Raw genomic sequence first — 56,516 nt, forward strand, 5'->3', positions numbered from 1 at the left:
CACGCGGCCGCGCAGCACGCGCTTGTGGATGGCGGTCGCTTCGTCGAGGATCAGCTTGTAGGCCGCGCCGTTGAAGATCTGGCGCAGCTGGGCGCGGATTTCCTGCTTCCAGGTGACGCGGATGGTGCGGTCCTGCACCACGTCGAACAAGGTCGCGTCCGGCTGAGTCTTCAAGCGTTCTTCAAACACCGGCAGCAGACGCTCCAGGCCCAGCTCGGCCAGTTGCGCGGTGACGACGGTCAGCGGCTTGTCCAGCTCGGCCAGCAGGAAGGTCCAGCGCGCGTGCACTTGCGTCAGCAGCGCTTGCGCTTGCTGCTCGCGGTCGCCCAGCATCTCTTCGTCGCCGACGGCGTCGTCGGCATCGTCACTCTTGCCGATCGGCAGATTGCCGGCGGCGAAGAACTGTTGCAGCTCCTCAGCCAGTTGCAGCTTGTTCTTGATCGACAGTTCGATGTTGATGCGCTCGATGCCGTCGGTGTACTCGCCCATGCGGTTCAGCGGGATCACCACGTCTTCGTTGATCTTGAAGGCGTTGGTGTGCTTGGCGATGGCGGCGGTGCGGGCGCGGTCCAGCCAGAATTTCTTGCGCGCTTCCGGGCTGACGGCAACAAAGCCTTCACCCACGCGGGTATTGGCGATACGCACCACTTCCGAGGCGGCCATGGCGACGGCGTTTTCATCGTCGCCGACGATGTCGCCGAACAGCGCCATCTTCGGCAGCACGCCGCGTTTCGACTTGGTGGCGTAGCCGACCGCGCGCAGGTAGCGCTCGTCCAGGTGCTCCAGGCCGGCCAGGCGCAGCGTGCTGAACTGCTCGCCCTTGGCCGGCAGGCCGTCCAGGTAATTCTTGATTTCGACGATAGACGGAATCGCGTCGCGCGCCTGGCCAAAGAATTCCAGGCAGACGGTGCGGGCGAACTTCGGCATCTTGTGCAGAATCCAGCGGGCCGAGGTGATCAGGCCGTCGCAGCCTTCCTTCTGGATGCCCGGCAGGCCGGCCAGGAATTTGTCGGTGACGTCCTTGCCCAGGCCTTCCTTGCGGAACTTGCGGCCTTCGATTTCCAGCAGCTCGGTCTTGAACGGTTCGCCTTTCGACTCGCCGCGCGCGGTCGGATGGGTCCACTCCAGCTTGAAGCGGGCCAGCGGCGTATCGTGAATCTTCGACAGGTTGTGGTCGAGGCGCGTGACTTCCAGCCAGTCGCCGTTCGGATCGACCATGCGCCACGAAGCCAGGTTGTCCAGCGCCGTGCCCCACAGCACGGCCTTCTTGCCGCCCGCGTTCATCGCGATATTGCCGCCGATGCAGGACGCGTGGGCCGAGGTCGGATCGACCGCGAACACGAAGCCGGCCTTCTCGGCCGCTTCGGATACCTTGTTGGTGATGACGCCGGCGCCGGTGTAGATGGTCGCGTAGTCGCGGTCCAGGCCGGGCAGCACCTTCATTTCCACCGCGCCCATGTTGAGCAGCTTCTCGGTGTTGATGACGGCCGACATCGGCGTCAGCGGAATCGCGCCGCCGGTGTAGCCGGTGCCGCCGCCGCGCGGGATGATGGTCAGCCCCAGTTCGATACAGCCCTTGACCAGGCCGGCCATTTCTTCCTCGGTGTCCGGGGTCAGCACCACGAACGGATACTCGACGCGCCAGTCGGTGGCGTCGGTCACGTGCGAGATGCGCTTCATGCCGTCGAAGCAGATGTTGTGCTTGTCGGTGTAGCGGCCCAGCACCTTGTTGGTGCGCTTGCGCAGGTCGTAGACTTGCTTGAATTCTTCGCCGAAGTCGGCCACCGCCTTGCCGGCCGCGCGCAGCAGCTGGGCGACGTTGGTGCTGCGCAGGCGCGCGGCTTCGTCGCCGGTGTCATCGACGGTCAGGCGGCGCTTGTCCACTTCGGCCAGGCGGTGATGCAGCGCATCGATCAGTTCCTGGCGCCGTTTCGGGTTGTCCAGCATGTCGTCCTGCAGGTACGGATTGCGGCGGACTGCCCAGATATCGCCCAGCACTTCGTACAGCATGCGGGCCGAACGGCCGGTCTGGCGGGCGCCGCGCAGCGCGTCGAGCAAGCTCCACGATTCCTCGCCCAGCAGCCGGATGACGATCTCGCGATCGGAAAACGACGTGTAGTTATAAGGAATTTCGCGCAGGCGGACAGCCTCCGGACCGTGGGGCGTTTCCGCCAGCAGAGCTTGAATTTGAGCAGGGGCATTCATGTGAAATGGACTTGTAGACTGAACCCGGGAGGGCCATTCTAGCGTATTGCGGCGCACCACGCCGGAACAGCCTTAGACGGCCGAGGGGCTATCCGGGGTGCAACAACCCGCCAAAAATTTGCAAAATACCGCTTTTCTTGGCAATAACGGATAAATACCCGCTATAAAACTGAACGAAATTTATGTGCGACTGCAAATGGCAATATGATAAATTGCGCCAAATTAGCTCAGCAATTGCCCGAGCCGGTGCCACACGCCGTCCGGCACGTACAACAGCAGCGAGGTCATGGTCAGGTAGCGCAGCAGTTTTCCGACCGCCATGTAGGCGATGCTGGGCCAGAAAGGCAGCTTGAGCCAGCCGCCCAGGGTGCACAGCGGATCGCCGATGCCTGGCAGCCAGGCCAGCAGCATGGTCTTGGCGCCGTAGCGCTCCAGCCAGTGGAACCAGCGGCTTTTGCGTTCCCTGGCGAAGGATTGCTTGGCCTGGTAGCCCATCCAGTAATCGACCGCGCCGCCCAGCGTATTGCCGACGGTGGCGACGCCGATGACGCTCCAGAACAGGGCGGGATTGGCCTTGATGACGGCGAACACCGCCGGCTCGGAGCCCAGCGGCAGCAGCGTGGCGGAGATGAAGCTGATGATGAAGACCGAGGTCAGGCCCACTTCCGGCGCAGCCAAAACGTGCAGCAGCCAGGCGATTGCAGAGTCGATCATCGGTTTCTTTGAGCGGGAGGAAAGGTGTCCATTATAATGAGTCGCACACCGCATGATTGAACAGTCCGGCCGCGCACCCATCCGCGCGCGGCCCGCGCCCCTGCTTCACCCGGTCACACGCCGGATAGTTAGCACTGAATGAGCAACGCCCCTTTGGGGTCCCGGAATCACTATGTTTGCAAACCATGACTATCGACTATCTGAAGAAAATCCTGACCGCGCGCGTCTACGACGTCGCCACTGAAACCCCGCTGGAACTGGCGCCGACCCTGTCGCAGCGCTACGAGAACCGCATTTATTTCAAGCGCGAGGACATGCAGAGCGTGTTCAGCTTTAAGATTCGTGGCGCGTACAACAAGATGGCCCACCTGAGCGAATCCCAGCGCAAGCGCGGCGTGATCTGCGCGTCGGCCGGCAACCACGCGCAAGGCGTGGCCCTGTCCGCCGCCCGCATGGGCTGCCGCGCCGTCATCGTGATGCCGACCACCACGCCGCAAGTGAAGGTCGAGGCGGTCAAGGCGCGCGGCGGCGCCGACGTCGAGGTGGTGCTGCACGGCGAATCCTATACCGATGCCTACAACCACGCGCTGTCGCTGGAAAAGGAACAGAAGCTGACCTTCGTCCACCCCTTCGACGATCCCGACGTCATCGCCGGCCAGGGCACGATCGGCATGGAAATCCTGCGCCAGCACTCCGGCCCCATCCACGCCATCTTCGTGCCGATCGGCGGCGGCGGCCTGATCTCCGGCATCGCCGCGTATGTGAAACAGATCCGCCCGGACATCAAGATCATCGGCGTGCAAAGCCTGGACTCCGACGCGATGGCGCGCAGCGTCAAGGCCGGCGAGCGCGTCACGCTGTCGGACGTGGGCCTGTTCGCCGACGGCACGGCGGTGCGCCTGGCCGGCGAGGAAACCTTCCGTCTGGTGCAGCAGTACGTGGACGACATCATCCTGGTCGATACCGACGCCATCAGCGCGGCCATCAAGGATGTGTTCAGCGACACCCGGTCCATCCTGGAGCCTTCCGGCGCGCTGGCCATTGCCGGCGCCAAGGCCTACGTCGAGCGCGCCGCGCTGACCAAGGATCCGATCAAGAACGAAACGCTGATCACCGTCGCCAGCGGCGCCAATATGAACTTCGACCGCCTGCGCTTCGTCGCCGAGCGCGCCGAGCTGGGCGAGGCGCGCGAGGCGGTGTTCGCCGTCACGCTGCCGGAGCAGCGCGGCAGCTTCAAGCGCTTCTGCGCGCTGGTCGGCCCGCGCAATGTCACCGAGTTCAACTACCGCATCAGCGACAAGGACGAGGCCCATGTGTTCTGCGGCGTGCAGATCGCCGACCGCAGCGAGTCGAGCGTGCTGGCCCGCACCTTCGAGCAGCACGATTTCAAGACGCTGGACCTGACCCACGACGAACTGGCCAAGGCCCACATCCGCCATCTGGTGGGCGGCAAGAGCGCGCTGGCCAAGGACGAGTTGCTGTATCGTTTCGAGTTCCCCGAACGGCCGGGCGCGCTGATGCGCTTCCTCAATTCGATGGCGCCAAACTGGAATATCTCGCTGTGCCACTACCGCAGCCAGGGCGGCGACGTCGGCCGCATCCTGATCGGCCTGCAGGTGCCGTCGGGCGAGATGGACCAGTTCGCGCAATTCCTGACCACGCTGGGCTACCGCTACTGGGACGAAAGCGCCAACCCGGTGTACAAGCTGTTCCTGGGCTAACCGCAGCACGACGGCATGGTTTGCGCTACCATGCCGTCCTTCACTGAAACATCGATACCGCCATGACCAACACCGTCGACTTGTCCCCGCTGGGGAAAACCTCCGCCTACCGCACCGATTACGCGCCGGAACTGCTGTTCCCGATTCCACGCCAGGGCAAGCGCGATGAAATCGGCCTGGGCAGCGGCAGCACCCTGCCCTTCTACGGCGTCGATATCTGGAACGCCTACGAAATCTCGTGGCTCAACGCGCGCGGCAAGCCGCAGGTGGCGATCGCCCGCATCACCGTGCCGGCCGATTCGCCCAACATCGTCGAATCGAAGTCCTTCAAGCTCTACCTGAACTCCTTCAACCAGACCCGGCTCGACAGCGTGGTCGCACTGAAGAACCTGCTGCAACAGGATTTGTCGAACGGCTTCGGCGCCACCGTGCACATCTCGCTGACCCAGCCGGAAGAATTCGGCATGGTGGAAATGGGCGAGCTGGACGGCCTGCTGCTGGACCGCCTGGACATCGACGTCGACCACTACAGCCCGGCGCCCGAGCTGCTGAAGGCCGCGCTGGACGAGGAACCGGTCGAGGAAAAACTGGTGTCGCACCTGCTCAAGTCGAACTGCCTGGTGACGGGCCAGCCGGACTGGGCCAGCGTGCAAATCCATTACGCCGGCCCGCAGATCGACCAGGAAAGCCTGCTGCGCTACCTGATCGGTTTCCGCGAGCACAACGAGTTCCACGAGCAGTGCGTGGAGCGCATCTTCACCGACATCCTGCGCCAATGCCAGCCTCAGCAATTGGCCGTGTACGCCCGCTACACCCGCCGCGGCGGCCTCGACATCAACCCTTGGCGCAGCAACTTCAGCACCGCCCAGCGGCCGCCGAATCTCCGTGGCGCACGTCAATAAATCTGGTGCTTTTTCCAATCAAATCAGAAAAATCAGGCGTATGATGTGCAGATGACGCGCCGTTGTTCGCAACAGCGCGTCGTACGGCCACAGCGGCCTGAAAACGCGCAAAAATCGGAAATTCGCCCCAGACCCTGGCGAAAAACCGGCGTTTTCCGAGATTTCTACTCAGAAATAGCGATTCCTTTCTTTGGTGCACATACCGCCCAGCCCGCGCGTCGGCTGGCCGACATAAACGCAACGGTAGGCGCGAGCGATTTACTGTTACATGGCGCAGAAACAAGCCTATAATTCTGCTCGCATGCCACCTTTGTGCGTTGCAACATTTTATGTCGCGTTATGAATAACCTTAGCAAAATACTCTCACTTGAAAACGTGCAGCTGGACCTGGAAGTGTCCAGCAAGAAGCGCGCTTTCGAGCAAGCCGGCCTGATTTTCGAAAACAACTGCGGCATCGCCCGCTCCACCGTCTCGGACAATCTGTTCGCGCGCGAGCGCCTCGGTTCGACCGGTCTGGGCCACGGCGTCGCCGTGCCGCACGGCCGCATCAAGGGCATGAAGAGCCTGAAGTCGCCGCTGGCGGCGTTTGTCCGCCTGGCCGAGCCGATTCCGTTCGAATCGCCGGACGGCAAGCCGGTCAACCTGCTGTTCTTCCTGCTGATCCCGGACCACGTCACCCAGCAGCATCTGGAGATCCTGTCCGAGATCGCCGAGATGTTCTCCGACGACGCCTTCCGCACCGCGCTGAGCACGGACGCGGACCCGAAATCGGTGCACTCGCGCATCGTCAACTGGATGCCCAGCCTGCAAGCCGCCGGTTGAGATCGCCGGGGTCGTCAAACTATAGGTTAAACTAAGGTTTAGTTCATCCTCTTGCAAAGACGACCCATGCTGCAAACTCCGCTGACGATACAAAGGCTCTACGACGACAATCGCGAAAGTTTGCAGCTAGGCTGGTTCGCCGGCTTCCCCGGCGGCGAGCGCCTGATCTCCGGCGACGTCGCCTCGGCCGCCGACCAGGTCGGCCACTTGAACACCATCCACCCGGGCCGCATCCAGGTCTTCGGGCACCAGGAAATCAATTACTACCAGCGCTTGAAATCGCTGACGCGCGCCCACGTCATCGGCGAGCTGATCGCCGGCGGGCCACCGGCGCTGATCATCGCGCAGGGACTGGAAACGCCGCCCGACATCCTCGCCATCTGCGACGAGAAAAACATTCCGCTGTTCTCCACGCCGCTGCCGGCCGCGCAGGTGATCGACTTCTTGCGCGTCTACCTGTCGAAGAAGCTGGCGCAGCGCATCATCATGCACGGCGTGTTCATGGACGTGCTGGGCGTGGGCGTGCTGATCACCGGCGATTCCGGCTTGGGCAAGAGCGAGCTGGGGCTGGAACTGATTTCGCGTTCGCACGGCCTGGTGGCCGATGACGCGGTGGAGTTCTCGCGCATCGCGCCGAACATGATCGAAGGCCGCTGCCCGGCGCTGCTGCAGAATCTGCTGGAAGTGCGCGGGCTGGGCCTGCTGGACATCAAGGCCATCTTCGGCGAGACCGCGGTGCGCCGCAAGATGCGCCTGAAACTGATCGTGCACCTGGTGCGGCGCGGCGCCGCCGACGAAGAAGTGGAACGCCTGCCGTTCCAGTTCCCGACCGAGGATGTGCTGGGCCTGCCGATCCGCAAGGTCGTGATCCCGGTGGCGGCCGGCCGCAACATCGCGGTGCTGCTGGAGGCCGCCGTGCGCAACACCATCTTGCAACTGCGCGGCATCGATACGCTGCAAGAGTTCATGGAGCGCCAGCGACAGGCGATGAGCGGCGACTAAGTACAGCCTGGCTTGGCCCACACGCTGTCCGCCGGCCCATGCTGCGCGCGGCGCGCAGTCAAACGCGCCGCATACGCAAACAGCAATGCAAACACCAGCGCCGTCACATCGACGCCGATGGCGGCCATGCTGCCATGCGCCCACCATCCCAGCGACGGCAGCAGCAAAGCCATCAACGAGGTCAACGGAATCGCCAACGCGCCCAGCGCGCACAAGGCCAGCAGGTGCACCGCCGCGCGCGATGCGCCGCGCCAGAACGCCCACGCCAGCGCCGCCAGGAACACGCAGTAATACACCGTCAGGTAAGCCGAGTTGATATTCTCCGCCGCCGCAAACAACCATTTGCCGGCGACGATGGCGAAGGCGACGCCGGCCATCGATCCCAAGCACACGCCCACCGTGGCCGCCGCCATCACCCGCGTGGTGATCGACTGCTGCGGCACCGGACCATTGCGCAACTGGTTCTTGCGCCGCTTCTCCACCCACAGCAGATTGCCCGAGTAGAACAGGAACGCGCCGCTGGCCCCGAACAGGAAATACACCCAGCGCATCAAACTGCCGCCGTAGCTGCCGAAGTGCAGCGCGAACATCGGCGCCACCACATCGCTCCACGCATCGCCCTTGCTCGGCAACATGCTGGTGTCGATCACCTTGCCGGTGTAGGGATGGATCATCACATAGCCGGTCTCCGCGCCCCGCACAAGATAGCGCGGGCTGGCCACCGCCGCCCGTATCATCGGACGCGGCGTTTCCAGGCCCATGTACATCAGCTCCGCCACCTCGAAACCGGGCGCCTCGCGCCGCACGGCCGCCACCAGCGCGCTGGCCGGCTGCAGGTCGCCGATGTGGTGCGGCGCCGCGTCGGCGGCGCGCCGCGCGAACATCGGCTGCTCGCCATAGACCACCTTGGCGATGCCGCCGTAGAATTGGTCGTGGAAGGCAAACACGATCACCGTCACGCTGATGACGATGTGGTACGGCAGGCTGGCGATGCCGACGATGTTGTGCGCATCCAGCCAGAAGCGCTTGTGGTTCTTGCCCGGCCGCAGAGCGAAGAAATCCTTCACCAGCGTCGGCAGCAGCAGGATCACGCCCGAGACCAACGCCAGGAAATACATGATGCCGGCGATGCCCATCAGATAAGCGCCGATGTACTCGTCGCCCAGCCGTCCCGGGATGCCGCCGGTCCGGTGCAGCATGTCGATCAGCTCCGCCAGCAACGACGGCACTTCCTCCTGCACCAGCAGCTTGCCGGACGGGTCCAGCGCAGCATGCCAGCGGGTGGCCGACACATCGATGCTGCGCTCGCCCTCGCCTTCGCTCCAGCTGACCGGCGCGGCGACGTTTTCATGCTGCTGCAAGTGCAGCGTGAACTCTTTCCGCGCCGCCGGCTTTTGCGCCAGCAGTTCGCGTACCAGCTGGTCGGTTTGCGCCACGGGCATGGCCGGAAGCGCGTGCGCCGGCGCGCTGATCCAGCGGTCCAGCGGCTGCTTGAACATGGTCAGCGCACCGCCGAAGAAACCAATGAACAACAGCATGCCGGCGCAGATGCCGACCCAGGTATGCAGCGACTGATAGACGCGCAATATATCGCTACGAATTTTCATAACAGTCCTCGCGCATGAAACAGTGCGGCATACGCCACCGCATTGGCTGCCGACAGCCACAGCACCGCGCGCAAGCCGGTGCGGAACAGATAGACGAAGGCAAACACCGGCATCCAGAACACGGCGACGCTCCACATGACGGCCTGCGTCTTGTTCGGCGCGGCGATGCCGCCGGGGCCGTACCACGCCAGCAAACCCGCCAGCGCGAACGCCAGCGAGAAGCCGAGCACGGCGCCGGCAAAGGTCTTGCTCCACCAGTCGGGAGCGATCTTGTGGTGCGTCTTGTTATGCATCGCGACGCTTCAACAGAGAAAGGAAAGGCAGCGTGCTGAAGGCCAGCATCTGCACCATCAGCCACGCGAACACGGCGGTCAGCGGGCTGTAGTAGTACAGGCCGCAGGCTAGCGCCAGCATCAGCAAGCCGGCGCCGGACGCCCTCGCCGGCCAGGCCGGCAGGGGCGCGCGCAGCCAGCCCTGGTGGCGGTGGCTCAGGTACAGCAGCACGCACGCCACCAGCGTCAACAACAACGCGACCAGGGGGATCAGCATGGCTTAGAACGCATACGCTGCGCTAACGTAGTAGTTGCGGCCCAGCTCGAACGTCTGGAAGCTTTTGTTCTTCTGCTCCAGGTTCACGTCGGTCAGGTTCTTCACGCCGAAACGCAGCGTGATGTTGCGGCCGGCCTTGGCCGATGCCGACACGTCGACGCGGGTGTAGGCCGGCAGCATGGCGGCGTCATAGGATTGCTCGCCGGTGTAGTGCGCCGCCAGCGCGCCCTGCAGCCACGCGGCCGCGTTCCAATTCAGGCTGACGCTGGCCATCTGGCGCGGACGGTTATCCAGCTTGGCTTCCTTGCCGGATTGATCGGTGTAGTTCGCGTTCAGGTGGGTGTAGTTGCCGCTGATCGACAGCGTCGGGTTGATGACGGCGTCGGCCTGCAACTCGATGCCGCTGGTCTTGGCCTTGGCGACGTTGAGCCACTTGCGCGACGGTGGATTGGCGCTGTAGATCGAGTCGATCATTTCCTTCACATCATTCTTGAAGGCCGCCGCGCTGGCGTTCAGGCCCTTGCGGTGGAACTCGACACCGAACTCGTAGTTGATGCTGGTTTCAGGCTTCAGGTCTGGGTTGCCGTTCAGGTAGCAGCCGCCGCCGCAGCTGACGATGCTGTAGTCCTTGACCAGCTGATAGGCGTCCGGCGCCTTGAAGGCCTTGTTGACGCCGCCCTTGACGGTCCACTCCGGCGTCGCCTGGTAGACCAGGTAGGACTTCGGCGTGAAGTGGTTGCCGAAGTCGGTGTGGTCTTCGCGGCCGGCCAGCGTCAGGCTCAGTTGCTTGGTCAGGGCGATTTCATCTTCCACGAACACTGCGGAGCGGTCGGTGGTCGACTGGCCGGTGGTCAGGTAGGACAGCGGATCCTTGACGACCTGGCGGCGCAGGTCGACGCCGGCGGTCACGGAGTGATTGCCGAACTCGGTGCTGCCGTAGACCTTGGCGGAGGTGTTCTTCTCCCGCAGCACGCGCTGCTGCGGCTTGTTGTAGCGGCTGTTGAAGTCGTCGATGCGGGTCTCTTCCTGGCTCAGGAAGGCGGTGGTACTGCCCCAACCCCACAGCGCCTTGTGCGTCACGCCGAAGGTGCTGCGCTTGATGGTCTGCGCGCGGAAGTCCTTGGCGGTGTAGTTCCATTGCGGGTTGTAGCTGTAGTAGAACATGCCCAGCGGACGCTCGTCCTTGTTGTAGCCGAAGTCGAAGTCCAGGCTCTGGGTTTCCGACAGCTTCCAGGTCAGCGTCGACACCAGGTTTTGCGCGCGCTTCTCTTCCAGGCGCGGCGGGCGGGTCGGGTCGGCAGCGCTGGTGCTGTACCAGGGCTTGCGGTCGTAGTCTTCGCCGGAAATCGACAGGCTGACGGCGTCGTCGATGGCGCCGGCCACCGAGGCGCCGAGGCGGTACTGGTCGCCCTGGTCGCCGCTGGCGATGGTGCGGTACTCGCCGGTGACGGCGCCGCTCCAGTCCCTGGTCGGGGTCTTGGTAATGATGTTGATGACGCCGCCGATGGCGTCCGAACCGTACAGCGCCGCCATCGGGCCGCGCACGATTTCCACGCGCTTGATGCTGTTGAGCGGAATCGAGCTGAAGTCGAAGTCGCCGCCGCGCCACAGCGCGCCGGTGGAGGACAGGCGGCGGCCGTTGACCAGCATCAGCGTGTATTTGCCGGGCAGGCCGCGGATCTGGATCTCGTCGCGGCCGGTGCCGTCGCTCTGGTTGTTCACGCCCACGGTTTCGCGCAGCAGGTCGGCCAGGCTGTTGACCGGCGACTTGGCGATATCGTCCGCCGTCAGCACGGTGGTGAAGGCCGGGGCCGACGCCAGATTATGTTCGCGCAGGGTGGCGCTGACCACCACCGTCCCCGCATCCTGCGCATCCACGGCGCTGGCCGCCATCGCCGGACCAAAACCACATACGCCGGCTATCGCGGCAACCATCGTTTTTTTTGTAAAAGACATTCCCATCCCTGCGTTCCGAAAAAAATGAATGCAAATGATAATTATTTACATTTAGATTTGCAAGGAATTTAGTATCTTTTTCGCATTATTGCCGGGACAAAAGATGGTCATTTTCGGCAAGCTTGGCCGGGCTGCGGTATCATCGGGGACTATGCGCATCGTACTCATTACCGGTATTTCCGGCTCCGGCAAATCCGTCGCCCTGAACGTCCTGGAGGACACGGGGCACTATTGCGTCGACAATCTGCCGCCTGCCCTGCTCGCCAGCCTGGTGGACACCCTGGTGGCCGAAGGAATGGAAGCGCTGGCCGTGGCGGTCGATGCGCGCAGCGCCGCATCGCTGGCGACGCTGCCGGCCGACGTCGAGCGCCTGCGCCAGCAAGGGCACGACGTCAAGGTGATGTTCTTGACCTCGAACACACATTCGCTGGTGGCGCGGTTTTCGGAAACGCGGCGCAGCCATCCGCTGTCGCACGAATTGCGGCCGGGGCAGAACCCGGCGGCGCGGCGCACCCTGATCGAGTGCATATCGGAAGAGCGCGAACGGCTGTCGCCGATCGAGCAGCTGGGCCATGTGATCGACACCTCGGAGCTGAGCGCCAACAAGCTGCGGGCGTGGGTCAAGGATCTGGTGGCGATCGAGCGCGCGCCGCTGATCCTGTTCTTCGAATCGTTCGCCTTCAAGCTGGGCGTGCCGCTGGACGCGGACTTCGTGTTCGACGTGCGGGCGCTGCCCAATCCCTACTACGACCTGACCTTGCGTCCGCTGACCGGGCGCGACGCCCCGGTGATCGACTTCCTTAACGCCCAGCCGAGCGCGCTGGACCTGATGAACGACATCCGCGTCTTCATCGAAAAGTGGCTGCCGTCCTTCAAGACCGACAACCGCAGCTACCTGACGGTGGCGGTGGGCTGCACCGGCGGCCAGCACCGCTCGGTCTACATGGCAGAACAACTGGCGGCCTACTTCCAAAAATCCGAACGCGTCATCCTGCGCCACCGCGAGCAGGCCTAAGCGATCTCGATATCCAAGCCGCGAAACGACTAACTCGTCAATGGAGGCGAGATCATGGCTGAGAAATTTACATCCTACGATCCGGCGCAAGCACTCAATAGCCGTGAGGCCGTCGAAGTGTTTATGGCTGACGCTTTCGATACCGGCGATGCAGCGCATATCGCCGCTGCGCTGGACCTCGTTGCCAAAGCAAGCGGACTGGCACGACTAACCGGCGAGCCATCGTTGAAAACGACGTTGGAACTGATGCACGCTTTCGGGCTGAAACTCACGATTGCCGCCGTCCCTGCCAGCGTCTCATAACGCTGGCAGGGCGCGCGTGCGCTCAGTCCAGGTGGCGCAGCGGGTGTGCGTAGTCCGGCCATACCGGCTGGAAGAAACGCTGCACCATCGCCTCGTCGACCGCGTCCAGCGACGACGGCTTCCATTGCGGCGCATTGTCCTTGTCGATGACCAGCGCGCGCACGCCTTCGATCACTTCGCCATCCTCGAAATTGTGGCGCACCAGCGTGCGCTCCAGGCGCAGGCACTCGGCCACATCCAGCGCGGCGCCGCGCCGGACCAGCTCGTGCGTGACGCACATCATCAGCGGCGAACGGGTCGCCATCGCCTGCAGCGTCTTTTGTGCGAAGGCGCTGTCATCCGTCTTCAGCGAATCGACGATGGCGGCCACCGACGCGGCGCCAAAGTGGCGGTCGATGGCGGTGCGTTCGGCCGCCAGCCGGCTCTCGCCAACGGCCGCGCGGAACGGCGCGGCGAAGGCCGCAATGGCGTCCTTCAACTCCGCGCCCGGCGTCGACTCCAGCAGCGACGACAAGGCCGCCATGTCAGCGGCCGGCACGTAGTGGTCGGCCAGGCCGGCGTACAGCGCATCGGCCGCGCCGATGGTAACGCCGGTGACGCCCAGGTAGCTGCCCAGACAGCCCGGCGCGCGCGACAGGAAATAGCTGCCGCCCACATCCGGGAACAGGCCGATATTCACTTCCGGCATCGCCATCTTGGTGCGCTCGGTGACGATGCGCACGCGGCAGTCGGGACCGCCCTGCGCCACGCCCATGCCGCCGCCCATGACCACGCCGTCCATCAGCGCGATATACGGCTTGGGATAGAAATGGATCAGATGGTTGAGCGCATATTCCTCAGTGAAGAAATCCTCGACCAGCGCGCTGCCGCCCTGCGGCGTGGCGCGGCCGTTATCATAGAAGAAGCGGATATCGCCGCCGGCGCAGAAAGCCTTCTCGCTGCTGCTGCGGATGACGACGGCGGCCACGCCGCTGTCGTCGCGCCATGCCATCAGCGCCTGCGTGATATCGCGCACCATCGCCAGCGACAAAGAGTTCAAGGCCTTGGGCCGGTCCAGTGTGATGAAGCCGGTTCCGTTGCTGACGCTGGTGTGGACGTATTCGCTCATGAGGTGCTTGGGTTCGTTGAGAAAACCCTATTCTACTGCGACTTGCGCGCCGCCAGATGCTCAAGCGGATTGGGCAGATTCAGGTCGCCGCCCAGCCGGGGCTGGAAGTTGGCCTTGGCCGGCATCAGCTCCGCCCGGCCCTCGTGCCGCGCATAAATGATGGCGAACGACATTTCGCTGGCGTTGGCGCGCTCCTGCGTAAAGCCGGTGGCCTTCTCCATCGCCGACGGGTCTTGCGCGGCGGCGATGGTGAAGCGCATCAGCTGGTCCAGCTTGGGCGCATGGATATCCAGGATGGACGCGCTCATCACCAGCGGCACGGCGGCGAACACGTGGTAGTGCAGCGCCTTGGCGCCGCGCTCCATTTCCGGCGGCAGCGAACCGTCGGCCGCCACCTGCCCCATCGCATGCTCGAAGACCTTGCGGCCCCAGGCCAGATAACGCTCGTCGCCGGTGACGCCGCCCACCGCCGTCACCGCCAGGCCCTCCCAGTAGTAGTGGTTGTTGCGCGTGCCCTTGTGCGCGTCGGAGTGCGCCATGGTGGCGTCGGCCAGCGTCTTGAACCAGCTTTCAATCGCTTGCCGCTGCGCCGCGCTGGCGGCCGGCTTGACGCGGGCGTAGCTCAGCGCCATGCCGCCCAGCGTCCACTTGCGTACATACCAGGCTTGCTCGCTGGACAGCTTGCCGGTCAGCGCCCGCTGTCCGGCCCAGCTGTTCAGCCAGTCCAGCGCGCAGGCGGCGTCGCCCTGGCTGGCGCTCTTCGCGACCTGGGCCAGGAAATCCTCGATGGGCTTGGTGTTGGCGATGTTGCGCGCGCGCAGCACCGGGTCAATGACAGAGTGATGGGCATCCGTGTAGTAGCTGTTGGCGTCGATGTCCATCATGGCCGGCGGCGGCGCGGCACAGTCCAGGGCCATGGCGGCCGGGACGGCTAGCGACAGCAGTAATCCGGTAAATAATTTAGCTCGTTTCATAAGATTCCTGTCAGAAGGTAGCGCTCAGTTTGACTTGGTAGGTGCGGCCGTCGACATCCAGACGGCGCGGTTTCAGATACGTGCCCTCGTATTCCTCGCGCACCGCGTTCGTCATGTTAAATGCATCGAAGGAAATCTTGTAGCCGCCATCGAAGGTGTAGCTGGCCGACATGTCCAATTGGCCGCGCGCCTTGACCGAGCGCGCCGCGCCGTTGAAGGTGCCGCCGGCCGCCAGGTCGTAGTCGTCGCGGTAGTTGTACACCGCGCGCACGCCCCAGCTCCTGGTTTCGTAATAAGCGATCAGGTTGTAGTTGTTGCGCGAAACACCAGGCAGCGTGGCCGGCGAGCCGTCGTCGTTCTTGCCCTTGATGGTGGTGTAGGCATAGTTGAAGGCGCCGCCCAGGTTGTTGAATGGCGCCGGCAGGAAGTCCAGGTTTTGCTGCACGTTGAACTCGACGCCGTTGACCTTGATCGCCTGCTGGTTGGCCTGGCCGTTGATCACCACCTTGGCCGCCTGCATCGACGGCGCGGCGGCGGTGCCGACATTGACCAGGATGTCGCTCATGCAATTGCTGCCCACCACCGTCAGATGGCCGAGGCCGAGTGCGGTGGCGTCGGCCGGGCACAGGCGGGCGATGTCGCGCACCGGGCCGACCAGGCCCTGCACGTCCTTCTGGAACACGGTCAGCGCCACCAGGCCGTTCGGGCGGTTGTACCACTCCAGCGCCAGGTCGTAGGAATTGGCCTTGTACGGCTGCAGGTTGGCGCTGCCCAGCGTGACGTTGTAGGTCGGCGTGACGGAGCCTTCGGCCGGATCGGTGATCACCGTGGCCGGCGTGATGTCGCGCGGCTGCGGCCGCACGAAGGTGCGGTAGGCGGCGGCGCGCAGCGCCAGCTTGTCGCTGAGGTCGGCCTTGGCCACCAGCGACGGCAGGAAGTTGCGGTAGGACTGCTCGAACTCGCGCGGCGTCTTGCTGGTGACGACCTTGGTGCCGCCGGGGATGATGACGGTGGTGTTGTTGGTGTCCACCGAGTTGACGGTTTCACGCGTGGTCTCGTAGCGCGCGCCCAGGTTGCCCTTGACCGGCACGCCCATCAGGCTGGTGCCGAAAATGCTGGCCACGTAGGCCGACGAGATGCGGTTCTTGACCGAGAAATTGTAGGACGAGAAGCCAGGATCGGCGTCGTTGTTGACCAGCCCGTACTGGGTCAGCGTCTGGCCCGGCAGCTGCGTCACCGGCGTGACGGCCTTCAGCACCGACGGGATATCCACCGCCACCCAGTTCTTGGTGTAGCCGGGAATGTAGCCGTTGGCGAAGGTCGGCACATAGGGATTGGCGATCGCCAGCGCCGACGAGATCGCCGAGAAGTTGATGCCCTGCGCGGTGTTGCGGGTGCCGCTCGATACGAAGTCGTTGTTCTCGAAACGCAGGCCGGCCTTGACCGACTTGAAGAAGCCCTGCTCGAAGCTGCGCTCCACCGAGCCTTGCACCGAATCGACCGAGGTCAGCGCGCGGCCGTTGGTGCCGGTGACGCCGAAGCGGTCGTTGCCGTTGTTGCGCGCCTGCGTGACGGAGGTGCCCGGCCGCTGGTCGTACGGGCCGGGATTGATGTGGCTGACGGTCGGCGTGAACAGCGTCAGCACCGAGTTGGCCAGGTCGTCGCCGCCCGAGAAGTAATGGCCGTAGACGCCGTTACTGGCCGGCAGCGTGCGCGCCGATTGCACGATGTCGATCTCCAGCTGGTCGGAACGGTTTTCCGCGCGCGAGCTGTGGAAGGCGCCGTTGACATGCCAGTCGTCGTTTTCCCAGTCGATGTCGCCGGTCAGGCCATGCGTCTTCTGCCGCTGCGGCGCCGAGCGCAGCGAGTCGGTGATGCTGGCGTTGGCGTAATCGTAGGAATTGATCATGGCCTGTTTGCCAACCACGCCCAGCGGGCTTTGGGTGTCGATGGTGAAGATGGGGCCGAGGTTGGTGATCGGCGAATTGACGGTCGGGTCGATATAGTTCAGGTACTGGTTGGACGAGCCCAGCTTGCGGTCGCTGAAGTAGCCGGTCAGGTTGGTGCGGGTGGCGCTGTTCATGCGCCAGCCTATGCCGGCCGCGCCGCTGTTGGTGGCGCCGGTGTTGGCGGTGACGGTCTGGCGGATCTGGCCGGGGAACAGGATGCCGGTCGGGTACTGCGATTTCGGATACAGCGCATCGAACTGCGCCTGCGTGATGCCGAGGTTGCTCGGCGCCAGCGTATCGTAGTCCTGGATCTGGGTCGAGTCGCGGCGGAAGTTTTCCTTCTTGTACGCGTAGACGCCGAACACCGCCAGATCCTTGCCGAAGTGCTTGTTGTAGGACACGGTGGCGTTGGGCGTGCTCAGGCGGCCCAGCTCGTCGTATTCGTCGCCGATGGTGACGCCGCCGCCATCCTTGCGCGCCAGCGCGGAATTGATGCGCAAGTCGATATTGCCGCTGAGGCCGCCCGGCTGCTCGGCTGCGGTCGGGCTCTTCAGCACGGTGACGGCGCTGAAGATGTCCGAGTTGAACGCACCCAGCGGCGTCGAGCCGTTCAGCACCGGCTGCGCGAAGGACATGCCGTTGATGGTGGTCAGCGCGAAGGTGCCCGGCAGGCCGCGCAGGTTGATGGTGGCGTTGCGCGAGCCGGCTTCGCGGTTGATCTGTACGCCGGGGATGCGCTGGATCGCCTCGCCCACGTTGAGGTCGGGGAAGCGGCCCAGGCCGTCGGAGGAAATGCTGTCGGTGATTTCCAGCGTATCGCGCTTCATGTTGACCGCGTCCGCATACGATTTGCGGATGCCCGTCACCACCACGGTGGCGGCGCTGTCGGTCTCCTGCGCCCAGGCCGGCGCGCTGGACAGGCTGAGCATGGCGAGCGCGACGGCGGCGCTCAGCGGATGGATGGCTAGTTTCTGCATTGGATAGTCTCTCTTTATATTTATACTGTTTATACATTAAACAGGAAAACGTTTAACTTTCCAATTAAACCAGCTTTCCAAGGTAAACGCTATTGGTTTACGCTAGCAAAAACCGGGGATAGACAGCAGGAGAAAAATCGTTTACCGTAAACCGTGGGGGCGCAAAAAAGGGCGCCTTTGCGCCCTTAGTTGGAGGTGCCGGGGCCGTTGTTATAGGGCGGCGGCAGCGGGTTCGTAGCTATCCGGGAGATGCTTGATCGCATCGTGGCCGTGCTCTTGGACCTTGGCTTTGTACTTCATGACCTGGCGATCCAGCTTGTCGATCAAGGTATCGATGGCGGCGTACAGGTCTTGCGACAGGCTTTCCACGTAGACGGTTTTGCCCGACAGACGCAGGTTGATTTCAGCCTTCTGGCGTTTCTCTTTCTCTTTAAGGTTATCTACAGTCAGGATGACAGCAATATCAATCACTTGATCAAAGTGGCGGGTGACGCGCTCAAGCTTGTTCTGCACATATTCACGGATGGCCGAGGTCACTTCGAGATGATGTCCACTGATGGTGAGATTCATACACACTCCTAGAGATAATGTCGCTTCTTACGGTTAGTGCGTAGCCCATTACTGCCGGGCGCGCAGGAACCAAAATAACTACAAAGACTTGCGGAGACTGACTGGCGGGATTTTCAACGCTTCGCGATATTTGGCAACAGTTCGTCGCGCAATCACCATGCCTTGTTCTCCCAGCATGTCCGCAATCTTACTGTCGGATAAAGGATTTTTCGGGTCTTCTGCTCCTGTCAATTGCACGATGAGTGCGCGTATCGCCGTCGAACTTGCTTCCCCCCCCGCTTCGGTGGCGACATGGCTACCAAAGAAATATTTCAACTCAAACATGCCATGCGGGGTCAGCATATATTTTTGAGTTGTTACACGAGAAATAGTGCTCTCGTGTAGACCCAGTGTATCAGCAATTTCACGAAGCACAAGGGGGCGCATGGCAACCGCGCCGTGCGAGAAAAAGTTCTTTTGTCTTTCTACTATCGCTTGTGCGACGCGCAGGATCGTGTCGAAACGCTGGCGCATATTCTTGATCAGCCACTTGGCTTCCTGCAGCTGCGCGCCCATGGCGCCCTCGCCTTTTCCCTGCTTGAGCAGGTTGGCGTACATGGCGTTGACACGCAGGCGCGGCATGACGTCGTTGTTCAGGCTGACCTGCCAGCCGGTGCGCGATTTCTTGACGATCACGTCCGGCACCACGTAGTCGGACACGTCCGATGCGAAGGCCGAACCCGGATGCGGATTGCACTGGCGGATGACGGTTTGCGCCTCGCGCAAATCCTCGTCGTCGCACAGCAGCGCCTTCTTCAGCTTGTTGAAATCGCGTTGCGCAAACCAGGTCAGATGGTTTTCCACGATGGCCAGCGCCATGCGCCGCGTCACCATCGGGATACCCGGCAGGCGCTTGATCTGCAGCGCCAGGCACTCGGACGCATTGCGCGCGCCCACGCCCATCGGGTCGAAGCTTTGCAGCAGCGACAGCGCGGTGCGCAGTTCGTCGAGGTCCAGCTCCAGCTCTTCCGGCAGGCGCGCGAGGATTTCCTCCAGCGGTTCTTCGAGGTAGCCGTTTTCGTCCAGCGCATCGATGATCAGTTCGACCAGCGCGCGGTCGCGCATCTCCAGCACCGTCACGCGCATCTGCTCCATCAGGTGCTCGCGCAGCGTGCAGTGGCTGGCTTCCAGTTGCGGACGCGAATCCTCGTCGTCGGGCGCCTTGCTTCGGCCGGCGTCGCTCCAGTCGACATCGGCGTCGCTGCTGGTGCTCTCGGTGTCGGCGGCCGGGCCGTCGTAATTGTCAGCGTCGGCGGCAGGCGCTTCCTGGGCGTTGGGCGGGCCTTCCGGCGGCGCGTCGCCGACCGGGGCTTGCTGGCTGATGGCGCCGTCCGACAGCAGCCGCAGCGAGCGGTCCAGCGGGTCGTCGAGGCGCTCCAGCAGCGGATTATCGGTCAGCAGCTGTTCCAGTTCCTGGTGCAGCTCCAGCGTCGACAGTTGCAGCAGCCGTATCGACTGCTGCAATTGCGGTGTCAGCGCGAGGTGCTGAGACGTGCGCAGTTGCAAAGACTGTTTCATGGGTTTTACATGCGGAAGTGTTCACCCAGATACACGCGACGCACCGATTCGTTGGCGATGATGTCGTCTGGCCGGCCTGAAGCCAATACCGTGCCCTGGTTGATGATATATGCGCGGTCGCAGATGCCCAGCGTCTCGCGCACATTGTGATCGGTAATGAGGACGCCGATGCCGCGTTCCTTGAGGAAGCGCACGATGCGCTGGATCTCAATCACGGCGATCGGGTCGACCCCGGCGAATGGTTCGTCGAGCAGCACGAAGCGCGGGTTGGTCGCCAGTGCGCGCGCGATCTCCACGCGGCGGCGTTCACCGCCCGACAGCGACAGCGCCTGGTTTTCGCGCAGCTTTTCGATCTGCAAATCGGCCAGCAGGGTATTGAGCCGTTCATCAATGGCAGCCTTGGATAAAGGCTTGCCGTCCACTTTCTGAATTTCGAGGACGGCGCGGATATTTTCTTCCACCGTCAGCTTGCGGAACACCGACGCTTCCTGCGGCAGGTAGGACAAGCCGAGCGAGGCGCGGCGGTGGATGGGCAGCGAGGAGATATCGGTGCCGCTGATATCGATGCTGCCGGCGTCCGACGGCACCAGGCCGACGATCATGTAGAACGAAGTGGTCTTGCCGGCGCCGTTGGGGCCGAGCAGGCCCACCACTTCGCCGCATTCCACTTGCAGGGACACGTCATGCACGACCTGGCGCTTGCCGTAGGTCTTTTGCAGGCCGCGCACGATCAGGGTGCTACCGCAGGATGCTTCCATGCTTACTTCTCCGTGGCCGGTGGCGTCGGGGCCGCAGGCGCGGTCGGACGGATGGTCGGCTGGATCACCATGGTGCCGCGGCCGGCGCCCGGCTTGCTCTCGCCGGTGACGCTGTTCTTCACCGCGAACTGTTCCTTGCGGCTGTCGTAGGAAATGAATTCGCCGTCGACTTCATCGCTGAGGCGGCCGCCTTCGAGGCGGCGGATCTTGGCCTTCGAGAACAGTTTGACCAGGTCGGTCTTGTTGCTGTACTCGATGCGTTCGGCTTCGCCTTCGACCCACTGGTCGCCGGCGCCGTCGCGCTTCTGGCGGAAGGTGGCGGGCGTGCCCGCCGTGCTGGTCAGCACGACGAAGTCATAACCCTCAGGGTCGGTGGTCATCACCGCCTTCGGCGACTTCATCAGCAAGGTGCCGCGCGTCAGCACCACGTTGCCGATCAGCGTCTTGATCTGCTTGACGTCGTCGATCTGCAGGTCGTCGTAGTTGATCGTGGTCGGTTTGTTGGCATCGGCTTTTTCAGCGTGCGCGGCGGTCATCGCCAGCAGCAGCATCGTGGCCGAGAGTATCAATTTCTTCATCATCATTCCATTCATCATCGTTGGTTACTCAGCGGGCATCGCGCGGCGGCATCACCAGCTGCCCGCGTCCGCCCAGTTGCACCTGGCGGGTGGCGTTGTTGGCCTTCATGCCGACGCCGGTGGCGGTGGCCTTGCCTACCTCCAGCACCACCGGGCTGGCGGTTTCCATGCGTTCTTCGTCCGGGTAGACGGTCAGCGTCGGCGTGGTCATGTGCAAGGCCTGCGCCTGCGGCGTGGCCGGCCGCACCACGTCCACATTACCATTGAGCTTGACGCGCGTATTGCCCTGGTCGACATGGGCGGTATCGGCGTGCATATTCATCGGCGGCTGGTCGCCCGACAGGCTGTGCACATACGGCTTGTCGATGTCGGACGAATCGTCGATCGGGCGGTGGGTCAGCTTGTCGCCGGAAATGATGTAGGCCGGCTGGCCGGACTTGTTCATGCGTACCAGGCTGAAGCGGTCGATGATGTAGTCCGGCTCGTTGCGGTGCTGGTCTTCCTGCGCTTCCTGGCCGGCCTGGTTGACCACCTGCACCAGCCAGAAGCTGCCGACGGCGACAAACACGCCGACCACCATGACGATGGTCAGCTGCCAGCGGTGGGCTGTTCTTTTACGCATGGCCGCTCCGTTACACCAGGAATTGCGCCATCACGCGCGGGTAAGTGCCCTGCGCGTGCAGCAGCAGCTCGCACACTTCGCGCACCGCGCCGCGGCCGCCGTGGGCCACGGTGATGTGGTGGGCGCGCTCCAGCACTTCGGCGCGGCCGTTCGGCACGGCGACGGCGAAACCGACGCGCGTCAAAATCGGCAGGTCGACCACGTCGTCGCCGATGAAGCCGACCTGCTCGGCGGTGAGGCCGGTCTTTTCCAGCAGCGCGTTGAACGGCGTCAGCTTGTCGTGGCCGCCCTGGTGCAGGTGGACGATGCCGAGGTCGGCAGCGCGCCTGCTCACCTGCGCGGAAATACGCGCGCTGATGATGGCGGTCTGCACGCCGGATTCCTGCAACAGCTTGATGCCCAGGCCGTCGTGCACATTGAAGGTCTTCAGCGCTTCGCCGTCGGCGCCGTAGTGCAGGCTGCCGTCGGTCAGCACGCCGTCGACGTCGAAGATCATCAGCTTGACGCGCGCGGCGCGCTCCACGTAGGTCAACTCGGTCATCAGATCACCTTGGCGCGGGTCAGGTCGTGGATGTGCAGCGCGCCGACCAGCTTGCCGGCGGCGTCCGTCACCAGCATCTGGTTGATGCGGAACTGTTCCATCACGGCGACGGCGTCCACCGCCAGCTTTTCCGGCGAGATGGTGCGCGGGTTGGCGTGCATGACGTCGCGGATCACGACCTTGGTGAAATCCTGGACCTTCTCGATCATGCGGCGCAGGTCGCCGTCGGTGAACACGCCGATCGGCTTGCCGTCGGCGTCGACCACGGCGGTCATGCCCATGCCCTTTTGCGTGATCTCCAGCAGCGCGTCGGTCAGCTTGACGTCGGCGGTCACTTGCGGCACGGCGTCGCCGCTGCGCATGACGTCGCGCACATGGGTCAGCAGGCGGCGGCCCAGCGCGCCGCCCGGATGCGAGCGGGCGAAATCTTCTTCCTTGAAGCCGCGCAGGTCCAGCAGCGCGACGGCGATGGCGTCGCCCAGCGCCAGCGTGACGGTGGTCGAGGTGGTCGGCGCCAGGTTCATCGGGCAGGCTTCCTTGGCCACGGCCACGTTCAGGTGGACGTCGGCGATCTCGGCCAGGCTGGAGCCCGGCTTGCCGGTCATGGCGATGACCTTGCTGCCCATGCGCTTGACCACCGGCAGGATGGTCATCAGCTCGGCGCTTTCGCCGGAATACGAGATGGCGATGAAGGCGTCGTCGGCCGTCACCATGCCGAGGTCGCCGTGGGCGGCTTCGGCCGGGTGCACGAACAGCGCCGGCGTGCCGGTCGAGGCCAGGGTGGCGGCGATCTTGCGGCCGATATGGCCGGACTTGCCGATGCCGGACACGACCACGCGGCCCTTGCAGTTCAGCAGCAGGGCGATGGCCTGCACGACGCTGTCGTCGGCGTCCAGGCGGGCATTGAGGGCGGCGATCGCCTCTGCTTCGTTCTGCAGGGTGTCGCGGGCCAGCCGCAACGCATGCGCGGCCATATTTGCGTCAAAAGCTTTCAGCATTGTTTTTTCATGGGTTACACTCATGCCCAAGTATAGCCGAATTGAGAAAGCAAAAAACTTGCCAGTCACAACATAACGCCCGCATCGGTCGACAAACAACGAAATTATATTTACTGGCTATGTTGATATGACGTTTTCACCCTTGGAATTAACATTGTTGTTATTGGGGAGCGCGGTGCTGGGCGTCGTCGCTTTCCGCATGATGCATCTGCCGCCGATGCTGGGCTACCTGGCGGTCGGCATCCTGATCGGCCCCCACGCACTGGGGCTGGCCGAGTCGAGCGAGGCCTTCCATTCGCTGGCCGAATTCGGCGTGGTGTTCCTGATGTTCTCCATCGGGCTGGAATTCTCGCTACCCAAGCTGATGGCCATGCGCGGCATCGTGTTCGGGCTGGGCATGGCGCAGGTGGTGCTGACCATCGTTGCCACCATGCTGTTCGGCTGGACCATCGCCACCCAACTCCCCCCTTCGATCCATATCGGCTGGCAAGCATCGTTCGCGCTGGGCGGCGCGCTGGCGATGTCGTCGACGGCCATCGTGTCAAAAATGCTGACGGAGCGGCTGGAGCTGGAGAGCGAGCACGGCCGCAAGATCATCGGCATCCTGCTGTTCCAGGATCTGGCCGTGGTGCCGCTGCTGATCCTGATCCCGTCGCTGGGCCAGCGCCCGGACGCGCTGGTCGAGACGCTGGCCTGGGCCGGCGTCAAGGCGGTGATCGTGCTGGCCCTGCTGCTGTTCTTCGGCCAGAAGCTGGTGCGCGGCTGGTTCACCGTCGTGGTCAAGCGGCGCTCGCAGGAACTGTTCATGCTGAACCTGCTGTTGATCACGCTGGGCGCGGCCTGGATCACCGAGCGCGCCGGCCTGTCCCTGGCGCTGGGCGCCTTCGTGGCCGGCATGCTGATTTCCGAAACCGAATACAAGCACCAGGTGGAGGAAGACATCAAGCCCTTCCGCGACGTGCTGCTGGGGCTGTTCTTCATCACCATCGGCATGCTGCTCAACGTGCAGCTGGTGCTGGCGCACTGGTGGCTGGTGCTGGTGCTGCTGGCGGGGCCGGTGCTGCTGAAGTTCGCGCTGATCGCCGGCCTGGCCAAGCTGTTCGGCGCTTCGGACGGCGTGTCGATGCGCACCGGCCTGGCGCTGGCGCAGGCGGGCGAGTTCGGCTTCGTGTTGCTGAACCTGGCGGGCGGCAGCAATCTGATGGACCCGTTCATCATCCAGGTGGTGCTGGCGTCGATGGTGCTGTCGATGCTGGTGGCGCCGTTCATCATCTCCAAGTCGGACCAGATCGTGATGAAGGTCTCCAGCAACGAGTGGATGATGCAGTCGCTGGCGCTGACCAAGATCGCCAGCCGCACCATGTCGACCAACAAGCACGTGATCGTGTGCGGCTTCGGCCGCAGCGGCCAGAGCCTGGCGACGCTGCTGGGCGAAGAGAACATCGACTACCACGCGCTGGACCTGGATCCGGAGCGGGTGCAGGAAGCGCAGACGGCCGGCCGCCACGTGTCCTACGGCGATGCGGCGCGGCGCGAGAGCCTGATCGCGGCCGGCATCTACCGCGCCAGCGCGGTGGTGATCACTTACGCCAGCACGCCGTCGGCGCTGAAGGTGCTGCACCTGGTGCACGAGCTGGCGCCGACGCTGCCGGTGATCGTCCGTTCCTACGACGATACCGATCTCGACCTGTTGAAATCGGCCGGCGCGGCGGAAGTGGTGCCGGAATTGATGGAAGGCAGCCTGATGCTGGCCTCGCACGCGCTGGTGATGCTGGGCGTGCCGCTGCGGCGCGTGGTGCACCGCGTGCAGACGGCGCGCGAGGAGCGGTATGCATCGCTGCGCGGCTACTTCCACGGCGCCAGCGATGCCGGTGAAGAGGCCGATCTGGAGCGGCTGCATTCGGTCACGCTGAGCGGCAGCGCGGTCAGCGTGGGCAAGGCTTTGGGCGAGATCGATGTCGCGGGCGCGGGTGCGGAAGTGACCAGCATCCGGCGCGGCAAGGGGCGGCTGGACGTGGCGCCGGACGTGGTGCTGGAAGCGGGCGATGTGGTGGTGCTGCGCGGCGCCGCCGACGCCGTCAACCGCGCCGAGCAGCGGCTGCTGCGCTAGCCGTCATTCCCGCGCAGGCGGGAATCCATGCTGAGCATCTATAGCACGCGTCGTATGGATTCCCGCTTTCGCGGGAATGACGCATTCTTACGCCTGCTCTACCGGATCGCGGCTGACCACACGGTTGCGGCCGGTTTCCTTGGCGACGTAGAGCAAGCTATCGGCGTGCGCCACCCAGGCGCGCGCGACGGCCGCCGGATCGCCTTCGGCTTCGCCCGGATTCAAACACGCCACGCCGATCGACACCGTCACCGACAACTGCAATTCCTGCGACAGCGCGATCATGCTGCCCGCCACGCTGGCGCGGATGCGCTCGGCCACGAAGGCGGCGCTCTCCAGGTTGGCGTCGATCAGCAGCACGACAAACTCTTCGCCGCCGAAACGGGCCAGCGCATCCGACGTGCGCAGCTCGTTCTTGATGCGGCTGGCCACCTCGCGCAGCACGTCGTCGCCGCCACCATGGCCGACGGTGTCGTTGACGCGCTTGAAGTGGTCGATATCGATGTACATGAAGGAAATCGGATACTGCTGCCGCCGCGCCCGCGCTATCTCTTCCAGCAGACGGCGGTCGATATAGCGGCGGTTGTACACGCCGGTCAGCGAATCGGTCAGGCCGATGTACTTGAGCATCTCGTTACTGATGACGTTTTCCAGGCAGATGGCGATGATGGACGCCATGTGCTCGATGAAGTCGGTCCCCAGGCTGGGCGTGAAGCGGGTCGGGTCGCAGCTGCCCAGGTTCAGGCTGCCGATGATGCGCTTGTTGCGCAGCAGCGGCACCAGCGCCACGCTCTGCAGGCCGGCCGGCGGCTGCGGGAACGGCGTCGCATGGCGCTGGGCGTCGTACATGCCCAGCAGCGGCTTGGGCGTCGGCGTGTAGGCGTTGCGCTGGCCCAGGTCGAAGCCCAGGCCGTCCAGCGTCTCGACGAAGATCAGCTCGGGAAAATCCTCGAACACCACGTCCAGCTTGGCCATGACGGTGCGGATGTCGGCGTCTTCGTCGATCAGCGTCAGCGTCACGCTGTCGAGCTCGGAGATCACCGGCAGCACGCGGAAGATGGTGCCTATCAGTTCGGGGAAATTGGCGGCGCTGACGATATCCAGGTCGAAGGCCTGGTGGCGGGTCATGATGGAATGGTTGCGCTCGGCCTGCTCAAGCAGGTAAGCCATGCGCGCACGCAGGGCCTGGTTTTCGGCCGCCAGATCGATCGCGCGCGCGGCGTGATCGGTCTGCGGCGTGAACTTGCCTGTTGCAGTTTGCGTCATATATGCCCTTACTCATCAGCTAGTTTCATGCCAGATGCCACATTACGCCAAGTTTTAGCACTTGGGAATGCCTGTCCGCGTTAAAACGCCAATGTGACGACGATTTCCTGCCCCACGCGCACGCGCTGGCCCTCGCCGGCGATCAAAATGCTGTTCATGCCGAAACACAGGGCGCCGTCCACTTCCGGCTTGGCGCGGTAGCTTTGCATGATGTCCAGCGGGTCGGGGCCGAATTCGCCGGTGGCCTGGTTGACTGACGGCATGGGGCAACGCGGGCAAGGCTTGACCGGTTTCAGCATGGCGTCGCCGAACTGGAAGGTGTCGGCGTAGTCCTCCTCGAAGGCTTCGATGCCGGAAATGACAAGGTTGGGACGGAAGCGGTTCATCGGTATGGCGTCGCGGCCGGCGCGGCGCAGCTTGTCGTTCAGGTCGTCCAGCGAGGCGGCGCCGGCCACCAGCACCGGGTAGCCGTCGGAGAACATGGTGGTGGCGGCCACGCCGTTGGTCCACTTCTGGCTGACGGCGCGCTCGGCCTTGGCGTGGAAGCGCGCCAGGCGGCACGGCACGCCGATGGCCTTGCTGAACCATTCGGCGGTCAGCTCGTCGCAGTCGTAGGCCAGCACGGTGTCGTCCCAGACCTGGGTGGTCAGCGTGGGAGCGAGGTAGGGGTCGGGCAGGTCCAGCGGGATTTCCAGGCACAGCATGCCGGGCGCGCGCAGCTCCAGCCGGCTACCCTTGATGCTGGGGATGATCAGCGCCATGCGCGGATGTTCGCGCTGGGTCAGGCAAACGCCGGCGCCGTCGACCACCATCCATTCGCGGTCGTAGATCTGCTCGGTCATCAGACCGGTGGTGGTCAGCGTCGCTTCCTGCAGCGACATGCCGCCGCAGGATTTGATCGGGTACAGCGTGATATCGGAGAGGATGGGCATGCTTGGGCACCGGTCGTTGGGCAGATGTAAACATTGCCATTATACGATCAAGCGGCGCCGGGCCGCTTGCCGTGGGCCGCCCCTCCTCTCAGTGCTGCATTACTCCTCGGCCTTGGCCGCGGCCTTGGCTGGACGCGGGGTGCGCGCCGCAGCAGGCTTGCGGGCCGGCTTGGCTGCAGGCTTGGCCTTGGCAGGCTTGGCGGCTGGCGCCGCGTCCGCCGATGCGCCTGGAGCCGGCGCGGCCGGAGCCGCTTCGACCGCTGCCGCAACAGGCGCTGGAGCTGGTGCCGGAGCCGGTGCAGCGGCTGCCGCTTGCGACTGCTCGCCCTTCTCCGCCGCGCTCTTGCCGCCGCGTGCATTTTTCGCGCCCTTGCCGCCCTTGGCCGCTGCCTCTTCCGTCTTCGGCTTGGCGGCTTCCTTCAGCTTGCGCGCAGGCGGTTTCTGGCCGCTTTTCTTCTTGGCCGGAGTTTCCTCGACCACGACCGGCACTTCGACGACAGCTTCCACGGCCACCGGCGCCTCGGCAGCAACATCTTGCTGGCCCTGGCGTTCGCCCTGCTTGCGGCCGCCGCGATTGCCGCGGCCACGGCCACGGCCACGATCGGACTCGGCGGCTGGCGCCGCATCCTGCGCGACTACCGCTTCAGGAGCCTCCGGCTGGCCGGCCAACTGCTCCGGCTCCACATAGGCATGCACTGCCGGCTCGGCATCGTCCGCATCGCCATTCGCTTGCGCGGCGCGGGCCTGCTGGGCTAGACGCTCGGCCTGGCGTTCCGCGAAACGCTCGGCGGCGGTGCGGCCGCGGCCACGGCTGCGGCGCGATTCCTGCTTGCCGCCGTCCTGGCCATCGCCCTGCGCGCCGTCGGCCGACGACGATTCGCCGCCCTGCAAGCCCGGCGTCGGCACGCCGGTGCCACGGTACACATACGCGCCGGATTTCTCGTCGCGGCCGAATTCCAGCAGGCCGCGCGCCTTGCATTCCTCGATCAGGTTGCCGAAGGTGCGGAAGCCGTAGTAGGACTCGCTGAAGTCCGGCTTGCGGCGCTTGATCGCCTCTTTCAGCACGGACGCCCAGATCTTGCCGCTGTCGCCGCGCTCGGACACCAGCGCCTCGAAGGTATTGGCGGCGATTTCCACCGCCTGGTTGCGGCGCTTGTCCATCTCTTCGCGGCGGGCGCGTTCCTCTTCCGGCGAGCGCTTGACGGCCGGCTTGGTCTCGTTGCTCGATTCGCGCTTGGCGCGGCGGCTCTCGCGCACCAGGTCGTCGTAGAAAATGAATTCATCGCAGTTGGCCACCAGCAGGTCCGAGGTCGACTGCTTGACGCCGACGCCGATCACCTTCTTGGCGTTCTCGCGCAGCTTGGACACCAGCGGCGAAAAATCGGAATCGCCGGAGATGATGACGAAGGTGTCGACGTGCGACTTGGTGTAGCACAAGTCCAGCGCATCGACGACCATGCGGATGTCGGCCGAGTTCTTGCCGGACTGGCGCACATGCGGGATTTCGATCAGTTCGAAGTTCGCCTCGTGCATCGGCGCCTTGAAGCCCTTGTAGCGATCCCAGTCGCAATACGCTTTCTTGACCACGATGCTGCCCTTGAGCAGCAGACGTTCCAGCACCGGCTTGATGTCGAACTTGTCGTAGTTGGCGTCGCGCACACCGAGCGCCACGTTTTCAAAATCGCAGAACAGCGCCATGCTGACGTTATCGTTGGAAGAAGCCATGAAGAGTATTTTCTAGTGAAGAGTGAGGCGGTGAGGAAGGTAGACGCGGCGGTCGTTCGATCCGGCAATCCGACGATTATACCCAACAACGGCCCGTGCGCGACGAACGCGACAACTAGCGGCACAGCTTGCGTTGGGCGTCGGTGGCGCCGGACTGGCGCGGCAGCACCAGCTTGCAGGTGCCGAACGCCTCCTGCCACGGCCTGTCGGCGATCAGCGCGTCTACTTGCCGGTTGAGGAAATCCAGCAGCTCAGGCTGGTTGGGCGCGGTGAAAAAGGCCCGCTCGAACACGGTGCGCGGCTTGGGCGACAGATACAGCCAGTGATCGAGGTTGGCGAACTGCCGGTGAAAGCGCGGCAGCGAGCTGGCTTGCAGGAACGCCACCGACACCCTGCGCTGCTGCAATTTGAGCAGGTTGCGGGCTTCGGTGTCGGCGTCGTCGCGGGCCAGCTTGCCGTCCCTGACCAGCGGTTCCAGGTTCTTGTAGATGTAGCCCTGCACCGTGCCGATGCTGTGGCCGTAGAGCGAGCTGTCGTCCACGTAGTCCAGCGGGGCGCTGCGCAGCGAGGCCACCAGGTTGGCGTCGACCATGTAGTAGCGGCTCCAGCTCTGGCGCGCGGCCGAGGCGGCGAACCAGCGCGGATTGGCCCAGGCCACCACGCCCGGCCAGGCCGGTTGTTCCATCATCAACTCCAGCCGGCGGCGCGGCAGCTGGGTGGCGACGAAATGGTAGCGGCCGTTGGAGCGCTGCGTCAGCCAGGCGGCCATCTTGTCGGTCAGGCTGTCGGGCGTGCCGGCGGCGAAGGTGGGGTCGGCGTAGTAGACATACAACGGCACGCTCTCCGCCGCCGGCGCCAGGCGCCCAAGCAGCAGCAGCGCCAGGCCGGCGAGCCGTCTCCATGTCCTTGTTTTTATCATGCCGACCATACTAGCAGCATGCCGCGGCGGCGGCCAGCGTTGGCAATGCCGGCATGACGCAAGCGTGCATTTGGTAATATGGTTGCCTGCCGCCCACAGACCAAGCGAGACGACATGAACAGAGATGTCAGGAAATCGACGATCCACCGCGACAATCACCACGAACATGCGCTGCGCGGGATTTTAAAGCCCAACCGCTCCTGGACGTGCCTCCACCCCGGCTGCGCGGACAAATGCATCTATTCCCATGCGATTTCCAAGTCGATTTCGCTGGAGACGATCGCCGAGTCGGGGCATCTGCAGACCATCCGGTCGCAACGGCAGGGGGATATCAAGACGCTGGACTTCGACCGTATCGGGATCAAGCAAGCCAGCGCCTTCAACGGTTTTTGCGCAACGCATGACGATTTGTTCAAGAGCCTGGACACGCGGGAAATTATCGACTCCAAGAGCCTGTTCCTGCAGGCATACCGGTCTGTCATGGCCAAGTGCTGCACCGAATCGCGGATTGCCAAACTGATGTATGAGGGCCGCACGCAAACCGATATCGAAGCCTTCCTGGATACGCAGGCCGTGGACAATCCCATCTTCCGCGACGAGCGGGTCCGGGCCCAAGTCAGATCGCAATACAAGAACGTCGCGGACAGTGAGAAAAAGCGGGCTGAAGCGCTGATGCTTTTACCCGAAGAACTGCTGGAGAAATTCCACATCATCGAATCGAGGCCGCTGGACAATCTCGTGGCCGTGGCCACCGAGCAGTCCAGCCACACCATCGTCTTCCGGCGCGTGGGCTTCCGCATCCCGGTCGCGCTCAATGCCAAGCTCACCATCCTGGCCGGCAAGGTCTTGCAGAACTTCTACTTCACAGTCATCCCGTATGCAGCGGCCACCGTGGTCATGAGCGTTATGCCTGCGGCTATCAATGCCCGGGTGCGGAATCGGCTGGATCACGGCTTCTCTTCCGATATCGCCGCGCTCGACCTGGTGGAGTCGATCATCGCATGCTGCAACGAGTGGTATATGACGCCGTCGGTACTTGCCGAAATGTCCGGGGCAAAGCGCGAGGTGTTCCTGCATGACTCCATCTGCTACACCGACCAGCGCTTCTACGAGGAGTACGACATGACCCTGTTCGACGGTTTGCGGAAGACGATAGCGCAGCAGCATCCGGAGAGCGCCGCGCAACTGCGGCTGGACCAGATCGACGTGATCCCCCAGCGCGAAGACTTCGCGATACGCCACAAGCGGATGATGGAGGCGCTGGTGTCGCAGTCAGTCAAATTGCACGCGCTGGATAGCGCACGTTCGGCCTAGCCGGCCTTGGCAAACATGGCCGCCATCTCGGTGACGTCGCGGCCGACGCCGCGATAGCCGGTGAAGCGGCCGGTCTCGTCGAACATCGGCTCGCCGCTCACCTGCAGGTATTGCACCACGCCGTCGATGGTCCGGCTGTAGACGAAATCCAGGAAGGCCTTGCGCTCGTCTATGTTCTCTTGCAACAGCGCGTGCTCGGCCACGTCCCAGCCGCCGGTGTCGCTGCCGCCTATGCCCACCATGTCGGCCACCGGGCCGGACCAGTTGGTCAACTTGCCGTCGGCATCCTGTTCCCAGTACCAGTCGGTCGACAGTTCGGCGAAGCGCTGGAAGCGCGCCTCGCTGGCGCGCAATTGCGCCGTGCGTTCCAGCACCGTGTATTCCAGCTGCTGGTTGTAGCGCTGCAGCTTGCGGTGCAATAGCCGCACTTCCAGCAGGTTGCGGATGCGGGTTTCCACTTCGACCAGCTCGAACGGCTTGCCGACGAAATCCTTGGCGCCGGCCTGCAACGCGCGCAGCTTGTGGTTGGGCTGCGCCGTGACCACCAGCACCGGCACATAGCCGTCCGGCTCGATATCCTTGAGCGCTTCCAGCACGGCGAAGCCATCCATGCCGGGCATTTGCAGGTCCAGCAGGATCAGGTCGTAGTGGTTCTTCTGGTGCAGGTCGCAGACGGCAAACGGATCCATCGTGCTGGTGACGCGGGTGTAGCCGGCGTTGGCCAGCATCTGCTCCAGCAGCAGGACGTTGGCTTCCTGGTCGTCGACGATCAGGATCTCGGCGTGCAGTATTTCTGATGGCTCGATCATGATGCGACCTCCGGTGGTTGGCTAAGACGGCTGCCATCGGCAGCGAATTCAAGTGCAAAATCCAGGGCGCTCATGAATTCAACCACATTGATCGGCTTGGTGAGATAGCGCAGGAATCCCGCCTCCACCCCTTTTTCTATGTCGCGCGGCATGGCGTTGGCCGACAGCGCCATCACCGGGATGTGCGCGGTGGTGGCGTCATCCCGCAAGATCTTGAGACAGCCGTAGCCGCTCACGCCCGGCAAGTTAATGTCCATCAAAATCACATCGGGCTGGTAGGCGCGCGCCAGCTGGATGCCGGTGTGGCCGTCGATCGCGGTCAGCAGCTTGAGATCGCTGCGGCGCTGTATCAACTGCTCCACCAGGGTCAGGTTGGCGGGATTGTCCTCGATGTACAGCAGCGTCTTCATCGCCGCGCCATTGCTGGCGCCCAGCGCCAACGGCGCATCGAAGGCCGCGGCCTCCAGCACCGGCTCGCTGCTGGCGGTCAGCTCGATCCAGAACGTGGTGCCGACGCCGACTTCGCTCTCGACGCCGATGGCGCCGCCCATCAACTCGGTCAGCTGCTTGGTCACGACCAGGCCGATGCCGGTGCCCTCTTCCGCGCCGTCTTCCTGGCCCAGGCGGTTGAACGGCTGGAACAGCTGCTCCGTCTGTTCACTGGTCAGGCCGGCGCCGGTATCGGTCACGCTGATGCGCACCATGCCTTCGCGGCCGGCCGTGCATTCGACCGTCACCTTGCCGCCGTGGCGGTTGTACTTGATGGCGTTGGACAGCAGGTTGATCATCACCTGCTTGACGCGCGTGCGGTCGGCGTGCACGAAGAAGGGTTCGCTGAGCGAGGCGAAGAACAAACGGATGCCGCGCTTTTCCGCCTGCGGCCCGATCAGGGCCTGGCAATCGCGCAGCACCTCGGACAGGCCCATCGACTCCTGCGACATCGTCACCTTGCCGGACTCAATCATGGCCAGGTCGAGGATCTCGTTGATCAGCTGCAGCAGATACCAGCCGCCCTTGAGGATCTGGTCCAGCGAGCGCTGCTGCGACGGGCTCGGCGGCGGCTTGTCCGACGCCAGCAGCTGCGCGAAACCCAGCACCGCATTGAGCGGCGTGCGCAGCTCGTGGCTCATGCCCGACAGGAAATCCGACTTGGCGCGATTGGCCTTGTCGGCCACCGCGCGCGCCGCTTCCAGCTCCACATTGGTTTCCTGCAGCGCCAGTTGCTGCTCGCGCAGGCGCTTGTCCAGCACGGCCTGCTCGCGCTCGACTTCCTTGCGCGCCGTATTGTCCGTGCCCATCAGCAGATAGCCGATGATTTTTTCCTCGGCGTCGCGCAGCGCGCTGACCGAGACGATGGCCGGGAAGCGGCTGCCATCCTTGCGGATATAGGTCAGCTCGTAGATGTCTTCGATGCCGCGCGAAGCCTTGAACACCAGCGCGTCAAAGCCCGGCCGGATGGTGGTTCCCAATTCCTGGCTGAGCGCGGCGGCGCGGGCCACCACTTCCTGCGCATCGGAAATGCCGGCCGGCGTGATGCGGTTCACCACCTCGGCCGCGCTGTAGCCCAGCATGCGCTCGGCGCCGACGTTGAAGATCTGGATCACGCCCTGCGCGTCGGTGGCGATGCTGGAGAAGTTGGCGCTGTTGTGGATCGCCAGTTGCAGCGCATCGGCCTTGAGCAAGGGGCTGCCGTGGAGTGGATTGGTTTTCATTGCGGTTCCTGACGTTGGCGTACGTCTGACATCAGGCGCGCGAATTCTTTTTTGACGACTTCATAGCATTCACAGACATCGCCCTCCAGCCCGATCCGGTCCAGCACCGAGATGTGGCCGCGGCGGTTGCTGATAAAGCCCTTGGCCTGCAGGCGTCCCGCCGCCACCGTCACCCCTTCGCGCCGCACGCCCAGCATGGTGGCGATCAGCTCCTGGGTCATGGTCAGCTCGCTGGTGGGCAGGCGGTCCAGCGTCAGCAGCAGCCAGCGGCACAGCTGCTGTTCCAGCGTGTGATGGCGGTTGCAGATCGCCGTCTGCGACATCTGGGTGAGCAGCGCCTGGGTGTAGCGCAGCAGCAGCCGCATGACCGGGCCGGCCAGGTTGAACTCGTCGAGCAGGATCTGCGACTTGAGGCGGTAGCCATGGCCGGCGGTCTGCACCACGGCGCGGCTGGGCGTCGTGTTGCCGCCCATGAAGAGCGAGATGCCGAGGATGCCCTCGTTGCCGACGCCGGCGATCTCGGACGAGCTGCCGTTCTCCAGCACATAGTGCAGCGAGACGATGGCCGAGGTCGGGAAATAGACGTGGTTAAGCTTGCCGCCCGATTCGTACAGCACATCGCCCAGCCGCATCATGATCGGCTCCAGATGCGGCGACAGGCGGGCGTACTCGGCGTCCAGCAGCGCGGCCAGCAAATGGTTTTGATTGGGGTTGTTGAGACGCATGAAACATTCCTTGTTCCAGTCGTCATCTAGGCGGGGGGCGGGGACGGCAAACGATGGCCGTCAGACACAGTAACACACTTCTTCACATTGCAAGGCGGCGTACCGGATCGGCACGCCGCCCGCGCAGGATCAGGCGCGGCGGCGCGCGATCGCGCCGAGCAGCAGCAAGCCGCCGGCCAGCATCGCGTACGACGACGGTTCCGGCACGGAACTCACCGAGAAATGGATATTGTCGATGCCGACGTTGTAGGCGCTGTCATGCCACAGGATGCTCAGGCCGCTGGCCGACGACACGTTGGCGAACAGCGTCGTTGCCGAATTGCCGGTCGGGATAATGCCGTCAAAGCTGAACAGCACCGGGCCGCCGATCGCCGACACCGTCACGGACGTGGTGTGCGCCACGCCGCCATAAGTGCCGAGGTCGAAGCGCGACAGGCTCACCACCTGGCCGGCTTGCGGCACGAAATCGATGCGCGCGGCCGAATGGGCATCGCTGGCGCCGGCGTACAGCACGCCATGCAGGGCGTTGTAGCCGGCGTCCCACCAGTTGAGCGTACCGTGGCCGGTGTAGGGTGCGGCGTATTGCACGTCGACGACGCCGGCGACGTCGCCGTAGGATTGCGCGATGCTGCCGTTGCCATTGGAGCAGTCTTGACGCGTGCCGTAGCCGCTGCCATTGGCGGTGCAGTTCAGCTTGTAGTCGAAGTCGAGCGTGTAATCGGCCGCGTGCGCGGTGCCGCCCAGCGCCAGCACAGCGCCCAGGATGAGGAATGATTTTTTCATGTTGGCTGCCTTGGATTGGTATCAAAAATGAAACGTGGGCACTATATCATGAATTGTCATTTCAACATTTTTCCACCTGGCGCGCTGCTACGGCGCCGCGCGCGGCAAGCGTTCGCCGTTGAGCAGCCCCCATGCCAGCACCGCCATCACCTGCGTCGCCTGCGTCAGGTCGGCCTCGACGATGTGATCGATCGAGTCGGCCTGGCTGTGCTGGGTGTGGGTGCGGTAGTCGCGCAGATCCTGGATCGGCGGGAAGGTGGGGATGCCCTTGGCGGCGAACGGTTCGAAATCCGACCCGCCAGCCATGCCGTAGACGATATCGATGCCGCCCAGCGGCTTGGCGGGGGGCTGCGCGGCTTGCAAGCTGGCGTACCAGGCCTCCTGCTTCATGTCGAAGAAGCCGGTGATGCGGCCGGCGCCGCTGTCCTGCACCAGCACCGCCTGGATTTTCGACAGCTCGTCCGCGTGCGCGGCGACGTAGGCCTTGCTGCCCAGCAGGCCCTGCTCCTCGCCCGAGAACAGCACCACGCGCAGCGTGCGTTTCGGCTGCAGGTTCTGGACGTGCATGGCGCGCAGGATCTCCATCATGGTGACAACGCCGGCGCCGTTGTCGGTGGCGCCGGAGCCCAGGTCCCACGAATCGAGATGCGCGCCGAGCACGACCATTTCGCCCGATGGATCCGTCCCGGGAAAGTCCGCCACCACGTTGTAGGCGTTGATGGGCCTGGCGCCGAAACGGCCGCCCAGTTCCATCGCCACGCGCGGCGCGCGGCCGCGCGCCAGCAGGCGCTTGAGCACATTCGCATGCTCGCTGGAGATGATGCCGGCGTTGCGGTCGAACAGCGAGTTCGGACCGCCCCACATCTCCTGCAGGCTGTTGCTCTTCGTCGAGACGAACAGCACGCCGGCGAAGCGCGCATCGTCGATGGTCTTTCTGGATTCGGCCAGATAGCGCGGCAGATTCTTGCGCTGTTCCGGCGTGGCCTTGGGCACCGATTCCAGCAGCACGATCTTGCCTTTCAGCGGAGCCGATGCGGCCTTGAACTCGTCCCAGGTCTTGACGTCCAACACCGCGACCTCGCCCTTGACCACGCCTGAGGTGCCGGAGGTCCAGGCCTTCTGCACGACATCGAGCTGCATGCCGTTGGCGTTGAGCAGACGCGCGCGGGCGATGCCGCGCAGCCAGGGGCGGCCCATGTCATAGCCTTCCAGATGCGCGTTCGCGGCGCCATAGCTGGCCAGCCGTTGCACAGCCCATTGCTGGGCGGCGCGCAGCTGGGCCGAGCCGGTCAGGCGCGGGCCGACGTCGTCGCAAATCTCTTCCAGATTCGGCATCAAACGGGACCGCTGGCCGATCTCTTCGATCAGCCGGTTCTCTGCGGAAGAGGACGCAGGCTGCGCGTGCGCAAGGCCTGCGCCCAGCAGCAGCGCCGCTGCCAGGATATGTCGTCGCAAGGGCATGGCTGGCCTCAGCGCTTGGGCATGGGCGGCAGCGCGCGGACGAAGGCGAGCAGCGTGCCTTTGTCGCGGGCGGCGATGGCTTCGTCCAATTGCGCGGAACGATTGTCGGGACGGGCGGCAAGCAAGCTTTCATAAGCGCGCAGCACGCCTTCCAGGCCGGCGACGGTCTTGGCTTCGAAATCGTCCTTGTTCTTTTGCGGATCGTGGATCTGGTGCTGGACCTGGTAAGCCGCGGTGCTCACCATGTGCTGGAAGATGACAGCGCGTTTCACGTCGCCCTTGGCGGCGCCGTTCATCAGCCAGAACGCGCCCTGGTCGGGACCGAAGCTGTAGTCGGGCACATCGTCCGACCATTTCTGGAACCAGCGGCCATCGGCGGACGCCATCGTGGCCAGGGGATCTTTGTCGGACGCTGCGGCGATCTGGACGACGCGCGCGATTTCTTCCGGCGTCGCCGGGCCGCGGCTGTCGGCGGCCAGGGCGGAGGACAGCATGCCGCCGCTGACGGCGAGGATGGTGCACAAGCGGGTGAAGAGGCGATACATAGTCATGGTTCAGGCTCCTGTGAGTGTGGATGATCGAACGAGGATCGCCACACTCACAGCAAGCGCTGTGCCACTTGCTAAGTCGTTGATGCTGCGGGGGTTTCACTCTTGCCAGGCCGCGCGCAAGTGTACGCTTCCGAACAAGATCGACCGCAGGCGGACAGGTGCCGCGAACCCTATCGCCGAAGTTTTCGCCCGGTGCTACGCACGGCGCAGATGAAACCAAGACCGGCCAGCCACATCACATAAGACTCCGGCTCAGGGACGGCGCTGGTAAAGGTCATCGAGTAAGACAGATTCGTGTTCGGCGACGCAGAAAACCATCCGGCAGGAATCCCATTTCCAGGAGCGGCGCCGAAGAATCGAACGTAGGCTTGACCGCCCAACGGGTCAGTCACCGCATTCCCCGCGAGCATGACACCTGGCGTAGCTGATGGCACACCCCGGCTGCTCAGGTAGGCAATATATTGCTGCCCTCGTTGCAGAGTGACGCTGATATTCTGCGCACTCACGGGCTGACCGGGGTTATACGGCAGCAAGGTGGAATACAAGGGAACCCCAACCGAATCGACGCCACTCCATGCGGATATGATGAAGTCCACGTCCCCATGGCTGTTATCCGGATAGTGCGCGGAGAAGAATGAAAAGTTAGTCAAATGCGACTCCGGCGCCGTAAATACCTCGCCCACCTCGACGGTATCAAATCCTATGAAATAGCCATAAGAGCCATCGTTGGTATTGCTATAGGTTGCAGCCTTTGAACTAGCGGAAAAAAATGCAATGGCGATGACCGCGCCTGACAGCAGCTTGCTAACAGTACCTGACATAATTTTCCGCCTTGTAAAGAGTATTTAACTGAAATATTGAATTTACGCCATTGTCATATAAGTATCAATTTGTATCTCTGCATTGTCGCCGCTGCAAACAACAATAAAAAAAGCCGCGGAATTCGCGGCTTTAAGAGGTCACTCGTGAGACTGTCAGACGTTGAACAGGAAGTTCAGCACGTCGCCATCCTTGACCACGTATTCCTTGCCCTCGGCGCGCATCTTGCCCGCTTCCTTGGCGCCGCCTTCACCCTTGTACTGGATGTAGTCGTCGTAGGCGATGGTTTGCGCGCGGATGAAGCCGCGTTCGAAGTCGGTGTGGATCACGCCGGCCGCTTGCGGTGCGGTGTCGCCGATGTGGATGGTCCAGGCGCGCACTTCTTTCACGCCGGCGGTGAAGTAGGTCTGCAGACCCAGCAGCTTGTAGGCGGCGCGGATCAGACGGTCCAGGCCTGGCTCTTCCATGCCCATGTCGCTCAGGAAGGCGGTCTTGTCGGCGTCGTCCAGGTCGGCGATTTCCGCTTCGATCGACGCGCAGATGGCGACGATAGGCGCGTTCTGGGTGGCGGCGTAGGCGGTCAGCTGGTCCAGCAGCGGGTTGTTGGTGAAGCCGGTGTCGGATACGTTGGCCACGTACATGGCCGGCTTGGCGGTGATCAGGCACAGCGGCTTGATCAGGGCCATTTCATCGGCGTCCAGGCCCATGGCGCGCACAGGCTTGGCTTCGTTCAGGTGCGGCACGATGCGCTCCATGATGGCCAGCAGCTTGGCGGCGTCCTTGTCGCCGGAACGGGCTTTCTTGTTTTCGCGGTGGATGGCTTTTTCCACGGTGCCCAGGTCAGCCAGCGCCAGCTCGGTCTGGATCACTTCGATATCGTCCAGCGGGCTGACCTTGCCGGCCACGTGGATCACGTTGTCATCTTCGAAGCAGCGCACGACGTTGACGATGGCGTCGGTTTCGCGGATGTGCGACAGGAACTGGTTGCCCAGGCCCTCGCCCTGCGACGCGCCCGCCACCAGGCCGGCGATGTCGACGAACTCGACGATGGCGTTGACCATGCGTTCCGGCTTGACGATGTCGGCCAGCGCGCCCATGCGCGGATCCGGCACTTCGACCACGCCGACGTTAGGCTCGATGGTGCAGAACGGATAGTTCTCGGCCGGGATGCCGGCCTTGGTCAGGGCGTTGAAGAGGGTGGACTTGCCGACGTTAGGCAGGCCGACGATGCCGCATTGGAGACTCATGAAAAACCTTTAATTATCAATTTCGCCGGCAAGCGGCTGGTGAAAAACGGCCGCCGAGGGGCGTTTTCTGGAAATTCGTGCTTTTTAAAGCGTTCAAGGGTCAATTGTACCTCCCTCGCCCCCACTCTTCAAAAAAACCGGCCATGAACGGCATTCCGCCGGAGCAAAATAAGCCGGAGCAACACTCCAAAAAGGAATGGTGGACTTATTGCCGTATAGCACTATCATACAGACAGTGCCACCCGCCGGAGTCCACGCCATGTCCGCAATCGCCGAGACGGCCCCGATCTACATGCGCAGCAGGCGATTCGATCGCCTGTTCGTGCTGGGCATACCTTTGCTGGCCCTGACGATGGGCGCGCTGGCGCTCGGCTATCCGCAATACGTGGTGCTGATACTCACGCTGGACCTGGCGTTGCTTGGCTACCATCATGTCATTTCCACCTACACCCGGCTGCTGTTCGACATGAAGTCGGCCCGCCAGCACTGGGCCCTGCTGCTGCCACTGCCGGTGGCCGTGTTCGCCGGCGTCTACCTGCTGATACGCTGGGGCGGCGTAACGGCGGTCGCCACGCTGTACATGCATTGGCAGTGGTATCACTACACGCGGCAGAGCGAAGGCATCAACAAAGCCTACGGCATGAAGACGCGCAGCGCCCAGGCCGGCAATGCCATGTTCAACCGTGTCACCTTTTACCTGGTGCCGGTGGCGGCTTTCCTGATGATGAGCGCGCGCCCGGAATCGACCTTCCTGGGCATCGAAGTGTGGAAGCTGCCGGCGCCGCAGTGGCTGGCGCAGTCCGCGCTGGCGGCGGCGGGCGCCTGCCTGGCGTGGTGGCTGGCGGCGCAGCTGCGGGCGCTGCGCGCGGGCACGCTGGGGCTGCTGCATTTCGCCTACCTGTGTTCGCACTACGTGATCTACCTGGTGTCCTATGCAGCGATCCGCGACATCACGACCGGCTGGCTGGTCATCAACGTGTGGCATAACGCGCAGTACATCGCCTTTGTCTGGCTGTTCAATTCCAACCAGTTCAAGGGCGGCATCAACCGGCAGCAACTGGCGCTGTCCTGGCTCAGCCAGGAAGGCCGCTGGCCGCTCTACCTGATGGCCTGCGTGGCGCTGACCGGCGTGGTGTACCGCTCCATCGACGCCTCCAATGCCTGGTTCGCCAACTACACCATGGTGCCGCTGGTCGTCATCGCCTACCAGGGCATCAACTTCCATCACTACATCGTCGACTCGATCATCTGGAAGCTGCGCAAGCGCGATGTGCAAAGCGCATTGAAGATAGGCTGACCATGCCCGTCTCCGAGCGCAAGGGACTGGCCGGCAATCCCGGGCGCTACCCGGTGCTCGACGCGCTGCGCGCGGTGGCGATCCTGCTGGTGCTGGCGCGGCATTGGGCGATGGCGTCGCAGGGCGCTTTCGGCATCGTGCCCGGCGGTCCGCTGGCGGTGCTGTCGCTCAATGGCTGGCTGGGCGTGGACTTGTTCTTTGTGTTGAGCGGATTTTTGATCGGCACGCATTTCGCCGGGCCGCAGGCGCAGCCTTTCAGCCGCGCCGCCGTGCTGGACTTCTACCGGCGGCGCGCGTTCCGCACGCTGCCGCTGTACTGGGGCGTGATCCTGCTGTGCTGGCTGGCCGCACCGTGGCAGCCGGGCGCCGCGTTCACCAGTTTGTCGTTCGTCACCCACCTGTTGTTCCTGCAGGATTATCTCGGCTCGGATGTCATGGTCACGCTGTGGTCGCTGGCGGTGGAGGAGAAGTTTTACCTGGCCGCGCCGCTGCTGTTGTTCCTGCTGCTGCGGCTGCGTACCGGCATCGCCTGCGTGCTGCTGGCGGCGGCCATGGGGCTGGTGTGCCGGTCCATGCTGGCCGGCGCGGCGGGCGTTGCGCCGGGCGACTATGCGGCCTTCTTCTGGATGGTGCGCGCGCCGTTCCACCATGCGGTGCCGGGCATCCTTGCGGGCGTGATGGTCGCCGTACAGCACGGCGCATCCAGCACGCGTCAGGCGCCGCGTCCGTTGTTCGTGGCGCTGGCCGTGCTGCCGCTGATGCTGCTCATGTACCGCGATTGGCTGGGGCATGGCGACTGGCCGGCGGTCTGCTGGATCATCGTGCTGTCGTCCTGCCTGTTTGCGCTGCTGGTGCGCTGCGGCCTGGCCGTCAATCGCCGGCTGCCTGCGTTTGGCGCGGCGCGGCCGTTGCGCTACATCGCCAGGCTGTCGTATGCGCTGTATCTGGTGCACTACCCGCTGATCGAACCGGCCATGCTGGCGTGCCGGGCGCTGTCCCGCGGCTTGGCGCCGGCAACGGCCAGCCTGCTGTTCCTGGCGGTCTACGGCGCCATGTCCTGGGCCGCCGCGTGGCTGCTGCACGTGGCGCTGGAGCGCCCCTTCCTGCTGCTGCGCGACCGGCGGCGCGCTGGCGAACGGCCGGTCGCGATCTGACTCAGGCGATGTCCATCCGCTCTTTGACGAACAGCGCCGTGATCATGCCGATCACGCTCACCGCGATGACGTAGTAGGCCGGCGCCAGCGGATTATTCTTCAGCATCAGCGCCACCACCACCGGCGTCAGGCCGCCGAAGATCGCGTACGACAGGTTGTACGAGAAGGACAGGCCCGAGAACCGCACCTGCGCCGGGAAGGCCTTGACCAGCACGCAAGGCACGGCGCCGACCACGCCGACGCTGAAGCCGACCAGCGCATACAACGGCAGCAGCAGATCAGGGCTACCCTTGATGGTGGTGTAGAACACATAGGTGCAGACCGCCAGCAGCAAGGCGCCGCCGAACAGGGTGGTGCGCGCGCCGATGCGGTCGGCCAGCACGCCGGCCACCAGGCAGCCTATCGACAGGCACAGCGTCGCCACGGTATTGGCCACCAGCGAGGTATGCGGATCGAAGCCGTAGATTTTTTGCAGCAGCGTCGGCGTCATCAGGATGACCACGACGATGGCGGCCGACAGCATCCACGTCAGCAGCATCGAGATCACGACCGGGCCGCGATGGTTGCGCAGCACGGTCTTGAGCGGCATTTCGGCGGCCAGCGCCTTGCGCTGTTGCAGCTCGGCGAACACCGGCGTTTCATGCAGCCAGCGGCGCAGGTACATCGCGCCCAGGCCGAAGATGCCGCCCAGCAGGAACGGCAGGCGCCAGGCGCCATCAGCCACCTGGTCCGGCGTGAAGGCGGTGTTGATGCCGGTGGCGACCACCGAACCCAGCAGGATGCCGGCAGTCAGGCCCGCAGTCAGCGTACCGCAGGCATAGCCGATATGGCGGGCCGGCACGTGCTCCGAAACGAACACCCACGCGCCAGGCACTTCGCCGCCGACCGCCGCGCCCTGCATCACGCGCAGCAGCAACAGCAGCACAGGCGCGGCCAGGCCGATGCTGGCATAGGTCGGCAACAGGCCCATCAGCAAGGTCGGCACGGCCATCAGCAGGATGGACATGGTGAACATTCTTTTCCGTCCCAGCAAGTCGCCGAAGTGGGCCATGATGATGCCGCCCAGCGGACGCACCACGTAGCCGGCGGCGAAGATGCCGAAGGTCTGCAAGACCCGCAGCCAGTCCGGCATCGACGGCGGGAAGAACAGCTTGCCGAGCACGGCGGTGAAGAACACGAAAATAACGAAGTCGTAGAACTCCAGGGCGCCGCCCAGGGCCGACAATGACAGGGTCTTGTAGTCCTGCCGGGTGAGTGCGCGCGCCGGCGCGGCGTGTGCCTCCTTCCTTGCGTGCGGGGCCACTGCGGTTGCGCTATCTTCTATGTGCATGTTTTCGTCTCGCTTTTTATACTGGTCTCGTTTTTATGGGTGTGCCGGTTCGCGGCATCCATAGAATACGCAATTTTTCCCGCGATGAGTAAACCGGATCGACAAATGCTAGACTGCTGGGCGCAAATCATCTCAACTCCGAGGACACCTATGCCATCTGCACGCCCGCTCGCCGCGCTGACCACTTCCGCCCTGATTGCCGCCCTGCTGATCGGAGCGCCGCCGGCGCAGGCCGCCGCCAAACCGGCCCACACGCAGCAGGCCGGGGTGGGAGCGAAACTCGCACAGAAGCAGCTGGCGAAGCTGGCTGCGGCCTTCCACATGGCGCGCTGCAAGTTCGAGCCGCTGCTGTTCGCCACCGCCAACGGCGACAGCCGCTACGATGACCAGCTCGGCCTGAGCATCTCGCCCAAGGTGCGCGCGCAGCAGTTCACGCTGTACCGCCAGATGCAGAAGCAGCTGATGACGGTGCGCCGCGACCAGCTCGGCCAGCAGGACCAACTGACCTACGACCTGCTGTCGTATGAACTGAACAACGCGATGCAACTGGAGTCCTTCCCCGAACACCTGCTGCCGCTGAACCACTTCGACAACGTCATCACCACGCTGGCCAACTACGCCGACGGCAACGGTTCGCAGCCGCTGGGTACGGTCAAGCAGCAGCAGGCCTACCTGAGCCGACTGAACCAGCTGCCGGCATGGATAGACCAGGCCATCGCCAACATGAAGCTGGGCATACGCAGCGGCATCGTGCAGCCGAAGGCGATCACGGTGGCGATGCTGCCGCAGTTCCAGAACCTGCGCAGCGCAACGCCGGAAACCAGCATCTACTACTCGCCGGCGACGCGCCTGCCGGCCGGCTTCTCCGCCGCCGACAAGCAGAAACTGACGGCCGCCTACCTGAAGGCAGTCGACGCCAAGATCGCGCCGGCGCTGAACCGTCTGGTGAGTTTCCTGGAAAATGAATACCTGCCGGCCAGCCGCGCCAGCACCGGCTGGAGCGCGCTGCCGAACGGCGCCGCCTGGTACGCCGCGCGCATCAAGGACAGCACCAACCTGCCGCTGATGCCGGACGCGGTGCACGCGCTGGGCCTGAAGGAAGTGGCGCGCATCCAGCAGCAGCTGGCCGCGCTCGGTCCCAAGCTGGGCTACGACGGTCCGGAAAAACAATTGCCGCAGTGGGTGGCGGCGCAGGATAAATTCAAGATCTTCAGCACCGACGAGCAGGTGCTGGACGCTTACCGCGAAATATATGGCACCGTGCAGACCAAGCTGCCGACCTACTTCAGCCTGGTCCCGAAAGCCAAGCTGGAGCTGCACCTGGAGCCGGAGCTGACGCGCGCCACGGCGTCCGACCACTACACGCCGTCGGCGGCGGACGGCTCGCATCCGGGCGTGTTCTGGCCTGTGGTCAACGATCCGAAGAAATACAGCCGGGTCGACATGGTCAGCCTGTTCCTGCACGAAGGCGTGCCGGGCCACCACCTGCACGCGGCGCTGCTGAAGGAGCTGGATTTGCCGGACTTCCGCAAGTTCAGCACGGAGAATCCGAACAGCGCGGCCTATACCGAAGGCTGGGCGCTGTACTCGGAGACACTGGGCCGCGAGATGGGCTTGTATGAAGATCCGGTGGCCTACTACGGCCACCTGAACGCGGAGATGCTGCGTGCGGCGCGGCTGGTGGTCGACACCGGCATGCACGCCAAGGGCTGGAGCCGCGAGCAAGCCATCACCTATCTGGCGGACACGCTGGGCTGGAGCGAGGCGCGCGCCAAGAACCAGATCGAGCGCTACATGGTGTGGCCTGCGCAGGCGCTGAGCTACAAGATCGGCTCGCTGAAGATCCTGGAACTGCGGGCGCGTGCGCAGCAGGCGCTGGGCGACAAGTTCAGCTACCAGAAATTCCACGAGGTCGTGATCGGCGACGGTACGTTGCCGCTGCCGATCCTGGAAGCCCGCGTGGACCGCTGGATCGCTAGCAATAAATAAGGCGTTGAAACATTGAGCGTTTCGATTGAGGCAATGTTGCAGATGTGATACTTTGCAAGATTGCTTCAAGGGAGCCGCTCAATGGAATTCCTTTTGTTTATCTTCGGCGTCTTCACGCTGAGTATCGCCTGGCGCGCGCGCAACGAAGCGCGCCAGGCCCGCAAGGTCGCTTCGGAGTTGCAGCGGGACGTGGATGCGCTGCGCGAAATGCAATCGGCGATGCAGCGCGTTGCCGAAGCACGGCAAGCAACGCAGCCCGCGCCGGCTGCCCCTTCTGCGGCCGCGCCGGCCGCGCACGCTGTTGCCCCAACGCCGCCTTCATTTGCCGCTCGGGTGCCCGTTGCGATGCCGACGCCGATACAGGCGCCCGCCGCCGCAGCAGCCGCGCCAGTGTCCACGCCGGCCATCGTCCCAACGCCACCGCCATCCGTGACCGCTCCCGCGCAGCCGAGGCAGGGGCCCGATCCAACGCCTGCGCCTGTGACCGAGCCGTCGCCTGCCCCTGCGTATGCGTCTGCGTCTGCGTCTGGGTCTGCGCCAACGCCGGCAATTCAACATCCAGCTCCACGCCCCTTCGAACCTATTCCTCCGCCGACACCACGCCGCGAGCAAGCACCTCCGCAATGGCTGGTGGCCGCCAAGGCCTGGCTCTTCGGCGGCAACCTGGTCGCCAAGCTTGGCTTGCTGATCTTGTTCATCGGCGTCAGCTTCCTGCTGAAGTACACAGCCGCGCGCGTCAGCGTGCCTATCGAATTCCGCCTGGCCGGCATCGTACTGGCAGACATCGCACTGCTGGCCTGGGGCTGGTGCATCCGCCTGAGCCGCCCCGCGATCAGCCTGCCGGTACAAGGCGCAGCGCTGGCCGTGCTGATGCTGGTGACGTTCGGCGCCTTCCGCATGTACCAGCTGATCCCCGGCTCGCTCGCCTTCGCACTGCTGTTCGTGCTTACCGTCTTCACCTGCCTGCTCGCCGTGCTGCAAGACGCCATGTGGCTGGCCATCTTCGGCATCGTCGGCGGCTTTGCCGCGCCCATCCTCGCGTCCACCGGCGGTGGCAGCCACATCGGCCTGTTCTCGTACTACGCGCTGCTCAACGCCGGCGTGTTCGCGCTGGCCCTGCTGCGCTCATGGCGTCCGCTGAACCTGCTCGGCTTCGCCTTCACCTTCGCCATCGGCACCGCCTGGGGCGTGCTGCGCTACACGCCGGAAAATTATCTGTCGGTGCAATTGTTCCTGCTGCTGTTCTTCGCGTTCTACGTCTCGATCCCGCTGGCTTATGCGCGCCAGCAATCGGTCAAACTGAAGAACTACGTCGACGGCACGCTGGTGTTCGGCACGCCGATGCTGGGCTTCGGCCTGCAATTCAGCTTGGTGCGCGGCTACCCGTTCGGCGTGGCCTACTCCGCGCTGGCGCTGGGCCTGCTGTACATCGGCCTGGCGACCGTGCTGCGCCGCCGCGACAAGGTCGCCCTGCTGGCCGACGCCTTCCTCGCGCTGGGCATCGTGTTCGGCACGCTGGCGATCCCGTTCGCGCTCGACGGCCGCTGGACTTCCGCCGCGTGGGCATTGGAAGGCGCCGGCATCGTCTGGATCGGCCTGCGCCAGAAGCAGACGCTGGCGTGGGTATTCGGCCTGCTGGTGCAAGCCGGCGCGTGGCTGTCGTTCTTCGGCACCGTCAGTGGACTGTCGCCGGAAAGCGCGCTGGAATCCAATTTGTGGCTGGGCTTCATCCTGCTGTCGATCACCGCCTTCCTGATGGCGACCCGCTTCCGCGCGCAGCAGGACAGCGGCACGAAACTGTTCACCGCGCTGGCGGCGCTGTTCCTCGCCTTCGCATCGATCTGGATGATCGCCGGCGCCTGGACCGAAATCTTCCTGCGCACCGACGGCGCCAGCCAGGCCAACCTGCTGGTGGTCAGCGCACTGGTCGCAGCGGCAACACTGTACTTCATCGCCCGCAAGATGGCATGGCAACTGGCCAGCGGCTTCGCCTTGATCGCCCAGGCCGTTGCAGGCGTGATGCTGGCCGTCCTGGCGCTGACGCAATGGAACTGGATCGAAGCGACACCCGACCTGTTCGACCGGCCGATCCTGGGTGCAGCCATGATCTGCGCCGGCGCGCTGTTCAGCAGCTGGGCGCTGATGCGGCACGACGGCCGCGAGCCGGGCACCACCAGCTACGGTCTGTCTCGCCTGACGATGTTGTGGGCCGGCCTGTGGTGGTTCGCGCTGATCCTGCCCGACCTGGCGAGCTGGCTGTCGATCCGCTACCAGATCATGACGGCCGGCGCATGGACCAGCGACGACATCCTCGGTCCCGGCATCTACGGCATGCTGCTGGCCGCAAACGCGTTTGCGATCGTCACTCTGGCACGCCGCCTGCAATGGCCGCGCCTGCGCACGCTGGCCGAGCCCACCTGGATCGGTTTGACGGTCGCCAGCGTCGCCATGCTCGTCAGCCTGTATGGCGGCAATCACTTACCGGCCGCATCCACATGGCTGGCCTACGCCGCGCTGTGGCTGGCGGGCGAGTGGCTGATGCGCGCCTGGTCCGCCAACGACTGGCCGTTGGGTAGCATCCAGCTGCACTTGCTGCATTGCGTGCGCACCGGCGGCCTGTGGCTGATGATCTGGCCCGTCGCGGCGATCTGGATCACACGCTGGCTGCACGGCGCCGACAGCGCCGAAGCGCAGCTGCTGGCCGACGCGGGCTGGGAGACCAGCGCCAGCTGGGTGCGCTTCATTCCGGCCTGGCTGATGATGGCCGCCGTCGGCTGGCTGATGCAGCGCGCCCGCGCCGGCGGCTGGCCGGTCGCGCCGCTGGCCGACTGGTATCGCCGACGTCTGATTCCATTGGCTTGCGGCTGGGCGCTGACCCTGGTCGCCGTCTGGAACCTGACGCAGAACGGCGCGATGGCGCCGCTGCCCTACGTCCCGCTGCTCAATCCGCTGGACCTGACCACCTGCTTCGCCATGCTGATGGCCTACGGCTGCTACCGCCTGCTGAGCGGCAGCGAAGCCGACGGCACAGTGCGTACCTTCCTGCTCGCCAACTGGCCTGCGCATTGGATCGCGCCGATGCCGCTGCTGGCGGCGCTGCTGGGCTATGGCTGGCTCAACCTGGCGCTGCTGCGCACCGTCTCGAACTACATGAACGTGCCGTATGAATTCGACGCCATGTTCGCCTCGCAATTCGTGCAGGCGATGCTGTCGCTGGTGTGGAGCATCACGGCGCTGCTGCTGATGCGCTTTGCTGCCAGGCGCGCGCTGCGCACCGTCTGGATCAGCGGCGCGGTGTTGCTGGGACTGGTGGTCGCCAAGCTGTTCCTGGTCGACCTGTCGAACGTGGGCGGCGTCGAGCGCATCGTTTCCTTCCTCGGCGTGGGCGCGCTGATGGTCGGCATCGGTTATCTTGCACCCTACCCTTCCGCAACGGAGAACAAATGAAACATATCCTGATCGCGGCGATGGCCGCCTCGGCCATCTCCACCGCAGCGGCCAGCGACGCGCCGCAGGACTACACCCACCTGCTGCCGCTGACCACAAGCGCCAGGCAGGGCGTGCTGCAAGTGCGGCTGCCCAAGGATGTCTACCTGCACGCACGCTCGCCGCTGCTGGATGACGTGCGCGTGTTCGACGCTAGCGGCGCCTTGCAGCCCTTCGCGCTGCGCACGCCGATGCAAGCGGTACGCACCAGCCGGCGCGACCTGCCGTTGACGGTCTTCCCGCTGATGGCCGCGAACGCATCGGCCTCGCAGCTGGATCTGGACGTGAGCACCGCGCCCGACGGACGGCTGCTGTCCGTCAAAGTGCGCCCCGACGAGCAACGCGACAAATCCAACGGCCAGCCGCGCCTGGCGGGGCTGGTGCTCGACCTCGGCAAGGATGCGGCCGCCACGCCGGTCAGCGCACTGCGCTTCACGCTGCCGTCCGGCCAGCAGGACTACAGCGCGCAAGTCTGGCTGGAAACCAGCACCGACATGAAACATTGGGACACGGTCGGCGCGGCCGATCTGAACTGGCTGGTCAACAAGGATGCGCAGACGCTGTCCAACGACAGGCTGGAATTCGACGCGCGCAGCTTCCGCTATGCCCGTCTCAGCTGGCGCAGCGGTGCGCCCTTGCAGTTCGCCGCCATCACGGCCGAGCAGCTGATCCGGGCCGATGTCGCACTGCCCACCGAGCAACTGCTGCTGCAAGCGGCCACGGGCCGGCAGGCGCAAGACCTGGTCTACGCCGTGCCGCCGGCCGTCGCGCCCAGCAAGGCCGGGCTGCAATTCAGCGAGCCCAATGTCGTGCTGTCCGGCACGCTGGGCAGCTACCGTGAACTACCGGCAAGGCAAACGGGGCAAGGTCCCACCTGGCGTTTCGATCCGCTGATCAGTTCCACGTTTTACCGCATCGCGCAGGGCGACCAGGTGCGCAGCTCCGGCGACCTCGACGTGCCGTCCGTGCATGCGACGCAATGGGTGCTGCGGACCACGGCGCCAACAACGGCAAGGCCCGCTTTACGATTGAGCTGGCAGCCGGCCACGTTGATCTTCCTCGCCAGCGGCAATGGTCCCTACACGCTGGCGGTCGGCCGCGAACGCGCCACGCCCGCCGTGCGCGAGTTGAATCAGGTAGCGCCCGGTTTCTCGGATGCGGAACTGCAAAAACTGGAACAAGTCAGCGCCGGTCCTGCGGTTCAGCAGCAAGGCAGCAGCGCCACCGATGCCAGCGCCACGCTGGAAGCCACCAACGCCGCCCGGCAGCGCCTGGTGGTGCTGTGGGGTGTGCTGCTGCTGGGCGTGGCCGCGCTGGCGTTTATGGTTTGGCGCTTGATCCGCCCAGCACGTTCATGACGGCCAGCGTCATCGCCTGGGCGGCGGTCTTGATCGACGGTTCCGGCACCGGCGCGTAGTACGGCGAGTGGTTAAAGGCGATCGGCTTGCCGCCCGGCCTGGCCGCCTCGGCCACCGCTTTCGGATCGTAGACGCCGGTGAAGAAGAACATGCCCGGCACACCTTCGTTGACGTAGGCCGAGAAATCTTCGCTGGCCGTCATCGCCGGCATGCGCGCGACGTTGGCGTCGCCAAAGGCTTTTTTCAGCACGCCCTCGGTGCGCTTGACCAGCGCATCGCTGTTGTCAATCGCGGCGCCACCGGTAATCAGCTCCACATCCGGCGCCGGCGCATCGGCCATCGCGGCCGAGGCGTTGGCGACGCGGCGCACGCCGGCCAGCAGTTTCGCCCGTACTTCCGGGCTGTATGAGCGTATCGTGCCGCGCACACGCACCGTGTCCGGGATGATGTTGCCGACCGTGCCGCCATTGATCGCGCCGATGGTGACGACGCCGAATTCCTTGGGATCTTTTTCGCGGCTGATCACGGTCTGCACGTCCACCACGAAACGGGCGGCGATGGTGATCGGGTCGAGCGCCTTGTCCGGCGCCGAGCCGTGGCCGCCGCGACCTTTAAAAGTGATTTCAATCGCGTCCGAGTTGGACGACACCGGCCCGCTGTTGTAGCCGATGGTGCCATGGGCCAGCGGCCAGGTGTGCAGCGCGAAGGCGTAGTCCGGTTTCGGGAAGCGCTTGAACAGGCCGTCGTCCAGCATGGCCTTGGCGCCGCTGACGGTTTCCTCGGCCGGCTGGCCGATGAACATCAGCGTGCCCTTCCACTGCGACTTCAGCGCCACCAACGCGCGCGCCGCGCCCAGCCAGGCGGTCATGTGGACGTCGTGGCCGCAGCTGTGGGCCACCATCGTATCCTTGCCGTCCAACAGCGCGTGCGCCTTGCTGGAATAGGCGTAGCCGGATTTTTCCTCCATCGGCAGGCCGTCGAGCTCGGTGCGCACCAGCACGGTCGGGCCGGCGCCGTTCTTGTAGATCGCCACCACCCCGGTCTTGCCGACTTTTTCCGTCACCTCGAAGCCGATGGCGCGCATCTCGGCGGCCAGCTTGGCGGCCGTGCGTTCTTCCTGGAAGGCGATCTCGGGATGCGCGTGCAGATCCTTGTAGATCGCATCGAGCTTGGGATACATGCCGTTGATCTGGCTGGCGACGGCGGACGCATCCTGCGCCTGGGCGGCGTGGATGCACAATAATGCGGCAACTGGAAGCAGCTTCATCGGTGGTTTCCTGGTCCGGGGATAATCGGACCAGCATACCACCGGCGGATCAGGCTGTATGCAACTTCATCGTGGCCGCGTCGAACTTGCCCTCGACGATCAGCGGCATCACCAGCAGCGACTTGTCGATGGACTGCTCGATCAACTCCTGGTCTTCGCGGCGCGGGCGGTGCAGCACGAAGTCGGCCACCTGCTGCGCCAGGCTGAGCGTGCGCGGATGGCCGATGCCCAGGCGCAGGCGCCAGTAATCCTGCGTGCCCAGCGCGGCGGTGATGTCCTTCAGGCCGTTGTGGCCGCCCGAGGAGCCGCCCTTTTTCAGGCGCGCGGTGCCGGGCATCAGGTCCAGCTCGTCGTGCACGACCAGCACTTCGTCCGGCGTGATCTTGAAGAAGCGGCACAGGCCGCCCACCGACTGGCCGGAGCGGTTCATATACGTCTGCGGTTCCAGCAGATAGACTTCGTTGCCGGCCACCGAGCCCTTGGCCATCAGCGCGTTGTACTTGGTCTCGCGCTGCAGGCGCGCGCCGATGTCGTTGGCGAGGTTGTCCACCAGCCAGAAGCCGGCGTTGTGACGGGTTTGTTCGTATTCGGGGCCGGGATTGCCGAGGCCGACGATGAGACGTATAGGCATGACGTGTGGTCGAAAAAAGAGAAACGTGATTATCGCTTAAAAAACAAAAACCCCCGCCGGCATGAAGCACTGGCGGGGGCTTTTTCCTGCAACCGCCCGAAGGCGGCGTCAGTGATTACTTCTTGGCCTTGGCGGCTGGCTTAGCGTCAGCAGCTGGAGCTTCAGCAGCAGCGGCTTCAGCAGCAACGTGACCAGCTGGTACCGAAGCGGTAGCGATGGTCAGGTTCGAGCCGTGGGTGACAGCGGTCACGCCAGCTGGCAGAACCAGGTCAGCGATGTGCAGCGAGTGGCCAACGTCGATGGTCGACAGGTCAACGGTCACGAACTCTGGCAGGTCTTTTGGCAGGCACGAAACTTCGATTTCGTTGGCTACGTGGCTGATGGTGGCGCCGTGCAGTTTGACTGCTGGGGACACGTCGGCGTTAGCGAAGTGCAGAGCAACTTTCATGTGCACTTTTTTCGAAGCATCAACGCGCTGGAAGTCAGCGTGCAGAACCAGTTGTTTGTATGCGTGGACTTGGAAGTCGCGCAGCAGAACTTGCTGGGTCTTGCCGTCGATTTCCAGATCCAGGATCGACGAGTGGAAGGCTTCTTTTTTCAGCGCGTGGTACAGCGCGTTGTGGTCCAGCGAGATGGTCACTGGCGCTTCGGTACCGCCGTAGATGATGCCTGGGGTTTGGCCCGAATTGCGCAGGCGGCGGCTCGCTCCGGAACCTTGCAATTCGCGTTTGAATGCAACAACTTTCATGTGTAACTCCAAAAATAACAGGGCTCGCGCCCCGTGTTATGAAGCCCCCGCGACCAGGGTGCTTCGAAAATGAGCTGACTGCGCTCATGAAACCGGGAAAAGCAAAGGCGCGACAAGCAATTTATGCCTGTCGCGCCATGAAAAACTGGCTAAACAGTTTATCTTAGTCGATAAACAGGGAGATCACGGAATCGCCCTTGATGATGCGTTTGAACGTTTCTGCCAGCAGCGGTGCGCAGGTCAGCTGACGGATCTTGCCGCAAGCCTTGGCCGAATCGGACAGCGGGATCGTGTCGGTCACAACCAGCTCGTCCAGCGACGAATTGGTGATGCGCTCGATCGCCGGGCCGGACAGCACCGGGTGCGTGCAATACGCGATGACTTTCTTCGCGCCGCGTTCTTTCAGCACTTCGGCAGCCTTGACCAGGGTACCTGCGGTGTCGACCATGTCATCCATGATCACGCAGTTACGGCCTTCGACTTCACCGATGATGTTCATCACTTCGGAAACGTTGGCTTTCGGACGACGTTTGTCGATGATGGCCAGGTCGCAGCCCAGGCGTTTTGCCAGGGCGCGCGCACGTACCACACCGCCGACGTCCGGCGATACCACCAGCAGATCCTGGTAGTTCTTCTTCTGCAGGTCACCCAGCAGAATTGGCGAAGCGTAAATATTATCAACCGGGATATCGAAGAAGCCCTGGATCTGGTCTGCGTGCAGATCCATGATCAGGACGCGCTCGACGCCCGCTTCTTCCAGCATGTTCGCGACGACTTTGGCCGAGATCGCAACGCGCGCCGAACGTGGGCGACGGTCTTGACGGGCATAGCCGAAGTAAGGAATAGCTGCGGTGATACGGCCAGCGGACGCGCGTTTCAGGGCGTCGACCATCAGGATCAATTCCATCAGGCTGTCGTTGGTTGGAGCACAAGTCGATTGCAGAACGAAGACGTCTTTACCGCGGACGTTTTCGTTAATCTCAACCATCACTTCGCCGTCCGAGAATTTCGAAACGTTTGCCTTGCCGAGAGGGATGCCGAGATTTTTAGCGACCCCTTCTGCCAATGCAGGATTAGCGTTGCCGGTAAAAACCATCAGGTTTTCGAAAGCCATTGGGAGTCCCAGAGATAGTCGATGAAAATTTTTGAAAAGTCGCCAGCGGAAGCCGCGTAGCGCTGTACTTAGATCTTAGTTGAATGGCTCGCTCTGGGCTGAGCCATCTTTGCTCTACCTGGCCGGAGACTTGCGCCTCGACGGGTCCAGATACAAACGAATGGCAGGGGAACAAGGATTCGAACCTTGGTATGCTGGAATCAAAATCCAGTGCCTTAACCAGCTTGGCGATTCCCCTACGCAACTGACTGCTTGTCGTTACATGGCCGGTATTTTACAGCCATTTTCACGCTAAGCCAAATTTTTTTACTGCATCACAACTTCGCGATGATCGGATGGCGATCCAGCGCTTTTGCTTTCCAGGCCTTCCACTTCGCCGGTACTTTTGCAAGCACCGCATCCGCTTCTGCCTCGGTTGCTACCGCACTGAACACGCAAGCACCGGAGCCAGTCATCCTGGCATCACCGTAAGCACTGAGCCATTCTATCGCCTCTGCTACCGGCGGGAATAACTTCGTTGCTACCTGCTGCAAGTCATTCTTTCCAAAACCTTTTAAACCGTTTCGATTTTCGAGGTGGCTGGAAAAGTCCGTTATTATGACGACCGGAGTATCCCTTGTCAAATGTTCTGAGCAAAAAATTGCAGCCGTGGGCACGGCCACGCCCGGTTCGATGACGACATACCAACAATCCGGCGCCTGCACCGGCCGCATGGCCTCCCCCACGCCCTCGGCGAAAGCGGTCTCGCCGAAGATGAAGAAGGGGATGTCCGCCCCCAGCGGCAGGCCCAGCGCCATCAACTCTTCCTTGCTTAGACCGGCCTGCCACAAAGAGTTCAATGCCATCAGCGTAGTGGCCGCATCGGACGAACCGCCGCCCAGGCCGCCGCCCATGGGCAGTACCTTGTCGATGGCGATGTCGACGCCGCGCGGCAGCGCGCCCGTGCGGCGCAGCACCTCGGCCTGCAGCAGGCGGGCGGCGCGGATGATCAGGTCGCTCTCTTCCGGCACGCCGGGCAAGTCGGTCACGCGGCGGATGGCATCGTCGTCGCGCAGCTCGAAATGCAGGGTGTCGCCGTGGTCGATCAGCTGGAACACGGTTTGCAGCAGATGGTAGCCGTCGGCGCGGCGGCCGTTCACGTGCAGGAAAAGGTTGAGTTTGGCCGGAGCCGGGCAATTCTTCAGACTGGTCATGGTGCTGCTTATTCTGCGTTCGGACGGATGGCGATGCGTATCGTCAGGTCATCCACCTGCCCCGCGCCCAGGCGCGTGAGGTCGATGCGTTTTGGTTGCGGCACGGCGGCTGTATCGTCTTGCCACGTGACGTATTCGATTTTCCAGCCGTCGCGGGTGACGACCGTATTGTTGGCCGGCGAGGCGACGAAGCGCTTGCCGCCGGCGTCGGTGGCGTAGCCTTGCAGCCATTCGCGCAGGCCGGAGACCGGCAGCGTCCAGCCCAGCGTCTGCGCGGTCAGGCTGTCGAGATCGGGCGCGGTGCGCGGCGGCTTGCCGCCTTGCTTGAGCGTGGCCGATTCCGGCGTGACGCTGATGATGGCAATGGTCTGGCCGAGCGGCGAGATCAGCGTGACCTCGGCGGCGGCCTTGCTTTGATGCCAGGTGAAACTGCCGGTCATCGGTTCGGCCTTGCCGTCCCGGGTGTAATTGACGGCGATGCCGCCGCCCAGTTCGATGCTGTCGCGGTATGGCGCGACAGCCGCGGCCGAGCGCGGCGTGGAGGTGGCGCAGCCGGCCAGCACCGACACGGCCAGCACGGAAGCCAGCAGCGCGGCGGGCGCACGGCGGCGCAGGTTAAATGAAGTCATCAAGTGATATCGTCGCTTACAGGCTGAGTTTCAAACGGGCGAGCGTGCTTTTCAGCGCGTCGTTCTTCGGGTCTTTGGTCTGGGCTTCCTGCCACATCTGCTGGGCGCCCGCCTTGTCGCCCTTGGCGAACAGCACCTCGCCCAGGTGCACGGCGATTTCCGGATCGCTGCGCAAGGCATAGGCGCGGCGCAGCATTGCTTCCGCTTCGGCCAGGTTGCCCATGCGGTACTGCACCCAGCCCATGCTGTCCATGATGAACGGGTCGCCGGGCGCCATCTTCATGGCCTTGTCGATCAGCGAGTAGGCTTCCGGCAGGCGCTCGTTGCGCTCGGCCAGCGAGTAGCCCAGCGCGTTGTAGGCGTGCTGGTTGTCGGGCGCGGCGATCATCACCTGGCGCAGCGCCTTTTCCATCAGCTCCAGCTGGCCCAGCTTCTCGGCCACCAGCGCGAAGTCGTACAGCAGGTCGGGATTGTCCGGGTAGCGCTTGACGGCGTTTTCCAGCACCGTGTAGGCGGCGC

At 63.9% G+C, this 56,516-nt stretch carries 49 protein-coding genes and 1 tRNA gene (2 of these 50 cut by a window edge); 13 read left to right on the top strand and 37 right to left on the bottom strand.

The genetic code is table 11. From position 1 onward, the window contains the following. A protein-coding gene (locus GEV01_RS28545; RefSeq protein WP_152809503.1) for a DUF3683 domain-containing protein crosses the window boundary here: on the bottom strand, positions 1–2,205 show its 5' portion. Its footprint begins 1,803 nt before the window's first position; 2,205 of the gene's 4,008 nt are visible here — the first part of the coding sequence; it begins with the start codon at positions 2,203–2,205; its stop codon lies beyond the left edge, outside the window. A 222-nt stretch (positions 2,206–2,427) separates the two neighbouring features. Next, positions 2,428–2,919 carry a YqaA family protein gene (locus tag GEV01_RS28550; protein ID WP_152809505.1) on the bottom strand — a complete coding sequence of 164 codons (492 nt, stop codon included), beginning with the start codon at positions 2,917–2,919 and terminating at the stop codon, positions 2,428–2,430. 185 nt (positions 2,920–3,104) lie between these two features. On the opposite strand from GEV01_RS28550, the gene ilvA reads away from it, so the two are divergent. The 4 genes from ilvA to hprK all read left to right on the top strand — a co-directional run bounded on the left by ilvA (position 3,105) and on the right by hprK (position 7,366). Then, a complete protein-coding gene (gene ilvA / locus GEV01_RS28555; RefSeq protein WP_152809654.1) occupies positions 3,105–4,640 on the top strand; it encodes a threonine ammonia-lyase, biosynthetic in 1,536 nt (511 codons plus the stop codon). A gap of 62 nt (positions 4,641–4,702) precedes the next feature. Beyond that, the gene (queF, locus tag GEV01_RS28560) at positions 4,703–5,542 is read left to right on the top strand and encodes an NADPH-dependent 7-cyano-7-deazaguanine reductase QueF (RefSeq protein ID WP_152809507.1); all 840 of its coding nucleotides are present in this window, start codon (positions 4,703–4,705) and stop codon (positions 5,540–5,542) included. A gap of 339 nt (positions 5,543–5,881) precedes the next feature. After that, positions 5,882–6,364, top strand: coding sequence for a PTS sugar transporter subunit IIA (locus GEV01_RS28565; RefSeq protein ID WP_070271991.1), 483 nt, complete (start codon positions 5,882–5,884; stop codon positions 6,362–6,364). A gap of 66 nt (positions 6,365–6,430) precedes the next feature. Then, on the top strand, positions 6,431–7,366 hold the full coding sequence (gene hprK / locus GEV01_RS28570) for an HPr(Ser) kinase/phosphatase (protein WP_008444515.1): 936 nt from the start codon (positions 6,431–6,433) through the stop codon (positions 7,364–7,366). Here the strand turns inward: hprK and GEV01_RS28575 are convergent. Genes GEV01_RS28575 through GEV01_RS28590 form a run of 4 tightly spaced genes read right to left on the bottom strand, consistent with a single transcriptional unit; the run spans position 7,363 to position 11,457 of the window. Continuing rightward, positions 7,363–8,973 (bottom strand): PepSY-associated TM helix domain-containing protein, encoded by a 1,611-nt coding sequence (locus GEV01_RS28575; RefSeq protein WP_152809509.1) that lies wholly within the window; start codon positions 8,971–8,973, stop codon positions 7,363–7,365. The two genes, hprK and GEV01_RS28575, sit on opposite strands and share 4 nt — an antisense overlap. Further along, entirely contained in the window at positions 8,970–9,266 is a 297-nt protein-coding gene (locus tag GEV01_RS28580; RefSeq protein WP_152809510.1) for a hypothetical protein, read from the bottom strand. Before GEV01_RS28580 ends, GEV01_RS28575 begins: the two co-directional genes overlap by 4 nt. After that, positions 9,259–9,522 carry a hypothetical protein gene (locus GEV01_RS28585; RefSeq protein WP_152809512.1) on the bottom strand — a complete coding sequence of 88 codons (264 nt, stop codon included), beginning with the start codon at positions 9,520–9,522 and terminating at the stop codon, positions 9,259–9,261. Before GEV01_RS28585 ends, GEV01_RS28580 begins: the two co-directional genes overlap by 8 nt. A 3-nt stretch (positions 9,523–9,525) precedes the next feature. Continuing rightward, complete coding sequence (locus GEV01_RS28590) at positions 9,526–11,457, bottom strand: TonB-dependent receptor domain-containing protein (protein ID WP_175023271.1); 1,932 nt, start codon at positions 11,455–11,457, stop codon at positions 9,526–9,528. A gap of 172 nt (positions 11,458–11,629) precedes the next feature. On the opposite strand from GEV01_RS28590, the gene rapZ reads away from it, so the two are divergent. Further along, entirely contained in the window at positions 11,630–12,493 is an 864-nt protein-coding gene (gene rapZ / locus GEV01_RS28595; RefSeq protein WP_043479690.1) for an RNase adapter RapZ, read from the top strand. 54 nt (positions 12,494–12,547) lie between these two features. Continuing rightward, a complete protein-coding gene (locus GEV01_RS28600; RefSeq protein ID WP_152809516.1) occupies positions 12,548–12,796 on the top strand; it encodes a helix-turn-helix domain-containing transcriptional regulator in 249 nt (82 codons plus the stop codon). Positions 12,797–12,818: 22 nt separating this feature from the next. Here GEV01_RS28600 and GEV01_RS28605 read toward each other — a convergent pair whose 3' ends face one another. From GEV01_RS28605 to GEV01_RS28650, 10 genes are all read right to left on the bottom strand, one after another. Beyond that, the gene (locus GEV01_RS28605; RefSeq protein WP_152809518.1) at positions 12,819–13,904 is read right to left on the bottom strand and encodes an enoyl-CoA hydratase/isomerase family protein; all 1,086 of its coding nucleotides are present in this window, start codon (positions 13,902–13,904) and stop codon (positions 12,819–12,821) included. A 32-nt stretch (positions 13,905–13,936) separates the two neighbouring features. Beyond that, positions 13,937–14,878, bottom strand: a complete 942-nt coding sequence (locus GEV01_RS28610; protein ID WP_152809520.1) for an alginate lyase family protein — start codon at positions 14,876–14,878, stop codon at positions 13,937–13,939. Between the two features lie 10 nt (positions 14,879–14,888). Continuing rightward, entirely contained in the window at positions 14,889–17,804 is a 2,916-nt protein-coding gene (locus GEV01_RS28615) for a TonB-dependent receptor (RefSeq protein ID WP_152809522.1), read from the bottom strand. 210 nt (positions 17,805–18,014) lie between these two features. Next, positions 18,015–18,374: a ribosome hibernation-promoting factor, HPF/YfiA family gene (gene hpf, locus GEV01_RS28620; protein WP_070271983.1), complete on the bottom strand. Its 360-nt coding sequence runs from the start codon at positions 18,372–18,374 to the stop codon at positions 18,015–18,017. 78 nt (positions 18,375–18,452) lie between these two features. After that, a complete protein-coding gene (locus tag GEV01_RS28625) occupies positions 18,453–19,931 on the bottom strand; it encodes an RNA polymerase factor sigma-54 (RefSeq protein WP_152809524.1) in 1,479 nt (492 codons plus the stop codon). A 5-nt stretch (positions 19,932–19,936) separates the two neighbouring features. After that, on the bottom strand, positions 19,937–20,689 hold the full coding sequence (gene lptB / locus GEV01_RS28630; RefSeq protein ID WP_008444484.1) for an LPS export ABC transporter ATP-binding protein: 753 nt from the start codon (positions 20,687–20,689) through the stop codon (positions 19,937–19,939). A gap of 2 nt (positions 20,690–20,691) precedes the next feature. Continuing rightward, positions 20,692–21,267: a lipopolysaccharide transport periplasmic protein LptA gene (lptA, locus tag GEV01_RS28635; protein ID WP_152809526.1), complete on the bottom strand. Its 576-nt coding sequence runs from the start codon at positions 21,265–21,267 to the stop codon at positions 20,692–20,694. A gap of 28 nt (positions 21,268–21,295) precedes the next feature. Continuing rightward, positions 21,296–21,889, bottom strand: coding sequence for an LPS export ABC transporter periplasmic protein LptC (lptC, locus tag GEV01_RS28640; protein WP_152809528.1), 594 nt, complete (start codon positions 21,887–21,889; stop codon positions 21,296–21,298). A gap of 10 nt (positions 21,890–21,899) precedes the next feature. Continuing rightward, complete coding sequence (locus GEV01_RS28645) at positions 21,900–22,430, bottom strand: KdsC family phosphatase (protein ID WP_152809530.1); 531 nt, start codon at positions 22,428–22,430, stop codon at positions 21,900–21,902. Beyond that, on the bottom strand, positions 22,430–23,428 hold the full coding sequence (locus GEV01_RS28650) for a KpsF/GutQ family sugar-phosphate isomerase (RefSeq protein WP_152809532.1): 999 nt from the start codon (positions 23,426–23,428) through the stop codon (positions 22,430–22,432). The genes GEV01_RS28645 and GEV01_RS28650 overlap by 1 nt, the downstream gene beginning before the upstream one ends. 127 nt (positions 23,429–23,555) lie before the next feature. Here GEV01_RS28650 and GEV01_RS28655 point away from each other — a divergent pair, with 127 nt between their 5' ends. Beyond that, positions 23,556–25,538, top strand: coding sequence for a monovalent cation:proton antiporter family protein (locus GEV01_RS28655; protein ID WP_152809534.1), 1,983 nt, complete (start codon positions 23,556–23,558; stop codon positions 25,536–25,538). 87 nt (positions 25,539–25,625) lie between these two features. Here the strand turns inward: GEV01_RS28655 and GEV01_RS28660 are convergent, their stop codons facing one another. From GEV01_RS28660 to GEV01_RS28675, 4 genes are all read right to left on the bottom strand, one after another. Next, a complete protein-coding gene (locus GEV01_RS28660; RefSeq protein ID WP_152809536.1) occupies positions 25,626–26,804 on the bottom strand; it encodes a GGDEF domain-containing protein in 1,179 nt (392 codons plus the stop codon). 80 nt (positions 26,805–26,884) lie between these two features. Continuing rightward, entirely contained in the window at positions 26,885–27,736 is an 852-nt protein-coding gene (locus tag GEV01_RS28665) for an MOSC domain-containing protein (RefSeq protein ID WP_152809538.1), read from the bottom strand. Positions 27,737–27,835: 99 nt separating this feature from the next. Then, positions 27,836–29,461 (bottom strand): NYN domain-containing protein, encoded by a 1,626-nt coding sequence (locus GEV01_RS28670; protein WP_152809539.1) that lies wholly within the window; start codon positions 29,459–29,461, stop codon positions 27,836–27,838. A gap of 115 nt (positions 29,462–29,576) precedes the next feature. Beyond that, positions 29,577–30,380 (bottom strand): type 2 periplasmic-binding domain-containing protein, encoded by an 804-nt coding sequence (locus tag GEV01_RS28675; RefSeq protein WP_175023274.1) that lies wholly within the window; start codon positions 30,378–30,380, stop codon positions 29,577–29,579. Between the two features lie 114 nt (positions 30,381–30,494). Here GEV01_RS28675 and GEV01_RS28680 point away from each other — a divergent pair, with 114 nt between their 5' ends. Next, entirely contained in the window at positions 30,495–31,694 is a 1,200-nt protein-coding gene (locus GEV01_RS28680) for a hypothetical protein (RefSeq protein ID WP_152809543.1), read from the top strand. Here the strand turns inward: GEV01_RS28680 and GEV01_RS28685 are convergent. The 8 genes from GEV01_RS28685 to ychF form a co-directional block, all read right to left on the bottom strand. Next, positions 31,691–32,503: a response regulator gene (locus GEV01_RS28685; protein ID WP_152809545.1), complete on the bottom strand. Its 813-nt coding sequence runs from the start codon at positions 32,501–32,503 to the stop codon at positions 31,691–31,693. The two genes, GEV01_RS28680 and GEV01_RS28685, sit on opposite strands and share 4 nt — an antisense overlap. Beyond that, entirely contained in the window at positions 32,500–34,215 is a 1,716-nt protein-coding gene (locus tag GEV01_RS28690; protein WP_152809547.1) for a hybrid sensor histidine kinase/response regulator, read from the bottom strand. The genes GEV01_RS28685 and GEV01_RS28690 overlap by 4 nt, the downstream gene beginning before the upstream one ends. Further along, a complete protein-coding gene (locus GEV01_RS28695; RefSeq protein WP_152809549.1) occupies positions 34,212–34,940 on the bottom strand; it encodes a Crp/Fnr family transcriptional regulator in 729 nt (242 codons plus the stop codon). Before GEV01_RS28695 ends, GEV01_RS28690 begins: the two co-directional genes overlap by 4 nt. A 129-nt stretch (positions 34,941–35,069) precedes the next feature. After that, complete coding sequence (locus GEV01_RS28700) at positions 35,070–35,723, bottom strand: PEP-CTERM sorting domain-containing protein (protein ID WP_152809551.1); 654 nt, start codon at positions 35,721–35,723, stop codon at positions 35,070–35,072. Positions 35,724–35,810: 87 nt separating this feature from the next. Further along, positions 35,811–37,184: a M20/M25/M40 family metallo-hydrolase gene (locus tag GEV01_RS28705; protein WP_152809553.1), complete on the bottom strand. Its 1,374-nt coding sequence runs from the start codon at positions 37,182–37,184 to the stop codon at positions 35,811–35,813. Between the two features lie 8 nt (positions 37,185–37,192). Continuing rightward, a complete protein-coding gene (locus GEV01_RS28710; protein ID WP_152809555.1) occupies positions 37,193–37,735 on the bottom strand; it encodes a hypothetical protein in 543 nt (180 codons plus the stop codon). A 170-nt stretch (positions 37,736–37,905) separates the two neighbouring features. Further along, positions 37,906–38,556: a PEP-CTERM sorting domain-containing protein gene (locus tag GEV01_RS28715; RefSeq protein ID WP_152809558.1), complete on the bottom strand. Its 651-nt coding sequence runs from the start codon at positions 38,554–38,556 to the stop codon at positions 37,906–37,908. 153 nt (positions 38,557–38,709) lie between these two features. Continuing rightward, positions 38,710–39,801: a redox-regulated ATPase YchF gene (gene ychF / locus GEV01_RS28720; protein ID WP_152809560.1), complete on the bottom strand. Its 1,092-nt coding sequence runs from the start codon at positions 39,799–39,801 to the stop codon at positions 38,710–38,712. A 259-nt stretch (positions 39,802–40,060) separates the two neighbouring features. Here ychF and GEV01_RS28725 point away from each other — a divergent pair, with 259 nt between their 5' ends. After that, entirely contained in the window at positions 40,061–41,098 is a 1,038-nt protein-coding gene (locus GEV01_RS28725) for a hypothetical protein (RefSeq protein WP_152809562.1), read from the top strand. A gap of 2 nt (positions 41,099–41,100) precedes the next feature. Beyond that, complete coding sequence (locus GEV01_RS28730; RefSeq protein ID WP_152809564.1) at positions 41,101–42,252, top strand: acyltransferase family protein; 1,152 nt, start codon at positions 41,101–41,103, stop codon at positions 42,250–42,252. 1 nt (position 42,253) lies between these two features. On the opposite strand, the gene GEV01_RS28735 is transcribed toward GEV01_RS28730, so the two are convergent. Further along, entirely contained in the window at positions 42,254–43,582 is a 1,329-nt protein-coding gene (locus GEV01_RS28735) for an MFS transporter (RefSeq protein ID WP_152809566.1), read from the bottom strand. A gap of 150 nt (positions 43,583–43,732) precedes the next feature. On the opposite strand from GEV01_RS28735, the gene GEV01_RS28740 reads away from it, so the two are divergent. The 3 genes from GEV01_RS28740 to GEV01_RS28750 all read left to right on the top strand — a co-directional run bounded on the left by GEV01_RS28740 (position 43,733) and on the right by GEV01_RS28750 (position 50,415). After that, positions 43,733–45,571, top strand: a complete 1,839-nt coding sequence (locus GEV01_RS28740) for a DUF885 domain-containing protein (protein WP_152809568.1) — start codon at positions 43,733–43,735, stop codon at positions 45,569–45,571. Positions 45,572–45,652: 81 nt separating this feature from the next. Then, positions 45,653–49,018: a DUF2339 domain-containing protein gene (locus tag GEV01_RS28745; RefSeq protein ID WP_152809570.1), complete on the top strand. Its 3,366-nt coding sequence runs from the start codon at positions 45,653–45,655 to the stop codon at positions 49,016–49,018. Next, positions 49,015–50,415 carry a DUF3999 family protein gene (locus GEV01_RS28750; RefSeq protein ID WP_152809572.1) on the top strand — a complete coding sequence of 467 codons (1,401 nt, stop codon included), beginning with the start codon at positions 49,015–49,017 and terminating at the stop codon, positions 50,413–50,415. Before GEV01_RS28745 ends, GEV01_RS28750 begins: the two co-directional genes overlap by 4 nt. Here GEV01_RS28750 and GEV01_RS28755 read toward each other — a convergent pair. The 8 genes from GEV01_RS28755 to GEV01_RS28790 all read right to left on the bottom strand — a co-directional run. Further along, positions 50,378–51,682, bottom strand: a complete 1,305-nt coding sequence (locus GEV01_RS28755; RefSeq protein ID WP_152809574.1) for an amidohydrolase — start codon at positions 51,680–51,682, stop codon at positions 50,378–50,380. The two genes, GEV01_RS28750 and GEV01_RS28755, sit on opposite strands and share 38 nt — an antisense overlap. A gap of 49 nt (positions 51,683–51,731) precedes the next feature. Then, the gene (pth, locus tag GEV01_RS28760; RefSeq protein ID WP_152809576.1) at positions 51,732–52,313 is read right to left on the bottom strand and encodes an aminoacyl-tRNA hydrolase; all 582 of its coding nucleotides are present in this window, start codon (positions 52,311–52,313) and stop codon (positions 51,732–51,734) included. A 115-nt stretch (positions 52,314–52,428) separates the two neighbouring features. Continuing rightward, on the bottom strand, positions 52,429–53,061 hold the full coding sequence (locus tag GEV01_RS28765) for a 50S ribosomal protein L25/general stress protein Ctc (protein WP_152809578.1): 633 nt from the start codon (positions 53,059–53,061) through the stop codon (positions 52,429–52,431). A gap of 163 nt (positions 53,062–53,224) precedes the next feature. Continuing rightward, entirely contained in the window at positions 53,225–54,175 is a 951-nt protein-coding gene (locus GEV01_RS28770) for a ribose-phosphate pyrophosphokinase (RefSeq protein ID WP_008444419.1), read from the bottom strand. Positions 54,176–54,336: 161 nt separating this feature from the next. Next, positions 54,337–54,413: transfer RNA gene (locus GEV01_RS28775), tRNA-Gln, on the bottom strand. Between the two features lie 76 nt (positions 54,414–54,489). Beyond that, a complete protein-coding gene (gene ispE / locus GEV01_RS28780; protein WP_152809580.1) occupies positions 54,490–55,368 on the bottom strand; it encodes a 4-(cytidine 5'-diphospho)-2-C-methyl-D-erythritol kinase in 879 nt (292 codons plus the stop codon). A gap of 8 nt (positions 55,369–55,376) precedes the next feature. Further along, positions 55,377–55,997 (bottom strand): outer membrane lipoprotein LolB, encoded by a 621-nt coding sequence (locus GEV01_RS28785; RefSeq protein ID WP_152809582.1) that lies wholly within the window; start codon positions 55,995–55,997, stop codon positions 55,377–55,379. A 16-nt stretch (positions 55,998–56,013) separates the two neighbouring features. Beyond that, positions 56,014–56,516 carry the end of a tetratricopeptide repeat protein gene (locus GEV01_RS28790; RefSeq protein WP_152809584.1) on the bottom strand. The gene runs 1,282 nt beyond the window's last position, so the window shows 503 of its 1,785 coding nt (coding positions 1,283–1,785); its start codon lies beyond the right edge, outside the window — the gene reads right to left on this strand; the stop codon is at positions 56,014–56,016.

Source organism: Rugamonas rivuli, from assembly GCF_009380165.1.
In the GTDB taxonomy this organism is placed as follows: Bacteria; Pseudomonadota; Gammaproteobacteria; order Burkholderiales; family Burkholderiaceae_D; genus Rugamonas; species Rugamonas rivuli.

Excerpts from the sequence above, each read along its gene's own strand:
- GEV01_RS28550 (WP_152809505.1), bottom strand. The coding sequence starts at position 2,919 with ATGATCGACTCTGCAATCGCCTGGCTGCTGCACGTTTTGGCTGCGCCG.
- ilvA (WP_152809654.1), top strand. The coding sequence starts at position 3,105 with ATGACTATCGACTATCTGAAGAAAATCCTGACCGCGCGCGTCTACGAC.
- queF (WP_152809507.1), top strand. The coding sequence starts at position 4,703 with ATGACCAACACCGTCGACTTGTCCCCGCTGGGGAAAACCTCCGCCTAC.
- GEV01_RS28565 (WP_070271991.1), top strand. The coding sequence starts at position 5,882 with ATGAATAACCTTAGCAAAATACTCTCACTTGAAAACGTGCAGCTGGAC.
- hprK (WP_008444515.1), top strand. The coding sequence starts at position 6,431 with ATGCTGCAAACTCCGCTGACGATACAAAGGCTCTACGACGACAATCGC.
- GEV01_RS28575 (WP_152809509.1), bottom strand. The coding sequence starts at position 8,973 with ATGAAAATTCGTAGCGATATATTGCGCGTCTATCAGTCGCTGCATACC.
- GEV01_RS28580 (WP_152809510.1), bottom strand. The coding sequence starts at position 9,266 with ATGCATAACAAGACGCACCACAAGATCGCTCCCGACTGGTGGAGCAAG.
- GEV01_RS28585 (WP_152809512.1), bottom strand. The coding sequence starts at position 9,522 with ATGCTGATCCCCCTGGTCGCGTTGTTGTTGACGCTGGTGGCGTGCGTG.
- GEV01_RS28590 (WP_175023271.1), bottom strand. The coding sequence starts at position 11,457 with ATGGTTGCCGCGATAGCCGGCGTATGTGGTTTTGGTCCGGCGATGGCG.
- rapZ (WP_043479690.1), top strand. The coding sequence starts at position 11,630 with ATGCGCATCGTACTCATTACCGGTATTTCCGGCTCCGGCAAATCCGTC.
- GEV01_RS28600 (WP_152809516.1), top strand. The coding sequence starts at position 12,548 with ATGGCTGAGAAATTTACATCCTACGATCCGGCGCAAGCACTCAATAGC.
- GEV01_RS28605 (WP_152809518.1), bottom strand. The coding sequence starts at position 13,904 with ATGAGCGAATACGTCCACACCAGCGTCAGCAACGGAACCGGCTTCATC.
- GEV01_RS28610 (WP_152809520.1), bottom strand. The coding sequence starts at position 14,878 with ATGAAACGAGCTAAATTATTTACCGGATTACTGCTGTCGCTAGCCGTC.
- GEV01_RS28615 (WP_152809522.1), bottom strand. The coding sequence starts at position 17,804 with ATGCAGAAACTAGCCATCCATCCGCTGAGCGCCGCCGTCGCGCTCGCC.
- hpf (WP_070271983.1), bottom strand. The coding sequence starts at position 18,374 with ATGAATCTCACCATCAGTGGACATCATCTCGAAGTGACCTCGGCCATC.
- GEV01_RS28625 (WP_152809524.1), bottom strand. The coding sequence starts at position 19,931 with ATGAAACAGTCTTTGCAACTGCGCACGTCTCAGCACCTCGCGCTGACA.
- lptB (WP_008444484.1), bottom strand. The coding sequence starts at position 20,689 with ATGGAAGCATCCTGCGGTAGCACCCTGATCGTGCGCGGCCTGCAAAAG.
- lptA (WP_152809526.1), bottom strand. The coding sequence starts at position 21,267 with ATGAAGAAATTGATACTCTCGGCCACGATGCTGCTGCTGGCGATGACC.
- lptC (WP_152809528.1), bottom strand. The coding sequence starts at position 21,889 with ATGCGTAAAAGAACAGCCCACCGCTGGCAGCTGACCATCGTCATGGTG.
- GEV01_RS28645 (WP_152809530.1), bottom strand. The coding sequence starts at position 22,430 with ATGACCGAGTTGACCTACGTGGAGCGCGCCGCGCGCGTCAAGCTGATG.
- GEV01_RS28650 (WP_152809532.1), bottom strand. The coding sequence starts at position 23,428 with ATGCTGAAAGCTTTTGACGCAAATATGGCCGCGCATGCGTTGCGGCTG.
- GEV01_RS28655 (WP_152809534.1), top strand. The coding sequence starts at position 23,556 with ATGACGTTTTCACCCTTGGAATTAACATTGTTGTTATTGGGGAGCGCG.
- GEV01_RS28660 (WP_152809536.1), bottom strand. The coding sequence starts at position 26,804 with ATGACGCAAACTGCAACAGGCAAGTTCACGCCGCAGACCGATCACGCC.
- GEV01_RS28665 (WP_152809538.1), bottom strand. The coding sequence starts at position 27,736 with ATGCCCATCCTCTCCGATATCACGCTGTACCCGATCAAATCCTGCGGC.
- GEV01_RS28670 (WP_152809539.1), bottom strand. The coding sequence starts at position 29,461 with ATGGCTTCTTCCAACGATAACGTCAGCATGGCGCTGTTCTGCGATTTT.
- GEV01_RS28675 (WP_175023274.1), bottom strand. The coding sequence starts at position 30,380 with ATGATAAAAACAAGGACATGGAGACGGCTCGCCGGCCTGGCGCTGCTG.
- GEV01_RS28680 (WP_152809543.1), top strand. The coding sequence starts at position 30,495 with ATGAACAGAGATGTCAGGAAATCGACGATCCACCGCGACAATCACCAC.
- GEV01_RS28685 (WP_152809545.1), bottom strand. The coding sequence starts at position 32,503 with ATGATCGAGCCATCAGAAATACTGCACGCCGAGATCCTGATCGTCGAC.
- GEV01_RS28690 (WP_152809547.1), bottom strand. The coding sequence starts at position 34,215 with ATGAAAACCAATCCACTCCACGGCAGCCCCTTGCTCAAGGCCGATGCG.
- GEV01_RS28695 (WP_152809549.1), bottom strand. The coding sequence starts at position 34,940 with ATGCGTCTCAACAACCCCAATCAAAACCATTTGCTGGCCGCGCTGCTG.
- GEV01_RS28700 (WP_152809551.1), bottom strand. The coding sequence starts at position 35,723 with ATGAAAAAATCATTCCTCATCCTGGGCGCTGTGCTGGCGCTGGGCGGC.
- GEV01_RS28705 (WP_152809553.1), bottom strand. The coding sequence starts at position 37,184 with ATGCCCTTGCGACGACATATCCTGGCAGCGGCGCTGCTGCTGGGCGCA.
- GEV01_RS28710 (WP_152809555.1), bottom strand. The coding sequence starts at position 37,735 with ATGACTATGTATCGCCTCTTCACCCGCTTGTGCACCATCCTCGCCGTC.
- GEV01_RS28715 (WP_152809558.1), bottom strand. The coding sequence starts at position 38,556 with ATGTCAGGTACTGTTAGCAAGCTGCTGTCAGGCGCGGTCATCGCCATT.
- ychF (WP_152809560.1), bottom strand. The coding sequence starts at position 39,801 with ATGAGTCTCCAATGCGGCATCGTCGGCCTGCCTAACGTCGGCAAGTCC.
- GEV01_RS28725 (WP_152809562.1), top strand. The coding sequence starts at position 40,061 with ATGTCCGCAATCGCCGAGACGGCCCCGATCTACATGCGCAGCAGGCGA.
- GEV01_RS28730 (WP_152809564.1), top strand. The coding sequence starts at position 41,101 with ATGCCCGTCTCCGAGCGCAAGGGACTGGCCGGCAATCCCGGGCGCTAC.
- GEV01_RS28735 (WP_152809566.1), bottom strand. The coding sequence starts at position 43,582 with ATGCACATAGAAGATAGCGCAACCGCAGTGGCCCCGCACGCAAGGAAG.
- GEV01_RS28740 (WP_152809568.1), top strand. The coding sequence starts at position 43,733 with ATGCCATCTGCACGCCCGCTCGCCGCGCTGACCACTTCCGCCCTGATT.
- GEV01_RS28745 (WP_152809570.1), top strand. The coding sequence starts at position 45,653 with ATGGAATTCCTTTTGTTTATCTTCGGCGTCTTCACGCTGAGTATCGCC.
- GEV01_RS28750 (WP_152809572.1), top strand. The coding sequence starts at position 49,015 with ATGAAACATATCCTGATCGCGGCGATGGCCGCCTCGGCCATCTCCACC.
- GEV01_RS28755 (WP_152809574.1), bottom strand. The coding sequence starts at position 51,682 with ATGAAGCTGCTTCCAGTTGCCGCATTATTGTGCATCCACGCCGCCCAG.
- pth (WP_152809576.1), bottom strand. The coding sequence starts at position 52,313 with ATGCCTATACGTCTCATCGTCGGCCTCGGCAATCCCGGCCCCGAATAC.
- GEV01_RS28765 (WP_152809578.1), bottom strand. The coding sequence starts at position 53,061 with ATGAAAGTTGTTGCATTCAAACGCGAATTGCAAGGTTCCGGAGCGAGC.
- GEV01_RS28770 (WP_008444419.1), bottom strand. The coding sequence starts at position 54,175 with ATGGCTTTCGAAAACCTGATGGTTTTTACCGGCAACGCTAATCCTGCA.
- ispE (WP_152809580.1), bottom strand. The coding sequence starts at position 55,368 with ATGACCAGTCTGAAGAATTGCCCGGCTCCGGCCAAACTCAACCTTTTC.
- GEV01_RS28785 (WP_152809582.1), bottom strand. The coding sequence starts at position 55,997 with ATGACTTCATTTAACCTGCGCCGCCGTGCGCCCGCCGCGCTGCTGGCT.